The 48268-nt window shown below is 70.0% G+C and carries 42 protein-coding genes, 1 tRNA gene and 4 pseudogenes; 30 read left to right on the top strand and 17 right to left on the bottom strand.

Annotation, left to right across the window (positions count from 1 at the left end; all coding sequences use genetic code 11):
* From FREUN1FDRAFT_RS19710 to FREUN1FDRAFT_RS19705, 3 genes and pseudogenes are all read right to left on the bottom strand, one after another.
* Window positions 1-321 (bottom strand): annotated as a pseudogene (locus FREUN1FDRAFT_RS19710) (transposase); the annotation flags it as partial.
* 501 nt (window positions 322-822) lie between these two features.
* Window positions 823-909 carry a hypothetical protein gene (locus tag FREUN1FDRAFT_RS46535; protein WP_369809807.1) on the bottom strand — a complete coding sequence of 29 codons (87 nt, stop codon included), beginning with the start codon at window positions 907-909 and terminating at the stop codon, window positions 823-825.
* Between the two features lie 231 nt (window positions 910-1140).
* Window positions 1141-2364 (bottom strand): toprim domain-containing protein, encoded by a 1224-nt coding sequence (locus FREUN1FDRAFT_RS19705; protein ID WP_006541909.1) that lies wholly within the window; start codon window positions 2362-2364, stop codon window positions 1141-1143.
* A gap of 207 nt (window positions 2365-2571) precedes the next feature.
* Between FREUN1FDRAFT_RS19705 and FREUN1FDRAFT_RS19700 the strand changes: the two genes are divergently transcribed.
* The 7 genes from FREUN1FDRAFT_RS19700 (at window position 2572) to FREUN1FDRAFT_RS46530 (ending at window position 9662) form a co-directional block, all read left to right on the top strand.
* Window positions 2572-3417 carry a hypothetical protein gene (locus FREUN1FDRAFT_RS19700; RefSeq protein WP_006541908.1) on the top strand — a complete coding sequence of 282 codons (846 nt, stop codon included), beginning with the start codon at window positions 2572-2574 and terminating at the stop codon, window positions 3415-3417.
* Window positions 3414-5390: a type IV secretory system conjugative DNA transfer family protein gene (locus FREUN1FDRAFT_RS39965; protein ID WP_006541907.1), complete on the top strand. Its 1977-nt coding sequence runs from the start codon at window positions 3414-3416 to the stop codon at window positions 5388-5390. The genes FREUN1FDRAFT_RS19700 and FREUN1FDRAFT_RS39965 overlap by 4 nt, the downstream gene beginning before the upstream one ends.
* The gene (locus FREUN1FDRAFT_RS19690; RefSeq protein WP_006541906.1) at window positions 5387-6469 is read left to right on the top strand and encodes a hypothetical protein; all 1083 of its coding nucleotides are present in this window, start codon (window positions 5387-5389) and stop codon (window positions 6467-6469) included. The genes FREUN1FDRAFT_RS39965 and FREUN1FDRAFT_RS19690 overlap by 4 nt, the downstream gene beginning before the upstream one ends.
* A 128-nt stretch (window positions 6470-6597) precedes the next feature.
* Window positions 6598-7422 (top strand): hypothetical protein, encoded by an 825-nt coding sequence (locus FREUN1FDRAFT_RS19685; RefSeq protein WP_157475052.1) that lies wholly within the window; start codon window positions 6598-6600, stop codon window positions 7420-7422.
* On the top strand, window positions 7419-7823 hold the full coding sequence (locus FREUN1FDRAFT_RS19680; protein ID WP_006541904.1) for a hypothetical protein: 405 nt from the start codon (window positions 7419-7421) through the stop codon (window positions 7821-7823). Before FREUN1FDRAFT_RS19685 ends, FREUN1FDRAFT_RS19680 begins: the two co-directional genes overlap by 4 nt.
* A gap of 14 nt (window positions 7824-7837) precedes the next feature.
* The gene (locus FREUN1FDRAFT_RS19675; RefSeq protein WP_006541903.1) at window positions 7838-8125 is read left to right on the top strand and encodes a hypothetical protein; all 288 of its coding nucleotides are present in this window, start codon (window positions 7838-7840) and stop codon (window positions 8123-8125) included.
* Between the two features lie 340 nt (window positions 8126-8465).
* Entirely contained in the window at window positions 8466-9662 is a 1197-nt protein-coding gene (locus tag FREUN1FDRAFT_RS46530) for a TerD family protein (RefSeq protein WP_006541902.1), read from the top strand.
* A gap of 128 nt (window positions 9663-9790) precedes the next feature.
* Here the strand turns inward: FREUN1FDRAFT_RS46530 and FREUN1FDRAFT_RS44010 are convergent, their stop codons facing one another.
* The 3 genes from FREUN1FDRAFT_RS44010 to FREUN1FDRAFT_RS19655 form a co-directional block, all read right to left on the bottom strand.
* Window positions 9791-10060 (bottom strand): hypothetical protein, encoded by a 270-nt coding sequence (locus FREUN1FDRAFT_RS44010; protein ID WP_006541901.1) that lies wholly within the window; start codon window positions 10058-10060, stop codon window positions 9791-9793.
* A gap of 302 nt (window positions 10061-10362) precedes the next feature.
* A complete protein-coding gene (locus tag FREUN1FDRAFT_RS39960; RefSeq protein ID WP_006541900.1) occupies window positions 10363-11364 on the bottom strand; it encodes a DUF2637 domain-containing protein in 1002 nt (333 codons plus the stop codon).
* 6 nt (window positions 11365-11370) lie between these two features.
* On the bottom strand, window positions 11371-12075 hold the full coding sequence (locus FREUN1FDRAFT_RS19655; RefSeq protein ID WP_006541899.1) for a hypothetical protein: 705 nt from the start codon (window positions 12073-12075) through the stop codon (window positions 11371-11373).
* A gap of 624 nt (window positions 12076-12699) precedes the next feature.
* Here FREUN1FDRAFT_RS19655 and FREUN1FDRAFT_RS19650 point away from each other — a divergent pair.
* From FREUN1FDRAFT_RS19650 to FREUN1FDRAFT_RS46525, 14 genes and pseudogenes are all read left to right on the top strand, one after another.
* Complete coding sequence (locus FREUN1FDRAFT_RS19650; protein WP_157475050.1) at window positions 12700-13158, top strand: hypothetical protein; 459 nt, start codon at window positions 12700-12702, stop codon at window positions 13156-13158.
* Window positions 13134-14024 (top strand): hypothetical protein, encoded by an 891-nt coding sequence (locus tag FREUN1FDRAFT_RS19645; RefSeq protein WP_006541897.1) that lies wholly within the window; start codon window positions 13134-13136, stop codon window positions 14022-14024. Before FREUN1FDRAFT_RS19650 ends, FREUN1FDRAFT_RS19645 begins: the two co-directional genes overlap by 25 nt.
* The gene (locus tag FREUN1FDRAFT_RS39955; protein WP_157475048.1) at window positions 14024-14746 is read left to right on the top strand and encodes an SAF domain-containing protein; all 723 of its coding nucleotides are present in this window, start codon (window positions 14024-14026) and stop codon (window positions 14744-14746) included. The genes FREUN1FDRAFT_RS19645 and FREUN1FDRAFT_RS39955 overlap by 1 nt, the downstream gene beginning before the upstream one ends.
* A complete protein-coding gene (locus FREUN1FDRAFT_RS39950; RefSeq protein WP_006541895.1) occupies window positions 14743-15897 on the top strand; it encodes an ATPase, T2SS/T4P/T4SS family in 1155 nt (384 codons plus the stop codon). The genes FREUN1FDRAFT_RS39955 and FREUN1FDRAFT_RS39950 overlap by 4 nt, the downstream gene beginning before the upstream one ends.
* Window positions 15894-16760: a hypothetical protein gene (locus FREUN1FDRAFT_RS19630; RefSeq protein ID WP_006541894.1), complete on the top strand. Its 867-nt coding sequence runs from the start codon at window positions 15894-15896 to the stop codon at window positions 16758-16760. Before FREUN1FDRAFT_RS39950 ends, FREUN1FDRAFT_RS19630 begins: the two co-directional genes overlap by 4 nt.
* Complete coding sequence (locus tag FREUN1FDRAFT_RS19625; protein ID WP_006541893.1) at window positions 16757-17671, top strand: type II secretion system F family protein; 915 nt, start codon at window positions 16757-16759, stop codon at window positions 17669-17671. The genes FREUN1FDRAFT_RS19630 and FREUN1FDRAFT_RS19625 overlap by 4 nt, the downstream gene beginning before the upstream one ends.
* An 82-nt stretch (window positions 17672-17753) precedes the next feature.
* The gene (locus FREUN1FDRAFT_RS19620) at window positions 17754-17993 is read left to right on the top strand and encodes a hypothetical protein (RefSeq protein ID WP_050795940.1); all 240 of its coding nucleotides are present in this window, start codon (window positions 17754-17756) and stop codon (window positions 17991-17993) included.
* Window positions 17990-18574, top strand: coding sequence for a hypothetical protein (locus FREUN1FDRAFT_RS19615; RefSeq protein ID WP_006541891.1), 585 nt, complete (start codon window positions 17990-17992; stop codon window positions 18572-18574). The genes FREUN1FDRAFT_RS19620 and FREUN1FDRAFT_RS19615 overlap by 4 nt, the downstream gene beginning before the upstream one ends.
* Complete coding sequence (locus FREUN1FDRAFT_RS19610; RefSeq protein ID WP_006541890.1) at window positions 18571-19059, top strand: TadE/TadG family type IV pilus assembly protein; 489 nt, start codon at window positions 18571-18573, stop codon at window positions 19057-19059. The genes FREUN1FDRAFT_RS19615 and FREUN1FDRAFT_RS19610 overlap by 4 nt, the downstream gene beginning before the upstream one ends.
* Window positions 19056-19610, top strand: a complete 555-nt coding sequence (locus FREUN1FDRAFT_RS19605) for a pilus assembly protein TadG-related protein (RefSeq protein ID WP_157475046.1) — start codon at window positions 19056-19058, stop codon at window positions 19608-19610. Before FREUN1FDRAFT_RS19610 ends, FREUN1FDRAFT_RS19605 begins: the two co-directional genes overlap by 4 nt.
* Window positions 19611-19631: 21 nt before the next feature.
* Entirely contained in the window at window positions 19632-22244 is a 2613-nt protein-coding gene (locus FREUN1FDRAFT_RS19600) for a bacterial transcriptional activator domain-containing protein (protein ID WP_006541888.1), read from the top strand.
* A 782-nt stretch (window positions 22245-23026) separates the two neighbouring features.
* Window positions 23027-24595 (top strand): hypothetical protein, encoded by a 1569-nt coding sequence (locus tag FREUN1FDRAFT_RS19595; protein ID WP_035952417.1) that lies wholly within the window; start codon window positions 23027-23029, stop codon window positions 24593-24595.
* A gap of 375 nt (window positions 24596-24970) precedes the next feature.
* On the top strand, window positions 24971-25489 hold the full coding sequence (locus FREUN1FDRAFT_RS19590) for a hypothetical protein (protein ID WP_006541886.1): 519 nt from the start codon (window positions 24971-24973) through the stop codon (window positions 25487-25489).
* Between the two features lie 853 nt (window positions 25490-26342).
* Window positions 26343-27350: pseudogene (locus FREUN1FDRAFT_RS46525) on the top strand (recombinase family protein); the annotation flags it as partial.
* A gap of 117 nt (window positions 27351-27467) precedes the next feature.
* Here FREUN1FDRAFT_RS46525 and FREUN1FDRAFT_RS46520 read toward each other — a convergent pair.
* The 5 genes and pseudogenes from FREUN1FDRAFT_RS46520 to FREUN1FDRAFT_RS46515 form a co-directional block, all read right to left on the bottom strand.
* Window positions 27468-28013: a hypothetical protein gene (locus FREUN1FDRAFT_RS46520; protein ID WP_035952415.1), complete on the bottom strand. Its 546-nt coding sequence runs from the start codon at window positions 28011-28013 to the stop codon at window positions 27468-27470.
* Between the two features lie 85 nt (window positions 28014-28098).
* Window positions 28099-28183 (bottom strand) — tRNA-Leu (locus tag FREUN1FDRAFT_RS19580).
* A gap of 394 nt (window positions 28184-28577) precedes the next feature.
* Window positions 28578-29156 (bottom strand): DUF488 family protein, encoded by a 579-nt coding sequence (locus FREUN1FDRAFT_RS19575; protein ID WP_035952430.1) that lies wholly within the window; start codon window positions 29154-29156, stop codon window positions 28578-28580.
* Between the two features lie 136 nt (window positions 29157-29292).
* A pseudogene (locus FREUN1FDRAFT_RS19570) lies at window positions 29293-29586 on the bottom strand (YihY/virulence factor BrkB family protein); the annotation flags it as partial.
* 85 nt (window positions 29587-29671) lie between these two features.
* Window positions 29672-29776, bottom strand: a pseudogene (locus FREUN1FDRAFT_RS46515) (hypothetical protein); the annotation flags it as partial.
* A gap of 869 nt (window positions 29777-30645) precedes the next feature.
* Here FREUN1FDRAFT_RS46515 and FREUN1FDRAFT_RS39945 point away from each other — a divergent pair.
* From FREUN1FDRAFT_RS39945 to FREUN1FDRAFT_RS48095, 7 genes are all read left to right on the top strand, one after another.
* A complete protein-coding gene (locus tag FREUN1FDRAFT_RS39945; RefSeq protein WP_006541881.1) occupies window positions 30646-31314 on the top strand; it encodes a glycoside hydrolase family 16 protein in 669 nt (222 codons plus the stop codon).
* A gap of 145 nt (window positions 31315-31459) precedes the next feature.
* Complete coding sequence (locus tag FREUN1FDRAFT_RS19555; protein WP_157475044.1) at window positions 31460-31960, top strand: hypothetical protein; 501 nt, start codon at window positions 31460-31462, stop codon at window positions 31958-31960.
* A 4-nt stretch (window positions 31961-31964) separates the two neighbouring features.
* Window positions 31965-34541, top strand: coding sequence for an ABC transporter substrate-binding protein (locus tag FREUN1FDRAFT_RS19550; RefSeq protein ID WP_006541879.1), 2577 nt, complete (start codon window positions 31965-31967; stop codon window positions 34539-34541).
* Window positions 34542-34690: 149 nt separating this feature from the next.
* Window positions 34691-36091 carry an aldehyde dehydrogenase family protein gene (locus tag FREUN1FDRAFT_RS19545; RefSeq protein WP_006541878.1) on the top strand — a complete coding sequence of 467 codons (1401 nt, stop codon included), beginning with the start codon at window positions 34691-34693 and terminating at the stop codon, window positions 36089-36091.
* A 171-nt stretch (window positions 36092-36262) separates the two neighbouring features.
* Window positions 36263-37126, top strand: a complete 864-nt coding sequence (locus tag FREUN1FDRAFT_RS19540; protein ID WP_006541877.1) for an SDR family oxidoreductase — start codon at window positions 36263-36265, stop codon at window positions 37124-37126.
* Between the two features lie 268 nt (window positions 37127-37394).
* Window positions 37395-38405, top strand: a complete 1011-nt coding sequence (locus FREUN1FDRAFT_RS19535) for a ketopantoate reductase family protein (RefSeq protein WP_006541876.1) — start codon at window positions 37395-37397, stop codon at window positions 38403-38405.
* 89 nt (window positions 38406-38494) lie between these two features.
* Window positions 38495-38632, top strand: coding sequence for a hypothetical protein (locus FREUN1FDRAFT_RS48095; RefSeq protein WP_369809806.1), 138 nt, complete (start codon window positions 38495-38497; stop codon window positions 38630-38632).
* On the opposite strand, the gene FREUN1FDRAFT_RS19530 is transcribed toward FREUN1FDRAFT_RS48095, so the two are convergent.
* Window positions 38569-39609 carry a GlxA family transcriptional regulator gene (locus FREUN1FDRAFT_RS19530; protein ID WP_006541875.1) on the bottom strand — a complete coding sequence of 347 codons (1041 nt, stop codon included), beginning with the start codon at window positions 39607-39609 and terminating at the stop codon, window positions 38569-38571. The genes FREUN1FDRAFT_RS48095 and FREUN1FDRAFT_RS19530 overlap by 64 nt on opposite strands.
* Window positions 39610-39743: 134 nt before the next feature.
* Here FREUN1FDRAFT_RS19530 and FREUN1FDRAFT_RS19525 point away from each other — a divergent pair, with 134 nt between their 5' ends.
* Window positions 39744-40763, top strand: a complete 1020-nt coding sequence (locus FREUN1FDRAFT_RS19525) for an NADPH:quinone reductase (RefSeq protein ID WP_006541873.1) — start codon at window positions 39744-39746, stop codon at window positions 40761-40763.
* 261 nt (window positions 40764-41024) lie between these two features.
* Here the strand turns inward: FREUN1FDRAFT_RS19525 and FREUN1FDRAFT_RS19520 are convergent, their stop codons facing one another.
* Window positions 41025-42140, bottom strand: a complete 1116-nt coding sequence (locus FREUN1FDRAFT_RS19520; protein ID WP_006541872.1) for a hypothetical protein — start codon at window positions 42138-42140, stop codon at window positions 41025-41027.
* 619 nt (window positions 42141-42759) lie between these two features.
* Here FREUN1FDRAFT_RS19520 and FREUN1FDRAFT_RS19515 point away from each other — a divergent pair.
* On the top strand, window positions 42760-43980 hold the full coding sequence (locus tag FREUN1FDRAFT_RS19515; protein ID WP_006541871.1) for a lipase family protein: 1221 nt from the start codon (window positions 42760-42762) through the stop codon (window positions 43978-43980).
* Window positions 43981-44086: 106 nt separating this feature from the next.
* On the opposite strand, the gene FREUN1FDRAFT_RS19510 is transcribed toward FREUN1FDRAFT_RS19515, so the two are convergent.
* From FREUN1FDRAFT_RS19510 to FREUN1FDRAFT_RS19495, 4 genes are all read right to left on the bottom strand, one after another.
* Window positions 44087-44821 carry a DUF427 domain-containing protein gene (locus FREUN1FDRAFT_RS19510; RefSeq protein WP_006541869.1) on the bottom strand — a complete coding sequence of 245 codons (735 nt, stop codon included), beginning with the start codon at window positions 44819-44821 and terminating at the stop codon, window positions 44087-44089.
* Window positions 44822-44871: 50 nt separating this feature from the next.
* Window positions 44872-45837 (bottom strand): beta-ketoacyl-ACP synthase 3, encoded by a 966-nt coding sequence (locus FREUN1FDRAFT_RS19505; RefSeq protein ID WP_006541868.1) that lies wholly within the window; start codon window positions 45835-45837, stop codon window positions 44872-44874.
* 194 nt (window positions 45838-46031) lie between these two features.
* A complete protein-coding gene (locus FREUN1FDRAFT_RS19500; protein WP_006541867.1) occupies window positions 46032-46991 on the bottom strand; it encodes a D-alanine--D-alanine ligase in 960 nt (319 codons plus the stop codon).
* Window positions 46992-47002: 11 nt separating this feature from the next.
* Window positions 47003-48205 carry a PLP-dependent aminotransferase family protein gene (locus FREUN1FDRAFT_RS19495; RefSeq protein ID WP_006541866.1) on the bottom strand — a complete coding sequence of 401 codons (1203 nt, stop codon included), beginning with the start codon at window positions 48203-48205 and terminating at the stop codon, window positions 47003-47005.
* Window positions 48206-48268: the final 63 nt, after the last annotated feature.

The following is a 48268-nucleotide window of genomic DNA, read 5'->3' as shown; positions in this document are numbered from 1 at the left end:
CGTGCGCATCACCGGCATCGCTCTTCGCCCGGACGTCGAATACCGCTCCCGGTAACGAGCCGCCTGCAGCGGGTTCACCGCGATCACCTGGTAACCGGCGGCGACCAGCGCGGACACCCACGGACCACGGTCCGTCTCGATCCCGACCACGACCTGGCCAGGGTCAGCGTCCTCGGGAAGATACCGCCCGACCATGGCGTGCAGCCGGGCGATGCCCGCCGCACCCTCCGGCACCCTGGCCTTCGTCAGCCGCCGGCCGGTCTCGTCCTGCACCTCCACATCATGGTGATCTTCCGCCCAGTCGTCCCCGACGAACAGCACCCAGGCCTCCTTCGCACCGGCAGCAGTTCCGGCAGCCCACGGGAGATCCACCACGCCCTAATGCTCAAGTGGTCACGTCTTGCTCGACGGCCACGACATCCCATCAGCAGTCAGCTCTCCCGACCACCGGCAGGGGCACGGTCTGACCTTAGGACTCGACTTCGGTCCAGAGGCGCGGAGTGCTCACCTACCAGCGGCTACCGGCACCGAGCCTGCCCTACAGCGACCCGGTACGTCCCATTAGAGGTGTTGGGCGATCGCGGGTCGCTCGGGGACGTGCCGGAGCCCGCGACCTTCGGCGTTGACGTCGCCTGAAGAACACCGTGTACGCGGGTTCGGGCATCAGCGCAGACGTCTCCGAACATCGACACCGGCTCTCCCGCTCCCTGCAAGACCTGATAACCCCACCGATTACCGGGCACCAGAACGGCATCCTCGGATCTGCCGGCCGAGGGCTCTGGTCATTCCCGTGGCCTGCTGAGCTCTCGCGTCTGTTACCGCCTACCCGGCTTTCCAGAGGCGCACCGTTGCGTCGGTGGAGCCGACGGCGAGGGTGGTCCCGTCGGGGGAGAACGCCACCGACAACACCCTGCCGGTGTACGAAAAAATCCCAGCCGTCCCCAGCCCCGGGTGTGCTCACAGCAGGTCAGTTTGCCACGAAACGTCACCAATCCGATGCACGGCACGACCAGCCGGCAGGCCTGCTCGTACCCGGCGGCGGCGCGCAGCTTGTCCGATTCCACCGGCCTGACCAGACCCCAGGCGCCGCGTTGACCGGGCCGCATGTAGGACGACCATTGGTTTGGCAGCCTCCGGGGATCAGGTGGGTGTGATGGAGGACGCTGGTGACCAATTAAGGGAAGGGGACCTGCAGGAAAAGTCGGAGGTGATGCTCCGTAGGGTGTTCTTGACGGTGTTCGGATCGTTCTGCCACCAGGAATTCAGGTCGTTTGTGCCTGTGGGCGGTTGGATGTTGAGGACGAGCCTGTCGTGTTGGGCGAGTTCGTCGGCGAGGCGGACTGCGGCGGCCTGCCCGGCGTCCAGCTTCCCCGTGCTCTTGGCGGTGTCGTCGTCGAAACAGATGACGAACGTCGTGTCCGGGAGCTCGCTGATGAGGCGTTGGGCGAGGTCAGGGGCTCCGGTGCTGCTGGCGTGCGCGGTGCCGAGGAGTGCGATGGCGGTGAGGTCGTTCTGGGCCGCGGTGAGGGCGTCGGGGAAGCCTTCGCAGATGACGGCGATGCCGGGTCTGGGCGGGCCTGCGGTGGCGAGCCGGGCGAGGCGGGGGTTGGGGGCCCGGTCGCGGGTGGGCTGGTCGTAGCGGCGCCGGATGTTCGGGCTGAGGTAGCGGACCTGGTAGTAGGTGACGTCGTGATGAACGGGATCGCGGACAGGGAAAACGATGCCGGGTCCGGAGCGGGGGAGTCCGTCGGGCCGGGGTAGCTGGTTGGGGCCGGGGTCGAAGCCGACGCTGTTGGCACGGAGGATCTCGTCGGTGAAGCCGCGGCTGTGCAGGTAGCGGAGGGCTCCGCGGCCGATCGGACGCCAGAGCAGTTCCTCGGCCTCGGTGGCCAAAGCAGCGACGGCGGGGTCGACGGCAGTGGCGGTCTCAAGGTTGCGGCTTCGGGCGTCGTGTCCGGTCCGACTGGCCTTCACCTCGGGTTGTGAAGGTACGGAGGCGGCGCGTGCCTGTGCGTGGATCCCGCGAGGCGAGCGGACGGCTCGACGTGTGGCGGTGGGGTGTGCGGCATGTCGAAGGCCGGTGCGGTCGGCGAGGTTGTGCAGGGCCTCCAGCACGGTGCAGCTTTCGGTGATCATGACGAGGTCGATGGCTGTGCCGCCCTCGCCGCAGGCGAGGCATTTCCATCTCCACTGGCCCCGTTGGTTCTGGTAGATGCCCATCGACGGATGCTCGTCGGGATGGGCCGGGTTCGGGCAATGCCAGCGGGCGCGACGTCCGCTGCCCTGGGGCGTGCCGCATTTCTCGGTGGCCAGGGTGGCGAGGTCCGTGGCGTCGAGGATCGCGTCGCGGTCGAAGGGGGCCATGAGCCGGGATCCTCCGCACGAGGGGGCAGTCATCGTCGTTGTGGAAACGGCCTGGGTGGATACGGAAACCGCATCGGGGACGAACGGCGTGATGACCACTTCAATGATCTCGTGAGGGCGTCGTCGATGTCGGGGAATTCGCGATGACGTCCGCGAGGCCTCGGCGAGGGTGCTCCCAGATGGTGACGTTGCGGACCGTCCCGTCCCATGACGACAGAGGAAACGGATTCGGCGTGGGGCGGTGGGGGATTCGTGCCGCGGACCGCCGAGCTACGCCGGTGGCGTATGGACTGGGGACGCTGGTCGCGAGGGGCTGATGCCGCGGACGGCCTGCGTCGGTGGCAGGCGGATCCGGCGCTGGCCGCGCACAGTCATTCCCTCGCAGGTCTGCTCGACGCCTGTGGCCGGGACCGGTCGGTGCCGTTGGAGGTGGCCGACGGGCGTCTGGCTGCGCTGGTGGCGCATGCGAGGGCGGGTGACAGCGCCGCGGTCCGGGTGGTGTTGGAGCGGGTGCTGCCGGCGCTGGTGGTCACCGCGGTCCGCCGAGCGGGCTCGGCGCCGTTCGGTGGAGGCCGTGGCTCGATGGCCTTCAGCGACGTTCTGGTGGAGCTCGTCGCGGCCGGCTGGGAGGTGATCTGCGGGTATCCGCTGGAGCGGAGGCCACGAAAGATCGCGGTGAACGTCGTCCGCGACACGACCTACCGGGTCTTCGGGTATGTGCCGATCATGGAGCGCAGCACCTTCTACCCGGAGGTGCTGCCCGCCGTTCCCGCGGGGCTGGATGGCCGGCCCACTCCCGGGATCGGCCGGGGCGCCGGGCCGGGTGCGGATCTGCTCGAGACGCTGTCCGAGGCCTACGCTGCGGGGACGGACCCGGCGGCCCTGCGGCTGCTGGTCGATCTCACGATCAACGGTCGGAGCCAGGCGGAGATCGCTGCTCGTGAGGGGATCACGGACCGGACGGTGCGGTTGCGGCGGGACGCCGCGGTCCGGTCGGTTCGATCGGCGCTGGGTGTCGGCGTGCGGGTCGGGGCCGGGGGAGTGGCCGTATGACCGGGCAGTCACCCGTGTGGATCCCGGAGACGGCGCTGTTGTTTGTGGCTGGCGTGCTGTTCGCCACCGCGGGCGGTGTGTGGTCGGGCGCGCAGGCCGCCGCGGTGCTGTTCGGCGCGCACGAGCCGCTCACTGTCGGGTTGGGGACGGTGCTGCTCGCCATCCCGCGGCTGATGTTGCATCCGACGGATCCGGCGAGCGCGTGGCCGGCGGACGTGGCTGCGCGGCTCCCGGGGCCGTTCGCATACTGGTGCGCGTCGCTGGTTCCGATCGGCGTGACGGTGCTGATCGGCGTCGCTGTGTGTCTGCTGGCGCAGCGCCGGGTGGGAGTCGCGCGCCGGCGGCGGATGGGGCTGGATCCGGAGGCGCGGTTCGCCCGCCTCTGGGACCTGTTGCCGCTGTGGGTGGATGGGCCGCTACCGGGTCGGCTGATCCTGGGACGGACACGGGACGGGTTCGTTTCCCGGCTGCTCGCGACGGAGGATGCGTCGCGGCCGCTTCCGGACGCGGTGCCGCGTCTCCTTCGGCGCCAGGCGGAGAAGCGACGTGGTGACCGTGGCACGGTGCTGGTCATCGGCCCGACGCGCTGCGGGAAGACCGCGGCGTGCGCCGTACCCGCGATCCTGGAATGGGAAGGGCCGGTCATCGCGCTGTCGGTGAAGAAGGATCTCATGGGCGCCACGGTGCAGCGACGGTATGGCGTCGGCGAGGTCCGGGTGTTCGACCCGACGGGCATCACCGGTGAGACGTCGGCGCACTGGTCGCCGCTGGCCGAATCGTTCAGTCTCGCGGGTGCCCGGCTCGCGGCCCGGTCGATCGCGAACAGCACGGACTGGACGGCTGGCGGCTCCGGCGATATGGGCTTCTGGACCGCGGCCGGCGAAGACCTGTTGGCCAACCTGTTCTGGGTCGCGGCCACCGCCGGGCTCGGCATGGACACGGCCGTCCAGTGGGTTACCTCCCTGGAGCGCGACGGTGTGCTGGGTTTCGTGAAGGCGTTCGCGCTCCACGAGGACCCGGAGGTGCGGGACGACGCGGAGCAGGTGTTGGCGAACCTCACCGCCGTGTGGAAGACCGACCCGAAGCAGATCTCGTCGGTCTTCCTCGTCGCCCGGCAGATGATCCGTCCGTGGCAGGAGCCAGCGGTGGCACGCTCCGCGCAGCGATCCACGATCGATCTCGGCTGGCTGCTCGGCACCTCCACCGATGGTCTGGGGGACGAGGACGACGGCTGGTGGTTCGACGGTCTGAGCGACGACGACGATGACGAGGACGACCGCGACGAGCACGACGAGGGTCACAGCAGCGCCGAGGGAAGGATTCTGGGGAACCGGCTGGCTCACAACACCCTGTACCTGTGCGCTGATCTGGACGACGCGGAACGGCTCGCTCCGGTGCTCGGGGGAGTCGTCGACGACCTGATCCGCGCTGTCTATGCCCAGGTTGGGCGGACCGGAAAGCCGCTCGATCCGCCGCTGCTGGTCGTCATCGACGAGGCCGGTAACTGGCCGATGCGGAATCTCCCCGGCAGGATCTCGACCTGCGCGGGCATGGGTATCCAGCTGATGCTGCTGTATCAGAGCAAAGCCCAGATCGACGCCGCCTACGGCACGAAGGCCGACGTGATCGTCGCCAACGCCACCACGAAGATCTTCTTCTCGGGTATCTCGGATCGATCCACCCTGGACTACGTCGGAGTCCTGCTGGGACAGGAGCACATCTCCGCGCGCACTCTGTCCACCGACACCGCCCCGGGCGGAGGCCGGGAAGGTGTTTCCGAGGCTCCGACCCGCCTGGAACTGCTGCCGCCCTCGCTGCTGCGTCAGGTCGCCCCCGGCGAGGCGCTGATGCTGCACGGCACGCTTCCGCCCGTCCACCTGCGTGGTCGGTACTGGTTCCGGGACAGCGGACTTATCCGGCTGGCATCAGGGCAACCGCCGGCGCTGTTCCGCGGCCGGCGGGAGGCGCCGTGACCCGGCAGGAACCCGACGCGGTTCCGGTGGGCTGGGTGCCGGACATAGCCGCGATCCTGGCCGCCATCGACAACCCCGTGACGATCGAGACCCGCAGCGGGCTGTGGCGCATCGGCGTCGATCCGGAAAGCCGGCTCCATGGCGCCGTCTATCGACCCTCTGGGCCTGACAACACGAACGATCACTCTCCGGAAACCATCGGCGCGACGCGACCACCTGTCACCGCCGCGTCGAGTCGGGCCCTCGAGCAGAGCCTCGGATTCCCGCTGGGAGACGGTATCCACCGGGCGCTGCGTGCCGAGGCTGCGACTCTCCGCCTCGGGGAGAAGGCCGCGGACGTCCAGAACCCGGAGACCGCCGCGGAACCGCAGGAACCGCACAATCACGAGCCCGACCATCGTCCTGCGGACAAGGCCATCGTGTCGGTTCCTGGACGGCCACCGATCACCTACGCGGAATCACTGGAACAATCCCGCGTCGAGCTGCGCTGGGAGACCACGAGCTCCCAGCACGTCGGGGACCTCTACCAGGTCGACATCGTCGACCTGGGATGCACAGTGACAGAGGGGCGCCGCGAACTCACGTACCGGCTCTGCCTGAACGGCGATGTTGTCTTCGCTGGCGATGACATCGAGGTTCCCGCCGACACCGAGCCGCGCAGCAGCGAAACGGTACGCGGACTGGTCCAGATGCTGCTGCATCCCGAGGCGGACGTTCCGCTCAACGCCAGGCAGCGCAGTTTCCTCACCCGCCACCACGACGATGTCGCCGGACTCGTCGCCGAACACGCGGGGCCGCACCAGGTCGGCGACCGCGTCGAGGTGCGCCTTCCGGACGGGCGACTCCTCACCGGCGAGGTGAAGGCCACGGTGCCAGCCGCCGACGGTGAGGAGATCCGGTCCTACCAGTGGACGCCCGACGGCGATCTCTTCGCCGGCGCCGCGGACGGTCCGAGGGGCACGATCGTCAGCCCCGCGGCCGCGGTGCGAACAACCCTGCTGCCCCCGCCGGCCGGTCCTCTTCCCGGTGTACCCGCCGGCCCCGCCGATCAGGCCGTCCCCTCGGTGGCCGTGTCATGACGACGCCGCCACACGCGGCGGGCACGCCGCCGCCAGGGGACGCCGCCGGCCGGGCATCGCCGCCAGACAGCGAGCCGACGCCGCCTCGCGCCGACCAGTCAGATCGTCCGCTGGATTCGCCTCCCGGTGTGGACTCGAGGGACGTCCTTCTCGAACCGCGCCTCAGGGTCGCCCGGCTGCACCCCAGCGGCGTCCTGTTGGATTTTCCGTTCCGACCGCCGCCCGGTTCCACCGTCTACGCGGCGACGTTCTGGCCGGAGTCGAGAGATCCCAGCGGCTGGACCCACCTGGAATGGTCCCGCCCACCACACGGCCGCGGGCTGCAGCTGCCCGAGGTCACCGACATCGGGGACGTCGTCGGTTTCCGTGCCGTCAGCCGACCCCAGCTCCCCCCGAGCAATCCCTACGCCGCCGGCAATCAGCGTCCTCTCGGCCCGACCGATGGCCATGTCCACGACTGGTGGGGCTACCTCCACGCCACCCAGGGCCACACCATCGTCGTGCACGGCCCGTACCCCACTGTTTCCGCCGCCTATACCGCCGCACAGGCAGCGCTGGCCGCGCAGGTCTGGCAGTCCAACATCGACAGTGGCGCTCGGGCCGGCGGCCGCGACGCCGGCCGTGCCCCGCCCGAGCGGGCCTGGCGGGAACCGGCGCAGCCACCGGCCACAGTGACCGTGACCTGGCACGGCGACACGGCGACCGTCGGTGACCCCCGGTTCGGGTGGCTCCACGTCGACGCCGACGGCCTCGCCGCCGCGCTCGCCCGGCCCGCCGCGGACCTCGCCCGCGACCTACGACCGCGGGTACGCGGCATCGACGGAACCGAGGCGCCGGTCACCCTCGCCGCCCTCGCCGCGCTCCACCTCGACGAGCTTCCCGACATCCGCGCCAGCCCGTCACCGCCAACCCCACCCACACCACCGACCGGCCCTGACCTGGACGGACCATGACACATCCCCGGCCTGACTGGGACATCACCGCCCTCGGCAACCCCACAGTCGTCCACATCCCCGACGCGGCCACCCGACCGGCCCCTGAGGCGCAGCAGGAACGACCTCTGATCGCGCTCGCAGGGCAGGCCCTGAACCGGCAGCTCTCCGCCGGCGCATCCGACTGCCAGCCGCAGCTGAGGGCGCTCGCCGTCGCCGGCGTCGTGGCCGTGCGGACCAGCAGGGAGATCTACGAACTCCGAGAGACGCTGAGCGGTTGGAGGCTGGTGCGCACCTGGGGCGAACCCGAACCCGCCGAACTCGCCGCCGCGGCCTGGATCCGCGCCCACCGCCTCGCCCACGAACGCCGTGACGCCCCGCCGACCTCCGGGCCCGCGCCTGGCGGCGGCCGTCCTGCATGACGTCGGGAGCCCTGATGGAACCTCTCACCCTTGACGAGATCCGGGCGCTTCCCCCGGTGATCGATCTCCCGACCGCCGCCCGAGCCTTCAAGATCGGACGGACTCTCGCCTACTCCCTCGCCCGCACGGGAGACTTTCCCTGCCCCGTCCAACGGTACGGACGCCTCTACCGCGTCCTCACCGTCGATGTCCGTGAAGCCCTCGGCCTCACCGACGACATCCCAGCCACCGATGCTGAGGCCGGCGGCAGTGGCGACGAATTCCACCGTCCAGCGCGAGCGCGGACGAAAACCTCGAAATGATCACTCGCTGGCGGCTGCGGTGCGATAACGGGGTGCGGGCCCCGGTGGTGTGGACGGAGGATGCCGAGGGCGCGGTCCCGTACACCAGCGGGCCCCGGTCGAAGACGAGCCTGAAACCGCCCGTGGCCAGCTCGCGGCCGGTTTCGTCGTCTCGCCGCCGCGCGCCTCGTCCGCTTTTCGCCCCTTGCCTTGGGCGGCAAACACGCGTCAGGCCGGCAAACGCCTTGCACACTGACAGCCTGACGGGCGGGTTTCAGGTTCCGGACGCTAGGTTGCATACTGCCGACGGCGTGCCGCGCGGGTGGTGGACGCCGAGGCGCCGAGAACCGGGGGAGTTCTGATGGCCGTTGACCTGAGCCTGAGCGCTGGCGCGACCATAAAGGTGCCGGCCCGGTCGGTGCGGCTGGAGCTGGACCGGCGCGGCGGGCCGGAGGTTGATGTCTGCGCGGTCCTGGTGGCCGGCAGCGGCAAGGTGCGTTCCGATGCGGACTTCGTCTTCTTCAACCAGCCCGTTCATCCGTCCGGGGCTGTCCGGGTCAGCGCCGGCTTGTTCACGGCGTCGCTGCCGGAGGTGGAACCCGACATCGAGACGATTGTGCTCGTCGGCTCGGTCGACACCGGAGCGTTCCCCGACATCGCTGAGCTGCGCCTCAACATCTCGATGGAGCCTGGTGACCTGGTCGCCGAGTTCGTGCCGAACCTGGCCCAGCCGGTGACGGCGATGGTGTTCGGTGAGTTCTACCGGCGCGGCGGCGAGTGGGAGTTCCGTGCGGTCGGGCGGGGCTGGGATAGCGGCCTGGCGGGCCTGGTCACCAGTTACGGCGTCCAGGTCGACGACGAACCCGACCTCGGGGCTGCGGGGACGAGTGGCGGGGCCGAGGAATCGGATTCGAAGCCGTCTCGCGCACTTGGGTTGCTCGACAGGGCGCTCGAACTCCAGGCCCCGTTAGCTGAACGCCACGTCGATCGCTTGCGTCGGAACAGGCCGGATGCGACGCCGCACCAGATCGTGGGTCGTTTGAACGCGGAGCTGCGCGCCGCGACCATCTCCGCGGGAGTCGGCGTTGGTGCTGCGGCGGCGGCACCGGGTGTGGGTACCGGGGTAGCGCTTGCCGCGTCGGGAGGTGAGGCGGTCGCGTTCCTCAACGCGACCGTCCTCTACATCCTGGCCCGGGCCGAAGCTCAGGGCATCAAGATCGACGACGTGGAGTGTCGTCGGACGCTGGTCATGGCCATCATGCTGGGTGACGCTGGCGCGAAGGGGATCGGCCAGGTGGCCGAGCGGACCGGCCAGCACTGGGCGCGACAGATCGTTCGGGGTATCCCGCAGGCGAAGATCAATGCGATCAACAGGGTGCTCGGTCCGCACTTCGTCACCAAGTACGGCGCCAAGAAAGGTGTCATCGTGCTCGGCAAGGTCGTGCCGTTCGGTATAGGTGCCGTGATCGGTGGTGCCGCCAACGGGCTGTTCAGCCAGGGCATCATCAAGGCTGCCGACCGCGCATTCGGAAACCCTTCACAGTCGTGGGAAGACTGACCGGTCGGCCGCGGTAGCGAGGCAGTGAATTGATTGGCCTATTTGGCTGTGGGGGTCCGCGCCGGATGTCCGGTCGGAACGGACCCCCACAGGTGACGTAGGCCCTCGCTGCTACCCGATGACGAGGGTCAGGAGGGGGTCCGGGTCGGAACGGCGTTCACCCCTTCCGGGTCCGGTGGCCGGAAGAGCAGCATGATGTCGACGTCTCCGAAGCACTCCACGAAGGATGTGCCAGGCGGGAAGTCGCTGAGTAGCGCAGCCAGCAGCTTGGCGTCCGCTCCTGGGCGCACGATCACCTGAAGATCACGGTTCTTGCCCTCGCGGAGGAGGATCCTCGGCTGGGTGCTCGGGTCGGGGGTCCGCCAGGGGGGCGGGTCGTCGGGTGGCAGACTAGTCATTTAGCCACGGCTCCTGTGTGTGCAGGGGGTGTGGTCAGGCCTCGGTTCGGGTGTTGGTAGCACCCGGCCGGGGCCGCTTTCGTCGTCGACGTTATGCCGGGTAATCCGGATGGTCAAGTTTGGGTTCGGGTCAATTTATTTACCCTCGGAGCGGTCGGGGTGGTCCTCCGGATGTGGTTTTGGATGCGGACCTAAAGCGCTGTTGCGCGGACGCCGGAACGTCTGTCGTGGAATCGATGCCACGCCAGAGCATCGATGAATGAAATCGAGCCTCGGTGAATGGTGAACTATTTTAAGGGAATCTATGCTGTTTGGGGTCCTTGGCTGCTCCTGATCTGTGCGATGTAGCGGCGTGCGGTGCCCTCGTGCAGGTCGATACGTGGGGCGAGGTCCTTGGCGAGGGCGTAGACCGACCGGGGGTCGTCGGCCGGTAGCCGGGCGATGAGCTGGCGGAGCTGGTACTTCTTGCTCCCCGGCCGGATCGGGATGACCGACGCGTCTGCATCCACGCCGGCGTCGGTGGAGGCGGCAGCGGCTGGTGGGGGGAGAGAGCCCGGCGCGGGGTCGGGTGCGTCGGTCTGCGCGTGGAGTCCGGCGCCCTCGGGCGCGTTCCCCGCGCGAGGGGCGGCGGCAGGTGTCGGCTGGGCCGCGCCGGTGATCGGTGTTTCCGGCGCGGATTCCGGCAGCGCGGAACCGGTCGGCGCGCCCTGCATGGCCGGGCCGCGCGCCCTGGCCGGGCCGATCGCGCCGACCGCGCCGCGGATCTGTGCCATGAGGAGTTCGTACGCGCCGATGAGCGCCGCGCTCGGCCACGCGGCGATGACGCGGGCTGGCAGGGTGGGTTGGGCGTGCATCACGTTGGCGGCGAGGCTCGCGGCCGAGGCGAGGGTGAGCAGCCCGTAGGCGAGCGCCGAGCGTTTGCGGCCGTCGCGGCTGTCCGCGAGCATCGTCATGGACGCGGCGATGATCAGGCCGTCGACGGCGAGCGGGATGATCGACGAGCTGACGTGGTCCTCTCCGTTGGCGAGGGCGACCGCGCGCATGTGCCGGTAGGAGACGATCGCGGCGATGCCGGCGACGGCGAGGACCGCGAGCACCGTGGCGATGCGGATCCACCGTTCGCCGTCACGCCAGAGGTTCGGCCGGGTAGGGGCCGAGCCGGCGGGGGTGGGATGACCGTTCGGGTGGTCTGGCGGGCGGTCCGCGCGGGATCCGCGTTGCCGAGGCTGTGATGCCGACTGGCCGCTGAGCGGGTCAGGGCCCGGCCCGGCTGGTGGCTGCGTGGGTTGGTCGGTCAGGGGCACGGGGGCCTACCAGGTGGCGAAGTCGCTGAGGGTGAGGGTGTGCTGGCCAGCCCAGGGGAGCCGGTCGGAGCGCAGAGCGAGGGCTGCTTCAAGGCTTTGTTCGACGACGGTCGTGACGGCCCAGTACGTGGCGCCGGCGAGGGTCTCGCTGATCGGCAGGTCCACGGGGATGCCGACGCTGTCGAGGATCTCGAGGAGGCGGGCGACGGTGAGGCCGTCCTCGCTGGGGCTGGAGATGTCGACGACGATCGAGGCCGCCTCCGGGTAGGCGACCGTGACGGCATAGGCAGCGTGCTGGCAGTGGACCGTCGCGAGCCAGGTCGCGGCCTGGCGCCGGGTTTCGACGGCACCGTCGACGGCGATCTGGGCGGCGAGCCGCTCCTGCGGGTCGGGCACGACGGCCAGGGACGCCGGGCTGACCGGGATCTGGCCCGCCATGGGCGGACTCTCGGGCTGCTCGGCGCTCGGTCCGAAGGTGACGCGGGGCAGGCCTTCCGGGCTCGCGGGAGCGGCATCGTCGAGGTAGCCCTCGAGGACGGCCAGGAGGACGCGGACGCTGTGGCCGGTGAGCTGGATGGACGCGGCGGCGCCGTCGGGCATGCTGATCGAAAGCTGCACGGTCGGGTCCGTCGTGGGTGATCCGGTCGACGGTCGCACGCCGAGAGTGGTGTTGTCCTGGCTGGTGAGCCGGACTTCCGGGGTGCGGGGCACGGGCGCTCCTTCGATGCGGTTCAGGGCGGAGGGCGGTCGGCCGGCGGTGGGGCCGGCGAGCGCTCCTACCTATAAGGCGGCTCGCACGCGTCCGGATGGTCCGTCACCAGCGCTCACCACACCCGAGTCGCATTCGATGACGAGGGGTAATCATCTAGCGAATTGTGGGTGTGTTGAGAAAGTTGGTGGTGGGCTCTTCTCCTTCACGGATGCCCTGTGGTAGCAAGGATGTGCCGGCACGAAACCGCATCTCGCCTATCGATCAGTCCTGACGGATCAATACTTCCGCCTCCGAGTTCTCTCGCTCATGTCCTACGCCCTTCCCTTTCATGATGCTGTTGCCACCTGTGCGACCTGCTGCCTTGCAGTGTCGCCGCGGGTGCCGAGTTCCGGAGCTGTATTCCGGAGGTAACGATGCCTTTCGCGAGCCCCTACCCCCGACTCGCAACCAGGTCCCCTTTCTCTGTCCTCGTCTGCCTTCTCCTCGTGTTCGCCGCCGGCTGCGGCGGATCCGACCCTGCGACCGGCCGTGATCCAGACCCGCCGGGACCGACCCTGCCTGCCCGTCGCGTCGACCCCTCCGCGAGCCCCGACCCGGCCTTGAGTTCCGACCAGGTCTCGGCGGTGCGGGCGGAAGTCGCTGCGGCGCATGAGAAGTACTTCACCTCGTTTCTCTCCGCGCTGGCCGATCCCCAGGATCACGCGAGGGCGGACGCCCTGCTCGCGAGCTACACGCTCACGGCCAAGCCGCGCGCCGACGTCGTCCAGTGGCTGGCCTACCTCGCCGAACGTGCCTTCGCCGGCCGGCGGGGCCCGGGAACGTACTACGTGATCGAGAAGATCACGGTGCCACCCGGGAGCGTCGATATCGCCGTGGCCACGGTGTGCGGGTACGACGACGGTGTCCTCTTTGACGCGCGGCAGCGTGCACCCGACGGCTCGGAGATCATCGTCAATGATGTGCTGCTGAGCGAGCGTACCGATTTCACCTGGGTGCGTCGTGACGGGTGGCAGATCGACAGTGTCAGGACGACGGACACCTGGAAAGGACGTAACGGGTGTCCGCCGCGCGAACCCTCGTGACGGCCGGTGCCGCCCTGTTTTTCCTCCTGCATTCTGCTGACGTGGCCGAGGCGGCGCAGCTGGGGTGGGGAAATGGGCGGGGGCCGGTATCCGGATTTGCGGGTACGGATGAGATCGACCGGGCGATTGTCAGCGCCGTAGAAGGGACGGCCGCGAGCGTGGGCGGCGCGCCGGCGGGTTCCTCGTCCGCCCCGGCGGACTGTCACTGGGTCACCAGCTACCAGGCGGTCGAGGAGACGCGCAGGCTCCGACCGGAGTCGATCACGCTCGTCGGTGTGGAACGGGTGGAGGGTGACGGCACACGGTCCCGCTTGTACGCCCGGGTCTGCGCCGGGCAGATCGCCCAGTGGCGGTGGGTTCACGTGTCGGACCACGGCGCCGCCGCGGCCGAGCTCGCGCAGGAGGTCCGCAGGCGGCTCCCCGCCCCGTGGGGCCGTTTCTCCCCGGACCTCATCACGACGTCCGCTGTCGTGCACGTCCCGCTCTGGTTCGCCGTTCCCGGCGGCCAGTGGTCGCCCGTCGACGCGTCGGCGCGGACACCGGAGGTGACGCTGACCGTGACCGCGACACCGGTGGCGCTGCGGTTCGAGCCGGGGGACGGTGCCCGGTCGGTGACCTGCCCCGGGCCGGGTGAGGTCTACGCACCCGGCGCGCCCGAGCCGGAGCATCCGCCCGCCTGCTCCTACACCTACACGGACGCGTCGTCGATCGCGCCCGGCGGGGTCTGGTCGGCGCGGCTCCTCATCGACTGGGAGGTCACTTGGGCGGCCAGCGACGGCCAGACCGGAACGCTCCCCCCGATGGCGACCGTGGCCGCGGTGCCGGTCGTCGTGCGTGAGATCCAGGCGATCGAAAGGGCGCGATGATGACGACGGGCTTCTCACCCGCGGGCGTGGACGTCGACCAGGGCCAGGACGAGTGGACACCGCACGACCCGGAGGTCGCGTCGCCGTTCGCCGGGCTGCGGCGGCGCTGGGGTGGCGCGGCGGCGGCGCTGCTGCTGATGCTGGTCGGCGCGGCCGGCGCGGTCTGGCTCGCCTCCGATGACAGCGGGCGCAGCATCGAGGTCGTCACACTGACCCGTCCACTGGCCCGCGGCACCGAGGTGACGCCGTCGGACCTGGCGGTGGTGCGGGTCGATGTCGAGGGCAGCGGTGTCCGTCTCACCGCGCCGGCGGCGGCGCGAGGAGAGCTGGTGGGGCGCCAGGCGCTCATCGACCTTCCGGCGGGCACGCTGATCAGCCCGGAGATGGTCGGCTCCGTCGCCCTTCCCACCGGCACGGTGACCCTCGGCGTCACCGTCAGCGCGCAGGACCTGCCGTCCGCGGCCATGCGTCCCGGCGAGCAGGTGAGTGTCCTCGGCTACCCGCTCGCGGCAGGCGGGCCGCAGCTGCTCGCCCGTGGCGTGACGGTCACCGAGGTTCAGCGGCCCCAGACGGCAGGGCAGCCCGGGCAGACCGTCGTCTACCTGCAGCTTCCCGAGCAGGCGGCGATGGACGTGGCGGCAGCGGCGACGTTGGACCAGGGTGTTCGCCTCCTGGGCTCGGCTCCCGCCGCGGCGGGGAATGAGAGCAGGGACGGCGGATGAACGCACCGGCATCCGCGGTCGAGGGACGGACAGAGGGACGGACATGGGTCCCTCCGACCCCGTCCGCGTCCGGGGCGCTGGGTCCGTTCCTGCAGCCCGCCAGGTTCTCCGACGTCGAGGTGAACGGGGGCGTCAACATGGTGCTGACCGAGCGGACGTCAGGTAATCGGTTGGAGATGTCGTCGCCGTTCGCGACGGACGATGCCGCGTTCGCGTGGGTCGCCGAGCATGCGGCGTCCGCCGGGCGACGGTTCGACGAGAGCAGCCCGAGTGTGCGGTTCCGCCTACCGAACGGCGTGCGGGTGCACGCCGTGTCGCGGGTCACGAGCCTCACGCACATCGACTGCCGGCTGTTCCTCCCCGGGCTCGACACCCTGAACGGCCTCGCGCGCACGGGCATGTTCGGCCCGGACATCGGCGCCCTGCTGGCCGCGGTGGCACGGCTGACCAGCCCCTTCGGGTTGATCATCTCGGGTGGGACCGGTACGGGGAAGACCACGCTGCTGCGGGCCTGGGCCAACGCGCACCCGCAACGGCTGGTCCTCGACCGGGTGGTGACCGTCGAGGACGAGCAGGAACTGTTCCTGCGCCGGGACCGGTTCCGCAACCTCGTCGAGTTCGAGACCCGGGAATCCAACGTCGACGGCCGAGGCGAGTACCCGATGGAGCGCTACCTCACGGAGAACCTGCGCCGTCAGACCCCGAGCCGGGTCCTGCTCGGCGAGCTCCGCCCGGACGGCGGTGTGCTGCCGCTGCTCCTCGCGGTCGGCCAGGGCATCGCCCAGGGCGTCGCCACCACCATTCACGCGCCGAGCGCCGCCGACGTCGTCACACGGCTACGCACCTACGCGGCGTTCGGGTCCCGGCAGATTCCGGAAGCAGCCGTCCTCGACACGATCGCCTCCACCATCGACCTCGTGGTGCACGTCGAGAACGTCGGCGGCCAGCGGATGGTCACGGCGGTCCGCGAGATCGGCGAGCATCGCGACGGGCTGGTCACCTCCGCGGCTCTGTGGCGGTGGCAGTCGCGCACGCGCCGCGCGACCCGTACCGACGTCGACCTGTCCGACACGCTGGCCGGGAAGCTGCAGCGCGCGGGGATCGACCCGGCGCGGTTCGACACGCGCCGCACGGCGCGGGCGGCGCGATGAGCACCGCGCCGCGCCTGGCCTCCCTGGCGCTGTTCGGCGCGACCGCGGGCCTCGGCTGCTGGCTGCTGGTCGCCCTTCTCCGCGCCGGCACCGGCAGGCGCCCCGACGATGGGCGGGCGCCGGCGTCGCCGTCTGCCGCGCGTCGCAGGGCGACATCCGGGGCCGTCGTGCCGATCGGGGTCGGTGGCGTCCTCGGCCTGGCGGCCGGGGTTGTGGTCGGGGTCCCGGTACTCACCATGCTGGGCGGCGGGGTGGGATGGCTCGTCGCCGAGGCACGGCGAGGCCCCAGCGTGGACGAGCAGAACGAGCTCGGCGACGCGATCGCGTCCTGGTGCGAGACCCTGCGCCAGGAGCTCGACGCGGGCCAACCGTTGAAGACCGCCGTCGCGGTGTCCTGCGCCGCGTCGCCACCGGCCCTGACCGATCCCCTGCGACGCCTGCGGGCGCGGCTGGACCGGCAGGCGCTCCCCGCAGCGCTGGCAGGGTTCCGCCAGGATGTCGCCCATCCGGCGGTCGGAGCGATCGTCACCGCGCTGGTGCTGACCTACCAGCACGGCGCCGGCGAGCTGGCCATGCTGATGGCCGACCAGGTCGAGGTGACACGGCACCGCGTCGCGGTCCTGCGGGACACCCACGCCGCCCGCGCCCGCCACCGCCGGGCGATGACGCTGCTGCTGGCGCTGTTCGCGCTGTCCACCCTCGGTGTTCTCGTCGTCTGGCCGGCGATGCTCGGCCCGTACCGGACAGCACCGGGGCAGGCCATCCTCGTCGTGATCGTCGGCGTTGTCGGCTACGCGGTGCGGACGCTGCTGCGACTGTCCCGCCCCGACGAGACGCCCGACTTCTTCGGCGGCGCGCGGTGAACCCGCTGGTCGGCGCCCTGGCGGTGGCACCGGCGCTGTGCGGCGCGGCGTTCGGCGCGGGAATCTACCTGCTCGGACGCAACATCCGCCGAACCCGTGAGGCCGTCGCCGTCCGCGACGACCCGTCCGAGGACCGTCTTCCGCCACGCTCGCACCGGGTGTACCGGCTCGCCGCCGGCCTGGACTCGGTGATGGAACACGTCTTGGGGCGATCGAGGTCTCGGCGACTGCTGCTGACCGACGAGCTGGCGATCCTCGGCCGGGATCCCGCACTGCACACCGCGACACGGATGCTGCGTCTGCTGGTCGCCAGCACCGCGGCGACCGTCCTGGTCGTGGCGCTCACCGCTGCCGGCGTCGACCTCCCGGGCCTGCTGCTGCCCGCGGCCTGCCTCCTCTGCGGAATCCTCGGCTTCCTGTCGGCGGACCTGCCCGTCCACCGCCGGGTAGCCGCCCGACGGCGCGAGGTACGCGCGGCCGTCGCCGCCTACCTGGACCTGGTGCGGATCCTGCTGGTCGGCGGCGCACCGCTGTACTCCGCGTTGCGCACGGCGGCCAACGCCGGGGAGGGCTGGGCGTTCGGCGCCATCTCCTCCTCACTGGACTGGGCGCGTTCCCACGGGCTCCCACCCGATGCCGGCCTCGCGCTGCTCGCCGCCCAGGTCCCGCTGGCGGAGTTCACCGATCTGCGACTGACCGTGGGATCGGCCCTGCGAGGCGCCTCGCCGGTGATCGCGCTGCGCAGCAAGGCAGTGCATCTGCGCGCGGCGGAGGCCGCACAGGTCCGCCTCGAGACCTCCACCGCCGACGCCGCGATGGAACTGCCGGCCGCCGTGGTCGCGCTGGCGTTCGTCGCCTTCCTGACCTACCCGCTCCTGGCGGTCCTGATGAGCGTGGACACGCCCCTGTGACGCCTGTATGCGCGCGGATGCTCCATCCGCCGCGCGCCGAACCGACAACCGGGAAGACGAGAAACAGAAGGGACTGAACGACATGCACCGACTCGGTGTGCTCCTGACCCTGGCGCACCTGTACTGCGCGAAATCCTGGACGGCCCTCGAACAGCGCGCCGCCGGACGAGGCAGCGACCGTGGCAACGCACTTGTCACCGCGGTCATCACCGTCGGCCTCGTCATGATCGCCGTGGTTGTGATCGCGATCGTGCGGGCAAAAGCGACCGAGGTCGCGAACAACATCTGCACCGCCGCCGATCCGACGACCTGCCAGCAATGATCGCCTACCCCGACCCCCCAACCGACCTCCCCACCCCTCCAACAGCCACCCGCGTCGACCCCGATGCCGCGGTGGCGGTATGCCGTGATGTCACCGCCGAGGACCGACCGCGACGCCCAGCTGGCCGCAGCCGTCCCGACCGCTGTGACCGGGGGAGCAGCCCCGTCGAACTGGCCGTGATCATGGTCGGCGTCGTCACCCTTCTCGGCCTGGTGCTGGCGATGGGGATGCGATGGCTGGCCGCGCAGGCGGCACTGGCCGCCGCCCAGCGGGCACTCGAGATCGCCCAGGCACCGGACGGCCTGGCCACCGATGCCGCCGCGACCGCGGACCGCCTCGCACGCTCCAGCAAAGCGGTCACCGATGTCACGACGACCACGAGCATCTCGACAGGCCCGCCGGGTGATCCTGCGACGGTGACAGTGACGGTGTCCGTCACGACGGTGCTGGGAACCACCGTCTCCCGATCGGCATCCGGCCCGGCGCTCAACTTCATGCCCCAGCGCGGTCCACACCAGGAAGCGGACGGGGCTGTGGCGTCCACCGGCCAGGGGCAGGCGTTCGCTGGAGCCGCACCATGATCCGCCATGTCCGCCCCGGGCACCCACCGCGACGTCCACCACGCGTCGGTCGGCAGCGGTCAGCGGACGTCGACCGCGGCTCCTTCGCGGTCGAGTTCGCGGTCGGCTGGACCGTCCTCCTGCTGGCGCTCGTGGTGCTCGCTGTCGCGTTCACCGTGCCGTACGCCCGCGCGACCGTCCGCCACGCGGCGCGCGAAAGCGCCCGTGCCGCCGCGCTGGCGCTGCCCCAGGACGCCTACTACGCCGCGGATGCCACAGCACAGCGCCTGCTCGCCGGCGGCGTCTGCGAGGAGGACAGCGTTCTGGTCTTCACCGACCTGTCCGACTACGGGCCCGGCGGAACGGTCACCGTCACCATCGACTGCCGCGTTCGCCTCCTCATCGGAGCGCCCCGCTTCGTCACCGCGACCAGCGAGGAGATTATCGATCGCTACCGCGGTGGCATCCCGGGTCGCCGTGACCCCGCGCGACCACGACCGGCATGAGCCTGTCCTGGCGACACCGTCAGGCCGCGGCGCCTCGCTCGTGGCCACGACCGACGGCCCGACCAGCACGCGGCGCGGCGCGATCCGGTGGGGACGCGAGCGCCGGGTCGGTCAGCGTCATGTTCGTGGTGCTGTTCGCGGGCGTGCTCGTCCTCGCGGGCCTGCTCGTGGACGCCAGCCGAGTTCTCGCGGCGAACGCCGACGCCTCCGACCTCGCCGCGAAAGCCGCCCGAGCCGGCGCGCAGGAAATCGACCTGGCGAGCCTGCGCACCGGCGCCGGCGCCGGGAACGGCACCGTAGGCAGCGCCGACCGTGGCCCTGGTGCCGGCGCGGGTGGCGTGAGCGGGGTCGTTCTTGACCGGGCAGCGGCCGAAGCCGCCGCACGCGACTACCTCGACCGGCACGGCATCGACGGAACGGCCGCGGCCACCAGCACCACCATCACCGTCACTGTCAGCCTCCACATCCCCTACACCCTGCTCGCCCTCTCCGGCACAGCCGGGGAGACCGTCGTCCAGACCCGCTCGGCAGTCGCCACCCGCAGCCCCTAGCCATCCGGTCGGAGCACCGCCATGACCCAGCCCACCCTCCGTCCCGCGCGCCAACCGCTGGCCGAGACCCCTCCATCTGGTGGCGCGGAGATCCTGCGCAGCATCGCCGCCCTCGCCGGCCTGGTGTTGTTCCTCGTCGCGGTGCCGACCTTCCTCGCCGTGTGGCGTGGCTACCCTCTGCCCACCAGCTGGGACCCCGCACGCTGGTGGACGCTGACCCAACGCGGCTACGTGCACCCGGACGTGTTCCCCAACGCGCTGGCAGTGGCAGCCTGGCTGGTCTGGGCGTGGCTCGCGCTCGGCATCGTCCTGGAGATCCTGTCGCTCGGCGCGCGCCGGTACTCGGGCCGCGCCGAGCAGCCGGGGGCGCGAACGGCCACGCGCCACGGCGCGGTCTCAGCGCGCGGCGCGGACAGCATCCCGCGCCGTGGCCTCCGTGCCCCGGCGCCGAGCGCGGTTCGGCGCGCGACCGCGCGGTGGGTTGCTCTCGCGTCCATCGTGCTGGGCCTGGCGTTCTCGCGTCCCGTGGCCGCATCCGCCCTGCCTGCGGGGGCCGGACCGGCAGTACCGGTGACGGCCACCGACAGCAGCTTCCAGGACGACGGCGTCGCGTCGGTCGCGCACGGTAGATTCTCGCCGGCGTCGAACTTCCAGCCGTCGGCTCAGGCCGGCGCCCATTCCCACCCTGGGCCCAGCGTCCTTCCGTACTGGCTCGCCAGCGCCGGACTTCTCACCGCGGCCGCCGCCGTGACCATCGACGCACGTCGACGACGCCGTGACATCGCGGCCGGGCCACGCGGCGTCCCGCCTGCCCCCGAGCCGGCCGCCGCGGCCTTGCACACCGCGGTCCTGGCACACGCGGACATCGGTCGCCTCAGCCGGCTCGACCAGGCGATGCACGCCCTCGCCGCCGCACACGTTGCCGGCGCTGAGCGAGCAGAAATCGGAACGAGTCGCGGCGCAGTCCGGCACATGCACATGTCCGGAGCCGGGCCCGTGCCGCTTGTGGTCCTCGTCCGGCCCGACGGCACGATCGACGTTCGCCTTCGTGACCCCGTCCCTGATCCGCCCGTGCCCTGGGTGGCCGATGCCGGTGGCAAGGGCTGGCTTCTGCGACCAGAGTCCCGGCTCCCGATGGTGAACGACCTGGTGCCGCCGTGCCCGCTGCTCGTGCAACTCGGCACCCAACCCGACGGCGGCGAGGTCCACGTCGATCTGGAAGCCCTCGGCGTTCTCGCTCTCGATCCCGGCGCGACCGGAGCCGCCGGCCTGCGCTCCCTCGCCCGTGCGATCCTCGCCACCCTCGCCCTGTCACCCCTGGCCGTCGCGCCGAACATCGTGACGATCGGCTTCGACCCGCTCGGCCTCCTCAAGGACGACCGGGTGGAGACCGCCGCAGACCTCCCGGAGGTCGTACGCACGGTCCTGTCCGCGGTCACGTCGATCGGCAACGACCTCGACCGGGCCGGCCAGCGCTCCACCTTCGCCGCACGCGCCCACGCCACGACGGAGAACTGGGATCCGACCGCCGCGCTCGTTCTCCCCACCGCGGGCGACACGGATATACGCACCGTCGCCTCACTCGCTCATCTGATTGGTACCGGTGGACGGGGTCTCGCGCTGATCACCCAGGCGCACCACGCCATCGACCCGCCCTGGTCGCTGACGTTCGACGGACTCGGACCCGACAACCAGCCACGATGGTGCCTCGACCCACTCGGCATCACGATCACACCGGTCGGGATGGCGGCTGAGGAACTCCATGACCTCATCCATCTCCTCGACGACATCGACCAGCCCGCCACTCCGCCGCCGGCCACCGGCCCCGACGCGGCTGGCGCGCCCGCCGTGCACCCCGAGCCTTCCGCCCGCTCCGCTCCCTTTGTCGAACCCGACTGGTCGGTCATGATCAGGCTGCTCGGCCCCTTCGACGCCGTCGGGCGCGATGGCCGCCGCCCACCGCATGACCTCGCCCGCGAACGGACCCTGGAGGTCCTGGCCTGGCTCGCCACCCATCGCGGACGAACCCGCACCGATCTCGAATCCGCGCTCTGGCCCGCCGGCGCCCAGGTCCGCTCCATCAACAACCAACTCGGCCGGGCCCGCTCACTGCTCGTCTCCCTCGCGGGCGAACAGGCCCGCCAGTGGCTGCCCACCCGCCGAACGACCATCACCCTCAACCCCGCCGTCACCACCGACCTCGACCTGCTCCACGCCCGCCTCGAACACGCTCAGAGACAGCAGGCCGACCCTGACAGCGCCATCCGCACCCTCGCCGACGGCCTGGAACTCGTCCGCGGAACACCCGCCCGCGCGCCCTGGCTCGAAGCCGAACTCGGCTCGGTTCTGACCACCACGGTCATCCGCGCCGCCCTCCTGCTCGCAGACCTCCACCTCGACCGCGGCGACACAGATGCGGTCCTCAACGTCACCCAACGCGGGCTCGCGGTGCTACCCACCCACCCCGGCCTCTTCGCTCTGCGGCTGCGCGCCTACGCCCGAGCCGGCGACCGCGCGGCCCTGCGCGCCGAATACCAGGCGTACCTTCGCGCCGAGCACGCCGACCCCTTCTGGGACGGCGACACCGACCGCGACCTCGAGATCCTCTGGCAGCACCTCACCCGAGGCACATAGGCGCAGGAATGCCAGAGCAGTATGCCAGGCGAACCACAGTGCGTACGAAAGGCACGCTACAGATCGAGGTCCGACGCAGTGTCTGGAAACGGCGATGCGGATACGTCGAACACAGGTCCGCCATACCTCTCTGTAATCTTCCAGGCGTCAGGATTTGTGTAGCCAGGTGATCCGATAATCCTGCGCGTAGAGATCGTCACGAGAATTTCGCCGGGAACCCGACTGATGCCGCCGGCGGCGCGGGCGGCCTCTAGATATTCTAGAGTTTTCCAGGCGGTTCCCCGCATCGGCACGGCGTCGATCGCGTCGATAAAAAATGTGAGTCCGTCTCGACCCGATGGTCCATCGGGTCGCACTTCATAAACGAAGCCGCCCGGCCGTAGATGAGTTCGGAGCACCGTTGCCTCGTCGACCAGCGGATCGTCGATGCTGCGAAGGCGTGCACCACGTGGCCATCGCGCGGGATGACCTTCCCGATGACATATCGGATGCTGCGGAACACAGCTATTACTGCCCGAAGGACACGTCGGGTGGATCTCCGGAGGGCAGCGGGCCGGATCTTACGGGTCTGTGAGCAGATCGATCACATCACGCGATCAGAACTTTCCGGCCTCCGGTCGGACCTTGGCCCTCGCCTCTGTCCGCACCGCCGAACGTATTACGGGTCCAACGAGCCCACCAGGCCGAACGCATGATTTCCCACGAGAACCCAGGCCAAGTAACGCCAGCGGTGAGTTCGTCCCAGCCGGGACCAGGAGCACGCCCGACGAACAAGCCAGCTCGTGACCAGGCCCACCGACCCCGGCCGAGCAGGCCGGACCCCCGACGACCTCCTCGGCCGCCGCGACTGGGACCTGTTCTCCGACGCGAACACACCTCGTGCTCAGCGGGACCTTGCCCAGGCGCGAGCTCCGTGGACGGGCCGGCGCCCTCGGCGCGTCGGCGCTGAAGCACGGCATGACCGGACCCTCGGCCTCGAACGAGATCAGACCCTGTGGCCCGACCACACGCTGCCAGAGCCTCTGCCTCGCCGCGAGCAGCACCATCGAGCATCCGAGATCATCAACGACCTCCGCCAACTACCGCGACCGCCCTCACCACTCCCCGAAGTGCGGCGCCCCGTGCTCCTCGCCGCACTCACCGAGGTTGCGGCGCGCGCTCACAACCAGCCGGCCCGCGACCAGCTCACTGCCCTCCGGCGGATCGCTACCCAGCATCGCCTCGACGCCAACCAGCTCGCCAAACTCGCCGCTGACGTCGGCACTCTCATCGGCCGGGCCGGTTACCCCGCGCGCAGCCGCCCCGGCCGCCGACCCACCAACGGCAAACCCAGCCTGAACGCACTACGTGGGGCGAACCTCCCGCCCGCCCTCGACACCCACCTCGCGCGGACCCACCTGCGGTGGGCCAGCGCCACCTCCGACCCGGACCTGCCCCGCCTGTGGATCCTCGCCAACGGACTCACCCACGGCGCCCCCGCCCGCACCATGTTGACCGTGCCCGCCACGGTCCACGAACCCGCCGCGCGCCTGAGGCCCAGCCGCGACGACCTGATCGGCTGGTACGCCGCCCGAGACGCAGTCGGCGAACTCGACGCCGCCGTGCGCACCGCCAGGGAAGGCCGCCAGTGGCTCACCGCCTCCAGGCTGGGACGCGGCCAGCGTGACGACGTGCTGCTCGGACTCGGCATTCTGGACATCACCCACCCCGGCCTGGCCTCCGCTCTCGCGATCCGTGGCCCCGGGACGGTACGCATGGCCGAGCTACGCCACCATGCCGAAAGACTCCCTCTCCCGACGCACATCCTCGACCTCAGCGACGTCGCCCTGAAAGCCGTCTGCGACCGCAACGGCTGGCTCCTCGGAACCCCCGACGAACGCCAAGCCCGCGAAATCGTCGAACGCGGTCTACCCGACGCACTCACCGACCGCGTCCGTGCCCAGCTCGCCGACGGCGACCTCACCGCACTCGCCCGCGCCGTCGCCGACGTGGCACCCACCGACCAGGATCTCGACAGGCGCCACTGGCGGTGGGATCCCGCCGCCAGCGACGCCGTCCAGGTCCGCCAACTCCTCGGCGAAGCCTCCCGCGAAGCCCACGCGCGCTTCGCTGACTGGCACATCGAACCCCGCCCTACCCGCGCAGCCGCCCTTCTCGCCCGCTTCCCCGAACGCACTGTCCGCGCCGTCGCCCTGACCGTCGCCGAGCTCGCCGCGCCGGTCCAGAACCAGACAACCCAGAGGCGTGAAATCGACGATCTGCATCATGATCTACGCCCAGCGCCGCCATGGCTGACAGACAGTGATCTGCCGATTCCCGACCTCACGCCTTGGTCGAGCCTTGACCTGTAGCGACGGGTCTCCTGACGTGCGCGCGGCCGGCCGGGACCGGTCGATGTGGCCGTGGCGTGTGCCTGCGGGCGAGGCTGGACCCCCGTGGCACCGGCAGCGGCCACATCCCGAGGTCATGACCACGTTGACACACGTCCCCCTGCCTACCATCAGGCGCAACCTGCTGCGCCTGATGGCCCCGAGGGAGTGTCTGACACTACCGGCTCTGCCGCACATCCGGCGGTGACAGAGAGTTAGCCGTCTGCGGATGGACATGGCTACCGTGTAACTCCCGCTGTAACGTCACCGTCACGGCTCATGCCGCCTACGTGACAGACGAGGTGCACGGCCAGGACCGTGACCGGCCACCGGGGGGATACGGAGATACGGGAGCGTATGCTCCAGCAGGTACTGGCACGCCTGGAACGATTCGGTGCCGAGCAGGACCCGGCTGTGGTGCTGGCCCCCGAAGCCCTTGTCGAGCTGGACGCACTGCTGGAGATGGCGCCCGACCCGGCCGCAGACCTGCAGGTCGCTTATGCCGCAGGATTGCTGCGCTGGGTTCGTTTCCTGGTCCTGGACGACGGAGATGACCAGCAGGAGCTCGACGCCGCCTTGGCCTTGTTCGCCCCGCTGTACCAGGTCAACCCTGGAGCGGTTCCCGACCCTGTACGCGCCCTGTTCGAGCAGAGCCGTCCCGACGTCTCTGACCCGGCCCAGGCTGCGGTGGCCCAGGCTGTCGCCCTTCTCCATGAGACCTTGCGCACCGGCGACCCCGCCACGCTGAACACTGCGATCGGCCTGTTCCTGCAGGCGGTCACCGCCACCCCCACCAACCACCCCAACCGCGCCGGCTACCTGTCCAACCTCGGCACCGCCCTCGACCCGGTTCGGGCGGGCGGGGGAGCTGGCTGACCTGGCCGCCGCCATCGACGCCGGCCAGGACGCGGTCGCCGCCGCCCCCATCAACCATCCCGATCGCGCGACGTACCTGTCCGGCCTCGGCAACGCTCTGCAGGCTCGGTTTGGGTGGACGGGGGAGCTGGTCGACCTGACCGCCGCCGTGTCTGTCGAAATCGAAGCCAGTTCCGAAACAGTTGAATCCTGTCGATAGTTGATCAATGGCGGCGCCCGCGACGCCGGCCACTATGCCGCGACGGGTCATCAATTGGGTTGTCGAAGCCTGCGCGGCTGTCTCAAGACCCGCGCGATTTACAGTGAGGTGACCGCTTCGCCGCAGGCCTCACGTTGATGGCGAGGATGAGGGCAGAGGGTAGCTGTGCGTTGAGGGCCGGCGGGTCGGGTGCCTCGTCTGTGGTCTCCCTGGTGGGGTGATGGTCGGGTGTCGGAGTGGCGGTGAAACCGGCACGACGTGGCCAGCTCCCGTCTCGTGGAGGCGAGAGCGTCGATGGCCGGCGAACCGGTTGCGCAGCGATGCTCTGTGTGATGGTCGGCGTTTCCCTGATGGCTGCCACGGTGGCTGCAGCGAGGGCTTGGGTGATGCCATGCCTTCCGAATCTGTCCGTTATGACAGCGATTGGGCCTCAAGCTTCGCCCGCGCCGCCGCCGGGTCCCGCCGTGCCGGGACCCGGAGAAAGCGACCGAACGGAATCCCAGCCCGGGAACGGCGTAGGGCTCGCAGCGACCACTAAGCAGTCCGCGCCCGCGACGTTGAGCGCCTTGACAGAAAGTCCCGTCCGGGTGATTCTTCCGGACACCCCGCCCGTCATCACGTCAGACATCGCGTGGGTCCTGCTTCGCATCATTTATGCGGCGCAGGCGGACGGACACTCTGCGGAGGCCGTCCGGTCACGGGGCATGCCACCCGGCAGCTCATCGACCTGATCAGTTTGCGATCGACCATAGCCGAGAGGCAGCTTTCATGATCCGATTCGCCTTCTACGGCCGTGTGTCCACCGAGGACCAGCAAGACCCGGAAGCCTCCCGCGGCTGGCAACTCGCCCGCGCTCGTGCCCTCATCGAGGGGCACGGACAGATCACCACGGACTACTTTGACGTCGGCCAGTCCCGCTCCCTGCCCTGGAAACGCCGCCCCCAGGCCACGCTTCTACTCCAGGACCTCGCTCGCCCCGACCGTGGCTTCGACGCAGTGGTGATCGGCGAGCCCCATCGGGCCTTCTACGGCAATCAGTACGGCCTGACTATGCCCGTCTTCGAGCACTACAGGGTCGCCATGTGGGTTCCCGAGATCGGTGGACCCATCGACCCCAGCTCCGAAGCCCACGATCTGATCATGTCCGTGTTCGGGGGCATGTCAAAGGGTGAACGGAACCGTATCAAGGTTCGAGTGCGGTCGGCGATGCAGGCTCAGGCCAAGGTCGAGGGGCGCTATCTCGGCGGCCGGCCCCCTTACGGCTACCGGCTCGCCGACGCCGGCCCTCACCCCAACCCCGCGAAGGCGGCCGACGGCAGAAGACTCCACGCGCTCGAAAAGGACCCAGTCACCGCACCCGTCGTCGAACGTATCTTCAAGTGGTACCTGAACGGGATGGGAATCTTCCTCATCGCCCAGACGCTGACCGGCGAGGGCATTCCCTCTCCCTCGACCTACGACCGGACCCGCAACAAGCACCGAACTGGCATCGCCTGGTCGAAGAGCGCGGTCCAGGCCATCCTCGCCAACCCGCGCTACACGGGCCGACAGGTCTGGAACAAGCAACGCAAGGCCGAAACTCTCCTCGACGTCGAAGACGTCGCTCTCGGTTACGAAACCAAGCTCAAATGGAATGAACGCGACCAATGGGTCTGGTCCGATCGCCCCGCCCACCCGGCGATCATCGACGAGGCGACGTTCGTCGCTGTGCAGGAGCGACGAATCCGCCGCAGTCCCAGCTCTGACCGGCCTCGCGTCCGAGCCCAACACCCCTACGCACTACGCAGCCTGCTGATCCACCACCAGTGCGGGCGCCGCATGCAGGGCGCGTGGAACCACGGCCACGCGCATTACCGCTGCCGCTACCCGCAGGAATACGCCATCGCAAACGTCATCGATCACCCACTTTCGGTCTACCTGCGCGAGGACGCCATCCTGCCGGATCTCGACGCCTGGCTCGCCACAGCCTTCGACCCGAACCACCTCACCGCCACCCTGAACACCCTCGAGGCGAGCCAGGCGGACTCTCGAGGAGCCGCCATCGACCCGATCAAGAAGAAGATCGCTGCCTGTGACCGGAACCTCGCCCGGCACCGGGCGGCCCTCGAAGCCGGTGCCGATCCAGCGGTCGTGACCGCATGGATCCGCGAGACACAGGCCGAACGCGCCACCGCCGAGGCCACACTTAGACACGTCGAAGGAGAGACGACGACCGGTCTCCGCCTCACCCGCAAGGAAATAAACGATCTCGTCGAATCGCTCGGCGGGATCCTCGCGGTCCTCGGCCGGGCCGATCCCGCCGACAAGGCGGAGATCTACCGGCAACTGGGGCTAAAACTCACCTACGACCACGAGACGAACATGGTCTCCGCCGAAGCCTCACCGAGATCATCGGTGGGCGTACTGTACGTGTCCGAGGGGGGACTTGAACCCCCACGCCCGATAAAGGGCACTAGCACCTCAAGCTAGCGCGTCTGCCATTCCGCCACCCGGACGAGTGGTGGTTCTGGGCTGCTCGCCCGAACCGAGGACGACTCTACACGCTCGCGGGGGCGTCTGACGCTACGCCCGGCCACCAGCGGATCAAGCGCCGATCCAGAGATCGTGTCGGGGCCTTGACATCGCGCGTTGGCGCATCCCTGTAGCCCTCCCGGACGCAGTTCGTGGAGATGGCGAGCTCGGTGCCGACGTGTCGTGCCGCATCCCTTGGTCCGCCCTCCAGCCGGCGTCGCGGAGCACACGACGAAGATCACGAATCGTGCGATGCGATCAGTAATCGCCTGACAGGTCAGACGCGGACACTTCTGATGAGGGTGGGCAGCGAGAACGCCCGGGCAGCCGGCGCGCTGCCTAGTCGTCTCGGCGATCCAGCCTGCGACGGCTGTCTCGTCACCGTCTGTGCCACGTATCCTGCCGCGTCAGGCCCGTGAGCAGGATGTCCGCGTCGTACACGAGCAGGCCGTCGTCGCGGAGTCGCACCCCCGAGGTCACGTGGTGTGGATCGGTGCGGCCGTCGTGGCGCAGGTGGAGCACTTGGCCTCCGCGGGCCAGCGTGACGAAGTCGGCGATCATGCGGCGGTGGCAGCGCCACCACACGGTCTCCGCGCACATCACGGCGGTCCGTGCTGTCCCGGCCTCGTCGAGCAGCTTGTCCACCGCCTCGGTGAACTCGGGTGAGCGCATCCAGGCGGCGTAGCCGGCGAACGACCTGTTCCTCAGCGCCGCGTCCGACGAGTCCGGCGGGAGGCCGCGCCGGCCGCCCAGGCGTGGCTCCCAGCGGTAGGCGACTCCGGCCGCGGGCAGCCACCGTTCCATCCGCTGCCGCGTCACCTGCGGATTGTGCCGGCTGCCCGGCATCGACCGGACATCCACCAACAGCGTGGCCTCGGCGTCCTGCAGCAGCCCGGCCAGCTGGTCGTCGGACAGCGTGCCGTGGCCAACGGTGAGCAGAACCGCCCTCTGTGTCACCGGGCAGGTGTACCCCGACAGTGGCACCGGGCACTATCCAGCGATACCGATCGGCCAGCCGCGCTGGCGGCGTGGCATGCCCGCTCCAGGGCACGACCGCGGCCCGGCTCCGGTCGCTGGCGTCAAGTGTCTAGCTCAGGAAGATGATGACGCCGGCGAGCGTCCCGTAGGTCTTGTTGTAGGAGCCGAAGTTCGCCACGTAAAGGCCGAATCCGGCTGAGGCTGCCAGCCAGATGACCACCGCGAGCGCGCTGCCCGGCGTGAGCCAACGGAAGCCGCGGACACGGACGTTGGGCGCGGACCAGTACGGCAGGGCAATCATGATGATCACGAGCAGGACCAACACCGGCCACTTCGCGTAGGACCAGGCGGTTAGTGCGGCGACGCCGAGGCCGAGGGCCTTTCCGGCCTGTTCGGCGAGACCGCCGGTCCGCGACCGGCCCGGCGACCTGGGAGAACAGGTGTGCCAACGGTTCCGGGCCGAGCCGGGCGCGTGCCTGGGTCAACCCTCCCGAGGTCGGTTCCCAGCCCTCCTCGAACCGGCCCGAGTCCGCGAGCGTTCCCGCGAGACGGGCCGCGACCTCCTCGTAGTCCTCGTCCCCGAACAACGCCAACGCCATCACGAACAGCACGACCACCCGGGGTGGGATCTTCCCACCCACCCACCCACCCACCCACCCATCCATCCATCCATCCATCCACCCACCCGCTTCGCGGCTTTCCCGGTCACCTCGATCGCTTCGTCGATCTCGTCCCGGGATACGAACGCGGTCAGCACACCGAGTGAGATCCAGTCCGTCAACCGGCCGTCGACGACCGGGCGATCATCTGCCACAGGCCGCGATCATGCCGGCAACCAGGACAAACACCCAGCACCGACACAGCGCAACCCTGAAGATCAACTTAGGCTAAGTGGCATTAGGACTAAACGGCTGCTATCCGGAGACCGTCTGGCTATCCGTCGCGGATCTGGTGACCGCCATTCCTGCGCCCAGCCCGGCTGTTCAGCGCGCCCGCCGGAGGACCGTCGGCTGAGGTCGATCGAGGATCTCTCCACCGGAGCCGGGGGGGGCCGGAGTGCGGTGGCCTCTCGGGCCTGCCGCGTGAGGTGTCTCGGTCGGGATGCGGATACCGGTTCTTTGCGCATTGTCATACGTGTGGGGTTTGCCGCGGCGGGCCCGATGGCCCGGCCACGATTTTCTGTGGAATCTCCCGGTAGTCGCCGGCGTGCGGTAGGACGAACCGTGGTGCAAAGGTGTACGCTGCGGGCCTGAGTCGCTGCTCGGTCATTCCGCTCGCTACCGGGGCATTGGGGTCCAGTAGCCGGTTGGAGGGGCAAGAGTCAGCTGAGCTGCCCACACAGATCCATACGGGGGAGATCTTGCTAGGGCGAAAAAGGTTAATAAGATTTGTTTTCGGGCTGGCCGTCGCTGTCGGCATTTCCGGGGCTTCCTGCGTCCCTACGCAGGCACCCGGGGGTGGGGCGAGCGTGCAGTGGGGTGCGCCGGTCACGGAGAACTTCGACACGAACACCGGCCGGTGGTACGTCTACAACTATCCGAAGACTCCGCCGCGGCGGAGCTCCGGCCTGACCAGCATCGCCGGTGGAGTCCTGCGGCTGCGCGGCGAGACCGGGCCAGGCGGGGTCGATATCGGTTCAGGCGTCTCGGATCGCTCCTTCCATCAGAAGTACGGCCGGTGGGAGGCACGTTTCAGGGTGACGCCCGGCGCCGGCTTCGGCGTCGCGATCCTGCTCTGGCCGGAGAACAACAGCCTTTGGCCCGAGGACGGCGAGGTCGATCTGGTCGAGATACCCGCTGCGGACCGGCAGAAGGCCATTCACTCGATCCACAACGGGCCTGACAACCTTCGGCTGCAGCACGGTCTGACCGCGGACTTCACCACCTGGCACACCGTCGCCGTCGACTGGCTCCCGAATGGCCTCACCTACTATCTTGACGGCACGCCCACCTGGCAGATCACGCTGCCGGCCCTCATACCGTCGACCGGGCCGCTGCACATGACACTGCAGCTCGACGAGTGCGCCCCTGAGATGTACCACGGTTTTATTCCCTGCCGGACCGACGGCTCCGCCAGCGCGGGAGTGGAACTCCAGGTGGACTGGGTGAAGGTCTACCCTCCGCCGCCGAACCTCTAGCGCCACCGAACCTCTGGCGCCGCAGTTCTCTTCTCCTGTCCGTCGGTCGGCAGGACCTCCCCGGCCGACCGACGGACAGTCCGCCGTACCGCCGCAGGTGTCATACAACCGGGTGATTGGTGGCGGGATACGACGACCCCGCACGGTGCGCATCGCCGCTGGTTTCCGACTACCAGTGCTGTTTCTATCAGTGTTGTTTACGGGGGATGACATGGCTGTTGCCGGCAAGCACGAGAACAGTGCTCCGTCCGCGCGGGAAGATGTCGCCGAATTTGAGGTCGGAGTTCTTCTCCGGGCTGCCCAGGAGGATTCCGGGCTGGATGAGTCGACCTCGTTCCAGTCCGCGAGCGGCGAGCCGGACGGCCCCCGCCGGAATCGGGTCGCCGTGCTGGGAGAGGCTGTGCTGAACGCCACCGCCGACGCGATCGCGGCCCAGATCGGGGCCGTGGCGGAGCGGCTCGGCACGGAACTGGCGCGGCGGCCGATCGGCTCGCCGGAGCCGGGTCAGCTGGGCGTCCAGTCCGTTGAGTTGACCTTCGGCCTCACCTTCACGGCGGGCGCCGGCAAGGTGGTCGAGGCGCTGCTGACGGCCGGTGGAGAGGCTACGACGCAGGTGTCGGTCGTTCTCGCCCGCCGAGCGGAGTAGCGGCATGCACCGTGGTGTGGGTCGGCTGCTGCTGACGGACGCCGAACGGTCGGATCCGGTGGCCGCGCCGCGTCGGTCGGCCTTCGTGATCTCCGCTCGGGAGGTGCTGACCGCCTTGCACTGCCTGCGAGGCGCAGTTGACGCTCAGCCGGGCGCCGGCCGGACCCGGGCCGTGGTCGCCGCGGACAGGTCGGCGCCGGCCGACCACCAGCTGTGGTTCCACCTGCCGCTCCCGCCGCGGCGCCAGCGACAGCGTCGGCGCCGCGGGCGGTCGGAGACCTCGTCGGACACCGAGGCACTGGACGTCCCGATGAAAGTGGCCTGGCAGGACGAGGCCCTGGACGTTGCGCTTCTGGTCGTCGACCGGGGACGGCTGAGCCCAGCGGCCCGCCGGCGGATCGGGCGCGTCCTCGCCCGGAACGCGATGCGGCCGAGTCGTCGTCTCCGGCGGCTCGACCGGGTGACGATCACCGGCTTCTCCAGGTCCATGCCGCGGCCCGAACCCGTCACATGGAGTGGGCGGGTGACCGACGTCGACGGTCTGGCGTCGAACCGGGCCCGCGCGATCAACGTGCATGTCGACCAGGCCGCCGCGTCGACCGCGCCGACTGTCCGTGGGCTTTCGGGCGGCCCGGTCCAGATCCGCCAGCGGCGGGCTGTCGTCGGCGTTGTGCGGGAATACGTGCGCCGGGGCGACGGCGCCCTCGGTGGTGACCTGCAGGCGACGGCCATGCGCGACGTCATCGCGGCAAGTCCGCGAGTCCGTGCCCTGGTCGCGAGACGGGGCGCGTTCCGGGGCGGGCTGTGCGTGGTGACGCTGGCCGCCCTGGTCTGTGCTGTTCTCGTCGTGCCCTCCGGCCAGGGTGAGACGTCGCCATCGATTCGGAACAGGTCGAACCGTGCCGGAGGTGAGCTGCGCATGGTTCTGTCAGCCGAAACGGACCGGTTCCACCTCACCTCGCTGGATCCGGCCATCGGAGCGGACTCGCCGCTGGGCGTCAATCTGCAACGAGAACTCAACCGGACTCTGGTCACCTTCCGGTCCGGCCCTGGCACCGAACCTCCCGATCTCGTCGGCGATCTGGCCCAGTCGACCGGAACACCCACCGACAACGCCACCACCTGGACGTACACGCTCCGGTCCGGCCTGGTGTTCGACGACGGGACAGCGGTTCGCGCGGACGACGTCCGCTACGCGGTCGAACGTTCGTTCGCCTCGAACACCGTCCTCGGTGGTCGCAGGCTGCCCGGCGCGGACGTCCGCGACTTCCGGCGGCTGCTGCTTCCGGCCGGCGCGCAGTACCCGGGGCCGTTCGAGGCACCGGGGGGCGGCCGGCTGAGCTCGATCAGCACGCCGGACGACCGGACTATCGTCTTCCATCTCTCCCGGCCGTGCGCCGACTGGGACCGGTACATGGCCCTGCCGGTCACCGCCCCCGTTCCGCGGCTGGGCCGGGACACCGGCGCCTCCTACGGGAAGCGGCCGGCGTCGACCGGGCCCTACCGGCTGCAGTCCCTCGACCCCGGCACCGAGGCCGTGCTCGTCCGCAACGCGCGATGGGACCGGAAGGCCGACGGAGCGCGTTCCGCCCTGCCGGACCGGATCGTCATCCGGGTGCTCCCCGACCAGGACGCGGTCGACGGGGCCGTCATCAACGGCGACGCCGACATCGATATCGGTCATTCCGGTGTTGTGGACCCGACGCGCAGCGAGATCCTGACCAGGACGGACATCCCGGAGATAATGAAGCGTTCGGACGTCATGGCGGACGCCAGTTCATGGTTTCTCTCGGTGGTCACCTCGGTCGCGCCGCTCGACAACATCCACTGCCGGGAAGCGATCTTCCGCGCCACTGACACCAAGCGCCTGGTGGACGCGCTCGGAGGTGCCCAGGAGGCGGCGAGACCGGCGGGATCTCTCGCCGTCCGCGAGGTTCTGACCCCGCTGCCCGCTGACACCCTCGCCGGGCGGTACCCCTATGGCGGCGGTCGGGTGCAGATCGCGCTCGACGCCTGCGGGCACCCCGACGGATTCTCCGTCACCGTCCCCGTCCGTCGCACCCGCACCATGTCCGACAACCGGAATATGAAGATCGCCATGGCGCTGACCGAGTCGCTGCGGAAGTACCACATCATCGTCAACATCCAGGTGGTCGAGCCGTCCGAGTACGACGCGATCTTCGGGTGGGGACCCGATATCGCGCGGCAGCGTGGCTGGGGCCTCGTCTGGTCGGGAATCGAACCGCTCGTGGTCAGCCCCTACGGATACTTCTGGGCCTTCCACTCGGACCGTCCCGAGGGCGAGAACTCGAATGCCACCCAGTTCACGAGTCCCGATCTGGACCGGCTCATCGACCGAGCCAGCGAGCAGACCGATCCGGATCTCGCCCGGCCTGCCTGGGAGGCGGTGAACAGGAAGATGCTCGATCTCGCGATCGTGCTGCCCGTTGCCCAGATCGTCGAGCTCAGGGTCACCAGCGAGCGGACCACCAACGTGTACCCGTTGCGAGCAATAGGCCAGATCGATGTCGCCGCCCTCGGGGTGGTGCCGCGAACCGCCCGAGGCACCCCCGCGGCGTGACCTCGACACGATTCGGCGAAGGGGCAGGGTCGGCGGTGAGGCCGTCACTGGCCCGCGACGCGCGAGTGGTCGGCGGCGCAGGCCAGGCCGGATGATGAACTGGATGGTGTGCTGCCCGGCCATATGACCTCCTCGCCCCGGAGTTCCCCATGACGACCCACCACCTCGCCGATGACCTCACGGGGCCCCCGGACCCGACGGCGCTCGTGACCTCGTTGCGTGCCCTGCAGGCCACCGGCCGCACGAGGCCGGTGGCCTGGCGGCTGGCCCAGCTCGACGCCGTCATCCGGCTGCTCGACGAGCGGGAGAGCGACCTCGCGGGCGCGCTCGAGCAGGATCTCGGACGCAGCGAGATGGAGGCATGGCTCGCAGACATCGGGTCCTCCCGGGCCGAGGCTGTCTACGCACGCAGGCACCTGCGGTCGTGGATGCGCCGGCGCCGCCGGCGGCTTCCGCTGCACCAGTGGCCCGGGGCCGGCTGGGTCCAGTACGAGCCGCTCGGTGTCGTGCTCGTCGTGGGGCCGTGGAACTACCCCGTCTACCTGTGCCTCGCGCCGCTGGTTGCCGCGGTCGCGGCGGGCAACTGTGTCGTCGTCAAACCGTCCGAGCTGGCCCCGGCGACGTCCGCTCTGCTCGCCCGGCTCATCCCCGAGTACCTCGACGCCGACGCCGTCAAGGTCGTGGAAGGCGACGGGCAGCTGACCCAGGGGCTGCTCGCTGCCGGCTTCGACCATGCGCTGTTCACCGGCGGAACGGAGATCGGCCGCAAGATCATGGCCGGGGCGGCCGCCACCCTTACCCCGGTCACCCTGGAGCTCGGCGGCAAGAGCCCGGTGATCGTGGCACCGGACGCCGACCTGGACGTCGTCGCGCGCCGCGTCGTCTGGGTGAAGCTGATGAACTCCGGGCAGACCTGTATCGCGCCGGACTACATCCTTGTCGACGAGCGGGTCAAGGACCGGCTCCTCGAGCGGATCACGGCCACGATCGCGGAGTTCCGCGCCGGTGCGGCCGGCGGGCTGCGCATCGTCAACGCCCGTCAGTTCGACCGGCTGGCCGGCTATCTGCTGTCCACCAAGGGCACCATCGTCAGCGGTGGCGGGGTCGACGAGGCGGCGCTGACGATCGAACCGACCGTCGTCGTCGATCCCGGGCCCGACGAGCCGCTGATGCGGGAGGAGATCTTCGGCCCGATCCTGCCCGTCCTCGGCGTCGGCTCGGTCGAGGACGCGGTGCGGTACGTCAACCGCGGCGACAAGCCGCTCGCGGTGTACGTGTTCAGCCGGTCGCGGGCGCTGGCCCGGCGGGTCGTCGAACAGGTCCCCGCCGGTGGCGCGGTGATCAATCATGTCGCGGTGCACTGTCTCGTCCCGTCGCTGCCGTTCGGCGGGGTCGGCGCCAGCGGCATGGGGGCCTACCACGGTGAGTGGGGCTTCCAGACGCTCAGCCATCGCAAGGCGGTCCTCGCGCGGAGCAACCGGCCGGACCTCCGGTTCGTCTACCCGCCGTACACGCGGCGGGCGCGACGCCTCCTGCGCAGGCTCCTCTGATCCGGCGTGGCCGGTGTGGTCGGCTTGGCTGGTGTGGCTGGTGTGGCTGGTGTGGCTGGTGTGGTTGGTGTGCTGTGCGCCGCTGCTCCGGTACCTGCTCGACGCCCAGAAACTAACATCCGGGTCAGAACGCAGTGGTGCGTTCGGGGGCGTGGGTGTCAGGAGGATGGGATGTCGGGAGTCGACGGTCGCGTAGTCATCGTCACGGGCGCCGGGGGCGGGCTCGGCCGGGAGTACGCCCTGCTGCTCGCCGCGAACGGAGCGCGGGTTGTCGTCAACGACCTCGGCGGTGCCCGGGACGGGTCGGGTGCCGGTTCCGAGATGGCGGACAAGGTCGTCGCCGAGATCCGGGAGGCCGGCGGAGAGGCGGTCGCCAACTACGACAGCGTCGCCACCGCCGAGGGCGCGGCCGCGATCGTGGCGACGGCCATCGACGCCTTCGGGGCCGTGCACGGCGTCGTCAGCAACGCCGGGATCCTGCGCGACGTCTCGTACGCGAAGATGACCGACACCCAGTGGGACGCCGTCATCCAGGTCCACCTGTACGGCGGCTACAACATCACCCGCGCGCTGTGGCCGCACTTCCGGGAGCAGCGGTACGGACGCATCGTGGTGGTCACCTCGACAAGCGGACTGTTCGGCAACTTCGGCCAGGCCAACTACGGCGCCGCGAAGATGGGCCTGGTCGGTCTCATCAACACCCTGTCGATCGAGGGCGCGAAGTACGGCATCACCGCCAACGCGATCGCCCCGATCGCCGCGACCCGGATGACCGCCGACATCGCCTCCGCCGACGTTCTCGCCAAGCTTTCGACCGCGTTCGTCGCGCCCGTCGTGACCCAGCTGGTGACGGAGGAGTGCACCGACACCGGCTCGGTCCTCGTTCTCGGCGGTGGGCTCGTGCAGCGGGTCCAGCTGTTCCAGAACGCCGGCGTCCAGTTCGAGCAGCCCCCGACGCCGGCCGAGGTCGCCGACCGCTGGGCGGAGATCACCGACATGTCGGCGGCCGTTCCCGCCAAGAACCCGCTGCACTGAGCCCTACTGAAGCCGCTGAGCCCTACCGAAGCCGCTGAGCCCTACCGAAGCCGCTGAGCACAGGCTCGGACGGTGGCCGGTCAGGCGATGACCTGGCCGGCCACCGCCGCCCGAGCCCTATCGATCCGAAACGGTGATGGGTCGTCATCGGGCTTCGTCGTTGGACGTCGCAGCCCTGTTGGCAGATGATCACAGGTATGGGTTCGCAGCTGCGGCCGCAGTGCACCAGGCGGCGTGTCATCGACGTCAGCACGACCACCTCCGCCACGTGACGCGTTACATCATCATCGGGGCGGGCGCGGTGGGCGCCATGCTCGCCGCCCAGCTCACCGGAGCGGGCATCGACCACGTGCTGGTCGGCCGCGGAGAGCACATCCGGCGGATACGGGAAGCCGGCCTGCGGTATGTGCGGCACGGCGAACCGCGGACCGTGCGCGTGTCCACCGCGGCAGACCCCGACGAGGTGGACCTGCGCGGCGGTGATCTGCTCGTGCTCGCCACGAAGGTGCAGGACGCCGAGGCAGCCGTGCGCACCTGGGCGTGGCGGCCGGTCGACCTCGACGGCCGGCCGGGGGCCGCGGCCGAGCTTCCGTTGCTGACCCTGCAGAACGGCCTCGACGCCGACCGCATCGCGCTGCGCCGGTTCGCGCGGGTGCTCGGCGGCACGATCCTCACCAGTGCCCACTACCACAACGTCGGCGAGGTGCGCTCGGGCGCGAGTGGCGCGGTCGGCGTCCTCACCGTCGGTGGCGCACCGCGTGGCACCGACCCGGCCCTGGAGGGCGTCGCGGCCGACCTGCGCCGTGCCGGGTACATCGTCCAGCTCACGGACGACGTCACCCGCTGGAAGGCGGCGAAGCTGCTGCACAGCGTGCGCAACGGGCTGGAGGTCCTGGCCGGCGACGACGACGACGAGCGGTCGGCCCTCGGCCACCGCCTCGTCGCGGAAGCCCGAGCCGTGTTCGAGGCCGCCGGTCTCGCGATCGCCGACACCGCCGCGGAACGCACCGAGGACCTCTCCACGTTCGGGATCGATCCGAACTCGGGTGTCGTGCCGGGCCGGCAGTCCACCTGGCAGAGCTTCGCCCGCGGTGTTCCCAGCGAAGCCGACTTCCTGAACGGCGAGATCGTGCTGCTGGGCCGGCTGCACGGCGTCCCGACCCCGGTCAACGCCGCACTGCAGCGGGTGCTCGGCGAGGCGGACGCACGCCGCTTGCCGCCCGGAACCCGCACTCTGCGGGAAGTGACCGAGCTGGCGGCACTTCCAGCGCGGACGTGACGGCGCCGCGTCGCGAACGCCCGACCCACCCCAGACCCTCAAACCGCGCCTGAACGGGCCAGAGCTTCACCATCCCCGGTGACAATTGTGTGGTGCCGAACCATCATGACGCCGGCCTGTCCTCCTCTGCGGCATTGGAATGCGCCACCGCGCTGGCCCTGCGTCACCTGTTCTCCCTCGCGGTCAGAACGCCGGTGCCATCGCGATCACGGAAGGTCTGCCGGTAGGCGGTGGGTGAGACGCCCGTCGCGGTTCGGAAATGCTGGCGCAGCGAGATCCCGGTCGCGAAGCCCGTGTGCCGGGCGATCTCGTCAAACGGCAGGTCACTGCTCTCAAGGAGATGCCTGGCCCGCTCCACCCGTTGCCCGGTCAGCCACTGACCGGGCGGGAGCCCGACCTCGTCCCGAAACCTGCGGCTGAAGGTCCGCACACTCATGTGCGCGTGTGCGGCAAGCTCGGACAGGCTGGTCGGCTCGCCCAGGCGACGAAGCATCCACTCCCGGGTGCTGGCCGTGCTGGTCCCGGAGGACGGCGGTACAGGGCGCTCGATGTACTGCGCCTGCCCGCCATCACGCCAGGGCGGCACGACGCAGCGGCGGGCCGCGCGGTTCGCGACCTCGCTGCCGTGATCGCGACGGACGAGGTGCAGGCACAGATCGATACCGGACGCGGCACCCGCCGACGTCAGCACATCCCCGTCATCGACGAACAGGACGTCGGCGTCAACGGTCACCTGGGGATACATCCGGGCCAGGCGCTCTGCTTCGAGCCAGTGGGTGGTGGCTCGGCGTCCGTCCAGCCACCCGGTGGCTGCGAGCAGGGACGAAGCCGTGCAGATCGAAACGAGCCGCGTGCCCGCCGTGACCCTGGCGAGGGCCGTGGCCACCAGTGCGACCGACCGCGGGTCGTCGAACCTGTTCCGTTCGTCCGGCTCGTCCGATCCGGCCCCTGGGAACGAGTCGGCGTGCTGCGGATGGACCGGCGCAAGGACCACGGTGTTCGCGGTGCCGAGGATCTCAGCCGTGTGATCGACGGCAATGGTGAAGCCGGCGGCCGTACGAACGGGCTCTCCGTCGACAGTGCAGACGACGACGTCGTAGAGCGGCTCTCCGGCCGGCCCGACCGCCGCCCCGAAGACCCGGGCGGGTATGCCGAGCTCGAACGGGATGACGCCGTCAAGTGCGAGAACGGCGACGCGATGCATGGCCAGATCCTATCGAGCAGTGACTTTCAAGCCACTCATGTTCGAGTCCTGGCCGGGGCATCCTGACTCCACGGCGCGCCGCGGAGCACGCCATGGACCGGCCTGGACCTGAGGCCGATGAGAGGACGAGCTCGATGAGGGCGATCGTGTACGAACGCGCCGGCGATTCGGATGTGCTCCGGCTGGTGGAGCGTCCCCAGCCGGAGCCGGGACCGGGACAGGTCCGAGTACGGGTCGCGGTGTCGGGGGTGAACCCGACGGACTGGAGGGCCCGACGTGGCGGGCACGGACCGGTCCCACCGAGCGGCCTCGTCCCGAACCAGGACGGCGCCGGTGTCGTGGACGCTGTCGGTGCCGGAGTTGATCCCGGCCGGGTCGGGGAACGGGTGTGGATCTGGGAGGCAGCCTGGCACCGGCCTGACGGCACCGCGCAGGAGGAGATCGTGTTGCCCGCCCGCCAGGCGGTGCCGCTGCCAGCCGGCACCTCCTTCGATCTCGGGGCCAGCCTGGGCATCCCGGCGATGACCGCGCACCGGGCCCTCACCGTCCATCCCGAGGGACCGGCCGCGCTCGGACCGTCGACACTGTCCGGTCGGACCGTGCTGGTCGCAGGTGGCGCGGGCGCGGTCGGACACGCGGCGATCGAGCTTGCCCGCTGGTCCGGCGCGAACGTCGTGACCACCGTCAGCTCCTCCGAGAAGGCGGCGCTGGCCGCCGCCGCAGGCGCCCACCATGTCGTCAACTACCGCGAACCCGACGCGGCGGAGGCGATCGGCAAGGCCGCGCCCGACGGCGTCGACATTGTCGTCGAGGTGGGCCCGAGCGCGAACGCCGAGCTCAACCAGCAGGTCCTGGCCACGAACGGAGTCGTGGTGATCTACGCCCACACGGGCGAGGAGCAGCTGACCGTCCCGGTTCGCCCGTTCATGATGTCGAACACCCGCCTGCAGTTCATCCTCGTCTACACCATGCCCGACACGGCCAAGCTTCAGGCCGTCAAGGACATCACAGCGGCGGCAGCAGCCGGCGCCCTGCGCGTAGGGGCGGACGCCGGTCTCCCGCTGCACCGGTTCCGACTGGATCAGACCGCCGCCGCGCACGACGTGGTCGAGACAGGCGCCGTCGGAAAGGTCCTCGTCGACGTCACCCAATAGCCGGAAGATCCAGAACGAAGTCGTCTTCCCGGCGAGGCACTTCGCGGAGGACGCCTCAACAGCCTGGAGCCGTCGCCATGATCTCCTGCGTGGTGCGGGTCGTCGACTCCGCCGCCGCGCCCGACCGAGCTGCCGAAGACGTCCACCGGCAAGATCCAGAAATATGTGCTGCGCGAGAAGGCCTGGGCCGGCCAGGAAAAGCGCATCCGATAGCCGGAGGCGGACGTCGTTACTTCCTCGACGTTCGCAGCCGGCGGCGCGTCACTGGGTGGCCTCGTTGTCTTCCGTCGCCACCTGGGCGCGCTTCGTGCGTAGTTCGGGCGGAAAGCGGCGGCCGCTGCGGGTGAGGGCGATCCGGCGGGTGCACCGCACCTTCTCGCCCACGCCCAGGATTCGTTCGGTGCCGCGCAGCACCGTCAGCGGGGCACCGGGCGCGAGCTGAAGGTGGGTGCCGTACGTGCTGACGTCGCGGATGGTCAGGTTCCCGTCCGCGAACGACAGGGCGAAATGGCGACGGCTGACCTTGAGGCGTTCGTGGTTGGCCAGCCAGGGGTCGAGAGAGTAGCCGTCCACCGGCGCTCGGCCGACCACCACCTCGGTACCGGAAGGGACGACGAACCGGTCGACGCACCTGCGGTCGACGAGGATCTTCATCGCGGCCGCGCCGGGTCGGGGGCCTTCGTCGACCAGCCGCCGGCCGTGGAGCTCGCAGGTCGGCTCGCCAGCCCGGATCCGCGGGATCAGCACGAAGTTGCCGTGGTTGAGGTCGTATAGCGTGCAGGCGTGGTGCGGGCAGCGCCACGCGCGTTCGAGGACGTCGAACCGGGTCAGCACACCCTGCTTTTTCAGGATGTCGTGTTCGGCATAACGGGAGATGTTCCAGTCGTCCACGATCCCCATGTCGACGTCGCGAAGGAGCAGGCGCCCGTCGGGCCCGTCCGGCCCGTGGTACCCGTGGTGGCCGTCGTGTTCGTCGCGCTCGATGAACGGCTCGATGAACTGGTCCTTGTTGCCCTGCAGCCAGGGGAACTCGGTGCGATGGCCGCGGTAGCGGTCCCGGGTGATGACACTGAGCCCGGTGAGCTCCGCGAGCTCCAGCAGTCGGACGTCCGCGTCGCCGAGCAGCTCGAGCAGCCCTGCCTGCTCCCAGTCCCGCAGCGTGCGCGTGTCCGCGTGCGGCAGCCCGGCATGGGGCAGGCTCCGGTCGGCGACGAGATAGAGGATCACATCGGGGTCGTGGTCCCGGGCGACCAGCGCGTCGATGACCTGGTCAAGCCGGTAGAGGCCAGGGCCTCGCGGCCCCGGTCGCCGAACGACGTTGGACAGGTCGACGAGGTAGTCGGCCTCCAGGACGTTCCCGGTCAGGTGCTCGTGCATTCCGGTCAGACCCCCGTCTCCGTGTGAGCGCACTGAGTAAGACACATGTCACCTAAGGGGATCATGCGCGGCGAAACTTCGGGGCCGGTTGTGCAGGAGTGGGGAGAACTGGGCCCCGAGGAGCGTGGAACACCGTCAACGGGAGCACCCGTCGACTGGTGGTCTGCCCGCATCTGACGTCAGCGTCGCCCGGTAGCTCCGACTGGAACACCACCTTGGTGCCGGTCGGCGAATCGCATCGGGACCCCGCGGGATCCGTCCTCGGCGTGGCCCTGACCTGCCGCCGCCGGGCGTGGGCGGCAAGCGGTCGATACCTGCTGAGCTGGGAAAACCGTTCGCTCGCCGGGCCGTCGGAAGGCTGCGTGCCGGTCGGGTGGCCCAGGGAGCCGGGTAGGTGGAGACCGCTGTCGAGGACGCGTCGAGACGTGATTCCGGTCTCGGTATGGGCAAACGTCGTCCGACTTGCTACGGTCCGGATCCTACCGGTAGGTAACACCCATCGGTAACTTGGTGGACGGCGGTGCTCGGCCGCCTTTTTGTCCGGAGCTTTCCTAACCCCGGGAATCGGTAACGGGCCTTGTCGCGCCGCTACCAGGACGACGAAAGAAGGTTGATCGATATGCGCCCCTCCTTATCGAGCCGAGGGCTCTGGTCACGAACGAAGATCGGCTCACTTGTGGCGACGCTGGCGCTCGCCACGCTGGGCGTCGTGCTCCCGGCAGTCGGCGCCACGCCCGCCGCGGCCGCTGTCGAAGGTCCGGCCGGCGACGCCTTCTACACCCCGCCGTCCCCACTGCCCGCAGGCAATCCCGGTGACGTGATCTGGTATCGCAAGCAGGCCGATTCCGGCAACGCGAGCTCGTACCTCGTCCTGTATCGCTCCCAGAACGCGCTGGGGCAGCCGAACGCGGTCTCCGGCACGATCTACGTGCCGAAGGGCAAGAGCCCGGTCGGTATGCCGATCGTCTCGCTCGGCTCCGGCACCGTCGGCCTGGGCGACGGGTGCGCCCCGTCGAAGAACCCGCTGGTCAGTGTTGCCCAGAACCAGGGCTTCATCGACAAGGCGCTCGCCAAGGGCTACGCCGTGACGATGACCGACTACGAAGGTCTGGGCACTCCCGGGGTCCACACCTACGTCGTCGGCCGTTCCGAGGGCCACGCGGTCCTCGACATCGTGCGCGCCGCCCAGCGGCTGCCCGAGACCGGTCTGAGCACCGCGAACCCCGTCGGCCTGCTGGGCTACTCGCAGGGTGGCGGCGCCGCCGCGTGGGCCGGCGAGCTGCAGCCCTCCTATGCCCCGGAGCTCAACCTCAAGGCCATCTCGGCCGGCGGCATTCCCGCCGATCTGCTCGCGGTCTCCAAGCAGCTTGACGGCGGCCTCGGTTTCGCCGTCCTGGCGATGGCCGCGCTCGGGCTCGACGCCGCCTATCCCGAACTGGACCTGGACAGCTACCTCAACGCCAATGGCAAGAAGTTCTTCGGCGACTTCAGTGACGACTGCGTCGAATCTCTGATCATCTACCCGTTCCGGAAGATCAGCGATTACACGACGACCAACCCGCTGAACACCGTGGCCTGGCAGACCCGTCTCAACGAGCAGAAGCTGGGCGCGGTCGCGCCGAAGGTTCCGACCTTCATGTGGCACGCCTGGCCGATCGATGAACTGGTCGCGCGGCCGCAGGGCGTGGCGTTGAAGGACACCTACTGCGCGGCGGGCGCACCGATCCGCTGGAAGGACTATCTCGGCGAGCACGCCACCGTCATCTTCACCTCCCAGGATGACTCCGTGAACTTCCTCGCCGACCGTTTCGCCAACAAGCCCTTCAGCCGGTCCTGCTGATCTGGCAGACAGTCAGCACTAATCGCAGATGGTGTGCCGGGCCGGCCGCGCTTGTCGGCCCGGTACACCATCTGTGTTTCCAGGGAATGCTTCGCGGGGGAGCCGGTCAGCCCACGCGGACGGGGACCGCGCACGAGCCGTCGCACATGTTCTCCGGCATGACGGACCCGAGTGGAAGTTCGGCGGTGACCGTGCAGACCTCCGGGTCGAAGCTCAGGAAGCCGCCGACCTGCAGGCTCTCGGGCAGCGGCTCGTCGTAGCTCCAGGCGACGTCCGCGATGACGGTGTCGTCGACCACGGCGGTCCACCAGGTGGCGTGGCCCTTGTAGTTGCAGTAGCTCGTGGTGCCGCTGCGTCGCAGCAGGTCGGTCCGGACGTGCGCCGGATCCACGTAGAGCCTGGCGTTCAGCGAGGTCTCGAAGAGGATCACGGTGTCGGACGTGTCGACCAGGACCTCACCCGCGGCCTCGACGCGCAGGCGGCGCGTCGTCGGCCGGCAGTCGACCCGGTGATAGGGGTTCGCCGGGTAGTGCACGAGCCGGCGCCCCTCCTCCCACCATTCGTCGACGGCATCCCACGGGATCGTGAAATAGCCCGGAGCCTCGGGCAGCGGCTCGCAGGGCAGGGTGCCCACCACGTCGAGCGGGAACGCGTAGGCCAGCGGCCGCATCGACCGGTGCACGAGCACCGCCGCCTCGGTGTCGATCACCTTCTGGCCGTCGCGGACGGCCTGGACCCGGCGCGGGTGCGGCTCGACGTAGACAACACCGGAGGGCACCGGGGCGGAGAAGCGCCCGGCGGGCGTCGGGCCCAGCGGCCCCTGGGCAGCGGTGAGGCTCATGGCCTGAAGTGTGTCAGCCGGGCCGGTCCGCAGGACAGCGCTTGTACCTGTCAGGGCATGCGGACGACCTGGGCGGCCCAGCTCAGCCCGGCGCCGAAGCCGACCAGGAGCGCCAGATCCCCCGCGGCGACCGCGCGCTGGCGGCGCAGCCCGTGCAGCGCGAGCGGGATGGAGGCGGCCGAGGTGTTTCCGCAGTCGGCGCCGTCGCGGGCGACCACGGCCGAGGTCGCGCCGATCTTGGCGGCGACGGCGTCCACGATGCGCAGGTTGGCCTGGTGCGGGACGAAGGCGGCCAGGTCGGCGGGGGAGATCCCGGCACGTGCGCAGGCGGCGAGCGCGACGTCGAGGGCGGTGGAGACGGCCCACCGGAAGACCGCCTGGCCCTCCATCCGTAGCCGGCCGGTGGTCTCGTCGATCCGGATGAGCGACGACTGGGAGCCGTCGTGACCCCAGACGACCGGCCCGATCGCGTCGTCGCCGCCCGGGCCGATCACGGCGGCGCCGGCCCCGTCCCCGAAGATGATCGACGTGCCCAGGTCGTCGGGGTCGACCCGCGCGGTCATCTTCTCGGACGCGACGACGACGACGTGGCGCGCCGAACCGGCCCGAACCGCGTCCGACGCCGCCGCGACCGCGTAGCAGAAGCCAGCGCAGGCGGCGTTGAGGTCGAGGGCCCCCGCGTGCGGAGCGCCCAACGCGGCGGCGACCTCGGCGGCGACGCCACCCGTTCCGTCGGTGCTGCAGGTCGCCGCGATGACCAGGTCTATCTCCGCCGCGGACACCTGGCTGTCGTGCACCGCCTCCTGCGCGGCGACGGTCGCCATGCTGGGCACGGTCTCGTCCGCCGTGGCGACCCGTCGGGTCGCGAAACCGGTGCGGGACTCGATCCACTGGGCCGTGCGGCCGAAGCGGTGGCCCAGCTCCTCGCTGGTGATCAGCTGTGCCGGGCGGTAGGCCCCGAGGCCCAGCAACCGGGTTCCGGTCGGCCGCGCCGCGTGCCTGACACCGTCCGCCATATGTCCCCCTCAAGATCCGCAATCTAGGCGGCCATAAAAATATAGGACGCCAAATAATCACCGCTCGGGGGTTCGGTTGGGTGGCTCTACGGGGTCAGTTCAATACCTATTGTGATCGGTCGGTGCGGTCGGTGCGGTCGGTGCGGTCGGTGCGGTCGGTGCGGTCGGCGCGGTCGAAGGACCGCGCCTGCCGGTCAGTGATGCCGGGACCGGTTCTGCGCGGCTGCCGCCAGGTCCCGGCACACCACCCCGAATTCCAGCCCGGCGGCTTCGAGACACATCGGCCAGGTGCTGGTGTCGGTCATCCCCGGCGCCACGTTCACCTCCAGGAACTGCGGAACCCCGGCGGCGTCCACGATCAGGTCCGTGCGGGACAGGTCACGCAACCCGAGCGCCTGGTGGGCCGCGACGGCCGCTGCCGCTGCGGCGTCGAGCACCGCGGCGGGCAGCCGGGCTGGGGTGATGAAGGTGGTGGCGCCCGGGGTATACCGCGCGGCGTAGTCGTACGGGCCGGTCACCGGCTCGATCTCGACCGCAGGCAGTGCGATCGGACCGCTGCCGGTGTCCACGACACCGACGGCGATCTCGACGCCGGTGACGGCCTGCTCGATGAGCGCCCAGTCGTGATAGCCGAAGCAGGCCATCAGCGCCTCGGCGAGCTGCCCAGCCTCCTCGACCCGGCCGACTCCGAACGACGACCCGCCCGCGCGGGGCTTCACCACCAGCGGCAGGCCGAGCCGGCCCACGACACGGTCGATGAGCTGGGCCGCACCCAGATCGTGGAACGCCTCACGGGGCAGCGTGACGGCCCGCGGGGTGCTGATCCCGGATGCGGTGACGGTCGCTTTCGCGGCGGCCTTGTCGAACGCTGATCGGCACGCCGCTGGTTCCGCGCCGACGTACGGCAGACCGTACAGGTCGAGCACCTCACGGATCGTGCCGTCCTCCCCGGAGGTCCCGTGCAGGACAGGAATCACGACCGCGGGCGGGTCTCCCGCGAGTGCGGTCAGGGTCGCGTCGTCGACGTCGCGGAGTTCGGTGTCGACCCCGATGCGGCTCAGCGCCTCGTGGAGCCGGCTTCCCGAACTCAGTGAGACCTCCCGCTCGACGGACAGGCCTCCGGCGAGGACGAGCACACGTCCCAGGTCGGTCATCGTGGTGCCCTTCACTGGTCGTTGGGACGGCGGGGGGCGAACGTGTCGCGTAGGTCGAGCTCGGCGCGCAACACCCGGGCGAGCCGGCGCACGCCCTCACGGACCCGGTCCGGTGGCGGATAGCAGTAGGAGATCCGGATCGCGTTTCGGCCGGAGCCATCCGCGTAGAAGCCGGTTCCGGGGACGTAGGCGACCCGTGCGGCGATCGCCCGGGGCAGCATCGCCTTCGCGTCGAGGCCTTCCGGCAGCGTGAGCCAGATGAAGAACCCGCCGTCCGGCCGGGTCCAGGTGCTGTCGGCCGGCATGGTCTCGGTGAGGGTTTCGAGCATGGCGTCCCGGCGTTCCCGGTACATCTCCCGGAAGGCTTTGAGTTGCTCTGGCCACGGTTGGGTCGCCAGGTACTGCTCGACTGTGAGCTGGGTGAACATCGAGTGCGACAGGATCGCGGACTCTGCGGCGAGGACCAGGCGGGCTGCCACGGGAGGCGGCGCCAGCGCCCAGCCGACCCGCATCCCCGGCGCGAGCGTTTTCGAGAACGAGCCCAGGTAGACGACATCGTCTGGGGCGTCCGCGCGCATCGCGCGGATCGGATCGCCGTTGAACGAGAGCAGCCCGTACGGGTTGTCCTCGACCACCAGCACCCCAGCTCGCCGGCACGCCTCGACCACCTCGCCGCGGCGCGGGAGCGTAAGGGTGACACCGCTCGGGTTCTGGAACGTCGGCACCGTGTAGAGCATCTTCACCCGGGAGCCTTCAGCGGCGAGCCGGGCCAGGGTCTCCCGGAGCGCCTCCGGGCTCAGCCCGTCGGCGTCCATCGGCACATGCACGACCCGCGCCTGGTAGGCGGCGAACGTGTTGATCGCCGTGACGTACGTCGGGCCCTCGGTGAGGACGACGTCCCCGGGGTCGATGAACACCCTGGTGAGCAGGTCCAGCGCCTGCTGTGAGCCGACGGTCACCACCACGTTGTCCGGGTGGGCGTCCGTGATGCCCTCCATGGCCATCACGTCGCAGATCCGGGCCCGCAGCTGCGGGTCGCCCTGCGCCGAGCCGTACTGCAGCGCGACGGCCCCGCGTCGGGTGATCAGGTCTGACGTGGTGGCTGCGACTGCTTCGAGGGGGAGCGCGTCGACGGCGGGCATGCCGCCGGCGAGGGAGACGATCTCCGGCCGGCTCGCGACTGCGAACAGGGCCCGGACCTCGGAGGCGAGCATCCCGGATGCCCGGCTCGCGTAGGACCCCCACAGCGATCGCGTGGGCCTGTGCTGTCCACCGGC

The organism is Parafrankia sp. EUN1f (assembly GCF_000177675.1).
GTDB lineage: Bacteria > Actinomycetota > Actinomycetes > Frankiales > Frankiaceae > Parafrankia.
Note: the sequence above shows the minus strand (reverse complement) of the source record. Positions and strands in the feature narration are given on the sequence as shown.

Excerpts from the sequence above, each read along its gene's own strand:
- FREUN1FDRAFT_RS19705 (WP_006541909.1), bottom strand. The coding sequence starts at position 2,364 with ATGGCCCCCTTCGACCGCGACGCGATCCTCGACGCCACGGACCTCGCC.
- FREUN1FDRAFT_RS19700 (WP_006541908.1), top strand. The coding sequence starts at position 2,572 with ATGACGACAGAGGAAACGGATTCGGCGTGGGGCGGTGGGGGATTCGTG.
- FREUN1FDRAFT_RS39965 (WP_006541907.1), top strand. The coding sequence starts at position 3,414 with ATGACCGGGCAGTCACCCGTGTGGATCCCGGAGACGGCGCTGTTGTTT.
- FREUN1FDRAFT_RS19680 (WP_006541904.1), top strand. The coding sequence starts at position 7,419 with ATGACACATCCCCGGCCTGACTGGGACATCACCGCCCTCGGCAACCCC.
- FREUN1FDRAFT_RS19675 (WP_006541903.1), top strand. The coding sequence starts at position 7,838 with ATGGAACCTCTCACCCTTGACGAGATCCGGGCGCTTCCCCCGGTGATC.
- FREUN1FDRAFT_RS46530 (WP_006541902.1), top strand. The coding sequence starts at position 8,466 with ATGGCCGTTGACCTGAGCCTGAGCGCTGGCGCGACCATAAAGGTGCCG.
- FREUN1FDRAFT_RS44010 (WP_006541901.1), bottom strand. The coding sequence starts at position 10,060 with ATGACTAGTCTGCCACCCGACGACCCGCCCCCCTGGCGGACCCCCGAC.
- FREUN1FDRAFT_RS39955 (WP_157475048.1), top strand. The coding sequence starts at position 14,024 with ATGACGACGGGCTTCTCACCCGCGGGCGTGGACGTCGACCAGGGCCAG.
- FREUN1FDRAFT_RS39950 (WP_006541895.1), top strand. The coding sequence starts at position 14,743 with ATGAACGCACCGGCATCCGCGGTCGAGGGACGGACAGAGGGACGGACA.
- FREUN1FDRAFT_RS19630 (WP_006541894.1), top strand. The coding sequence starts at position 15,894 with ATGAGCACCGCGCCGCGCCTGGCCTCCCTGGCGCTGTTCGGCGCGACC.
- FREUN1FDRAFT_RS19620 (WP_050795940.1), top strand. The coding sequence starts at position 17,754 with ATGCACCGACTCGGTGTGCTCCTGACCCTGGCGCACCTGTACTGCGCG.
- FREUN1FDRAFT_RS19615 (WP_006541891.1), top strand. The coding sequence starts at position 17,990 with ATGATCGCCTACCCCGACCCCCCAACCGACCTCCCCACCCCTCCAACA.
- FREUN1FDRAFT_RS19610 (WP_006541890.1), top strand. The coding sequence starts at position 18,571 with ATGATCCGCCATGTCCGCCCCGGGCACCCACCGCGACGTCCACCACGC.
- FREUN1FDRAFT_RS19605 (WP_157475046.1), top strand. The coding sequence starts at position 19,056 with ATGAGCCTGTCCTGGCGACACCGTCAGGCCGCGGCGCCTCGCTCGTGG.
- FREUN1FDRAFT_RS19600 (WP_006541888.1), top strand. The coding sequence starts at position 19,632 with ATGACCCAGCCCACCCTCCGTCCCGCGCGCCAACCGCTGGCCGAGACC.
- FREUN1FDRAFT_RS19590 (WP_006541886.1), top strand. The coding sequence starts at position 24,971 with ATGCTCCAGCAGGTACTGGCACGCCTGGAACGATTCGGTGCCGAGCAG.
- FREUN1FDRAFT_RS19550 (WP_006541879.1), top strand. The coding sequence starts at position 31,965 with ATGCACCGTGGTGTGGGTCGGCTGCTGCTGACGGACGCCGAACGGTCG.
- FREUN1FDRAFT_RS19545 (WP_006541878.1), top strand. The coding sequence starts at position 34,691 with ATGACGACCCACCACCTCGCCGATGACCTCACGGGGCCCCCGGACCCG.
- FREUN1FDRAFT_RS19540 (WP_006541877.1), top strand. The coding sequence starts at position 36,263 with ATGTCGGGAGTCGACGGTCGCGTAGTCATCGTCACGGGCGCCGGGGGC.
- FREUN1FDRAFT_RS19530 (WP_006541875.1), bottom strand. The coding sequence starts at position 39,609 with ATGCATCGCGTCGCCGTTCTCGCACTTGACGGCGTCATCCCGTTCGAG.
- FREUN1FDRAFT_RS19525 (WP_006541873.1), top strand. The coding sequence starts at position 39,744 with ATGAGGGCGATCGTGTACGAACGCGCCGGCGATTCGGATGTGCTCCGG.
- FREUN1FDRAFT_RS19520 (WP_006541872.1), bottom strand. The coding sequence starts at position 42,140 with ATGCACGAGCACCTGACCGGGAACGTCCTGGAGGCCGACTACCTCGTC.
- FREUN1FDRAFT_RS19515 (WP_006541871.1), top strand. The coding sequence starts at position 42,760 with ATGCGCCCCTCCTTATCGAGCCGAGGGCTCTGGTCACGAACGAAGATC.
- FREUN1FDRAFT_RS19510 (WP_006541869.1), bottom strand. The coding sequence starts at position 44,821 with ATGAGCCTCACCGCTGCCCAGGGGCCGCTGGGCCCGACGCCCGCCGGG.
- FREUN1FDRAFT_RS19505 (WP_006541868.1), bottom strand. The coding sequence starts at position 45,837 with ATGGCGGACGGTGTCAGGCACGCGGCGCGGCCGACCGGAACCCGGTTG.
- FREUN1FDRAFT_RS19500 (WP_006541867.1), bottom strand. The coding sequence starts at position 46,991 with ATGACCGACCTGGGACGTGTGCTCGTCCTCGCCGGAGGCCTGTCCGTC.
- FREUN1FDRAFT_RS19495 (WP_006541866.1), bottom strand. The coding sequence starts at position 48,205 with ATGCTCGCCTCCGAGGTCCGGGCCCTGTTCGCAGTCGCGAGCCGGCCG.